The following is a 53893-nucleotide window of genomic DNA, read 5'->3' as shown; positions in this document are numbered from 1 at the left end:
GCGGCGTGGCTGCGGTGGGCGGCGTGGGTGTGGCAGTAAGCGGCGCAGGCACGGCGAGCGGCGTGGGTGCGGTGAGTGGCGGGGTGTGGCGGTGAGGGGCGCAGATGCGGCAAGCGGAGCGGTCGCGGCGAGGGGCGTGAACGAGGCGAGCGGCGTGGGCGCGGTGGGCGCGGTGGGCGCGGTGGGCGCGGTGGGCGGTGAGGGTTGATGCGCGGGTGGGGCTACCGGAGGTGGGTGCGGCGGGATGAGCGGGCCGGCCGCGGCGGGTTCGGTGGGTAGGGGCGCGGCGGGGTGAAGGGGAGCGGAGCGCGGCGGGGTGAGGGGGAGCGGAGCGCGGCGGGGTGAGGGGGAGCGGAGCGCGGCGGGGTGAGGGGGAGCGGGGTGCGGCCGGATGAGGGGGAGCGGGGTGCGGCCGGATGAGGGGGAGCGGGTGTGGGTGGGTGAGGGCGTTCGCATTCGCCCGGCGGGCGCCGGGCGGTCTGGAGCCGGGGTGGCGTCGCGGGGACGGCATGGGGCGGGGTGTTGTGGTTGTGGGGCCGTGGGGCGTACCGGAAATTTTTTTGATCTTGTTTCGGGTGTGACGGAGAGGTTTCGGCGCGTCACGAGGACCGACCGAAAGGACTACCTCGCGTCGGCCGAAAGGGCTAGCCAAACCCGCCGAACGTACCGGTAGAAAACGGGCGCAAGCCGGACATGTGATGGCGGCCACGTCGTAACAGTCATTTACGGATCGATGGTTGTCATCTGTGCCGTCCGAAACATCCGTTCATTCGCGCTGGTCGGGTAACGGTTTGAAAACTTCCTTCACAACCTTGACAGCAGGGGGCCGTTAGTAAGAACTTTTACCGCGACAGTAAACAGTCCTTCCTGAAAGGGTGTCCGATGGCTGAGCCGGAGATGGACGGCACCGCGGGGACCGCGGTCGCTGCCCGCAACGGTGTGAGCCACGGGCCCGCCGACGGGGTGCTCGCACGGGTCAGGACGCTGCTGCCGGACTTCACCGGGGCGCTGCAACGGGTCGCCGAGCAGGTGCTCACCGACCCGGCGGCGGCCTCCCGGGCCACCATCGTCGAGCTGGCCGAGCGCAGTGGCACCTCGCCGGCGACGGTCACCCGGTTCTGCCGGGCGGTCGGTTTCGACGGGTACGCGGACCTCCGCCTCGGCATCGCGGCGGAGACCGGCCGGGCACGCTCGGCCGGGTGGACCGTGGACATCGGCCGGGAGATCCAGCCGAACGACCCGCTCGAACGGGTCCTCGGGCAGATCATGGCGGCCGACACCCGGGCCATGCACGACACCGCCTCGCTGCTGGACCTGCGCGAGGTGGAGCGGGCCGCGGTGGCGATCGCCGCCGCGCCGCGGGTGAACATCTTCGGCGCCAGCGGAAGCGCGCTGGTCGGCGAGGAGATGCAGTTCAGTCTGCACCGCATCGGCATCCCGGTGTGGGCCTGGACCGACGTGCACAACGGTCTGGCCAGCGCCGCGCTGTCGAGGCCCGGCGACGTCGCGCTCGGCGTCTCGCACAGTGGCGGGACCGGCGAGACGATCGAGCTGCTCGCGGAAGCGAACAGCCGGGGCGCCACCACGATCGCGCTCACCAGCTTCCCCCGATCCCCGCTGGCCGAGTTGGCGGACATCGTCCTGCTCACCGCCACCCAGGCGACGACCTTCCGGCCGGACGCGCTCAGCGCCCGGCATCCCCAGCTGGTCGTTCTCGACCTGCTGTACGTGGCCGTCGCACAACGCACACACGAACGTTCGCACGCCGCGTTCCAGCGCACCGCTCAGGCGGTGCACGGGCACAAGGCCGTGAAGGACAGCTGAACCCCTTTGAAAACGCATGAATTCCCCTCGGGAGGAAAAGTGAAGCGCAAGATCGCGGTCGCGGCGGCGCTCGCCGCGTCACTGCTCGGTGTGGCCGCCTGTAGCGGTGGCGACACTGACGAGGGCGCGACCTCGGCCACCGGCAAGGTGGACGGCGCCGGCAAGACCATCAAGGTCTGGCTCATGGTCGACGCCGAGACCAGCTGGAAGGACGTCGTGGACGACGCCTCCAAGCGGTTCACCGAGGCCACCGGCGCGCAGGTCAACGTCGAGTACCAGCAGTGGGCGAACCACCTGACCAAGCTGGACGCCACCCTGGCCGGTTCGGACGTGCCGGACGTGGTCGAGCTGGGCAACACCGAGTTCCCCAAGTACGTGTTCTCCGGCGGCTTCGCCGAGCTGAACAAGACCGACTTCGAGAACTCCGACACCTGGCTGTCCGGCCTGTCCGGCGCCTGTGAGTCCGAGGGCAAGACCTACTGCGTGCCGTACTACGCCGGTGCCCGCGTGATGATCTACCGCACCGACCTGTTCGACAAGGCCGGCATCAAGGAAGCCCCGAAGACGTACGCCGACTTCCTCTCCGCCCTGGACAAGGTGCAGACCGGCAACGCGTCGGACAAGAAGTTCAGCGCGATCTACATGCCGGGCCAGTACTGGTACGCCGCGATGTCCTGGGTCAAGTCGACCGGTGGCGAGATCGCGAAGAAGGAGGGCGACCAGTGGGTCGGGCAGCTGTCCAGCCCGCAGTCGCAGGAGGGCCTGCAGCGCTGGGTCGACATGACCAAGAAGTACTCGAAGGCCGACCCGACCAAGAACGAGAACGAGCAGGGCGCCATCGTCGCGCAGGGCTCGGCCGGCGCCTTCTACGGCAACGGCTGGGAGCAGGGCGTCGCTGAGGAGACCCGCAAGGACCCGAACGACCCGAACTCCGAGCTGGTCCCGACCAAGGTCAAGGGCAAGCTGGCCGCCGCCCCGCTGCCCGAGGTGCCGTCGTTCCTCGGTGGCTCGAACCTGGGTGTGACCGCGAAGAGCACCAACAAGGAGCTCGCCGCGCAGTGGGTCAAGTACTTCACCGACAGCAAGTCGATGGAGGGCCTGGTCAAGGCCAGCGCGCTGCCGAACGCCTCCTCGCTGATGGACAAGGCCGCCACCGACAACCCGAAGCTGGCCGCGGCCGCGCTGTCGGCGAAGAACAGCTGGTTCCCGCCGAACGCCGAGAAGTGGGCGGACGTGGAGAAGGCCAGCATCCTGCAGACCATGCTGACCGACGTGCTGACCGGTAAGAAGTCGGTGGCCGACGGTGCCAAGTGGGCGGACGAGCAGATCGCCGCCACGCTCAACGAGGCCTGACGACGCCTGTGCCGCCTGTTCGAGAGGACAGGCGGCACACCGCACTGGAGGATCATGATGCAAGCCGTCGACTCCCGGCCCGCACCGGCACCGGCGCCCGCTCCGGTGAGAACCGCCGACCGATCCAGGACGAGGAGTCGGCGGGACGCCCGGACCGCCTGGCTGCTCGCCCTGCCCACCCTGCTGATCCTGATCGGCATGCTGGGCTACCCGCTCTACCGCATGATCGTGCTGTCGTTCCAGAACATGCGGCTGAGGGAGCTGTTCAGCGGCGCGACCCCGCCGTGGGCCGGTTTCGACCAGTACGCCAAGGCCCTGACCGACGACGTGTTCTGGACCATCGTGGCCCGGACCGCCGCCTTCACCGCCGTCTCGGTCACCCTGTCGGTGACGGCCGGGCTCGGCATCGCGCTGCTGATGCGCCGGGTCCATGCCAAGGTCCGGATCTTCATGATGATCGCGATGATGTTCGTCTGGGCGCTGCCCCAGCTGGTCGCGGCGCAGGCGTTCCGGTGGCTCACCGACTCCGACTTCGGCGTGCTGAACTACCTGTTCGCGCAGGTCTTCGGCGACCAGTGGCTGAACCACAGCTGGTTCGTCAACCCCTGGGAGGGCTGGGCGGTGATCACCACGCTGGTGGTCTGGGCCGGCATCCCGTTCCTGGCGATCTCGCTGAGCGCGGGCCTCACCCAGGTGCCGAAGGAGCTGATCGAGGCCGCGACGGTGGACGGCGCCTCGGCCTGGCAGACGCTGCGCAACATCACCCTGCCGATCCTGAAGCCGCTGCTCACCATCGTCACCACGCTGTCGGTGATCTGGAACTTCGGCCTGTTCACCCAGAACTGGGCACTGCGCGACAGCCACCCGGAGCCGGTCTACCAGACGCTGGCGACCTACTCGTACACGCAGGCGTTCGGTCGTTCCCTGTACAGCTACGGCTCGGCGATCTCGGTGATCACCGTGCTGCTGATGCTCGGCGTGATGGTGTTCTACATCCGCCAGATGTTCAAGATCGGAGAGGTGGACTGATGGCCCGCCACGACGACGGTGTGGTCACCGTCGGACGCAGCCGGATCGGCTCGTTCTTCGCCAACACCGGGGGCATCGTCTTCGGCCTCGTCATGATCTTCCCGGTCTACTGGGTGCTGAACACGGCGTTCAAACCGGACGCCGAGGTACGGGCGTTCACGCCCACGTTCTGGCCGGAGAACCCGACCCTGGACAACTTCCGGTCGGCGCTGGGCGAGGAGCACTTCCTGCCGAGCATGCTCAACGGACTGATCATCACCGCGATGGCGGTGGCCGCCGCGCTGGTGGTGGGCTTCCTGGCGGCGCTGGCGATCGCCCGGTTCAGCTTCTACGGGCGCAAGGCGATCATCCTGGTCGTGCTGGCCGTACAGCTGGTGCCGTTCCTGGCTCTGCTGATTCCGCTCTTTCTCATGTTGCAGGGCGCGAACCTGACCAACACTCTGGTCGGTGTGGCCCTGGTCTATCTGGTTCTGCTGCTGCCGTACACGGTGTGGACTCTGCGTGGTTTCATCTCCGGAATCCCCCGTGAACTGGACGAGGCGGCCATGATCGACGGGTGCACCCGGGCCCAGGTGTTCTGGAAGATCATCCTGCCGCTGACCGGTCCCGGACTGGTCGCCACCTCGGTGTACGGGTTCATCCAGGCGTGGAACGAGTTCATCATCATCAACACGCTGAACGACCCGAACCACCAGAACCTGATGGCCTGGCTGCTGTACAACCAGACCGAACGCGGCACCGCCTGGGGCCCCCTCATGGCCGGTGCGATCATCACCTCGATCCCCGTGGTGGTGTTCTTCCTGATCATCCAGCGCAATATCGCCACCGGTCTGACCGCGGGCGCCGTCAAGGGTTGACCCGAAAGGATATCGATGTCTGCTATTTCGAACTCTGAGCTGGACCGGCGTAGCCTGCTGCGCCGTGCCGCGGCGGTCGGCCTGGCGGCGACCCCGGCGGTGGGCATGCTGAGCGCCTGTGTCGGTGGCGGCTCCGAGGAGACCACCGGCGACCAGGCCACCGGGACGAAGTCGGCGGACAACCCGCTCGGCATCGACCCGAAGGCGCCGGTCGAGATCGTCATCTTCGACGGCGGTCTGGGCACCAAGTACGCGACCGACGTGGACACTCCGATCTACACCAAGAAGTGGCCGGAGTCGAAGGTCAACTACTCGGCCACCCAGGAGATCGGGACGGTCATCCAGCCCCGGCTCAACGCCGGCGACGCCCCCGACATGATCAACAACTCGGGCGCGAAGATGATGGACTTCGGCGCCATCGTCGCGGCCGGGCAGGCCCAGGACCTGACCGACCTGTTCGCCGCCCCGTCCTTCGACATCCCCGGCAAGACGGTCGCCGAGACGCTGGTGCCGGGCGCCATCGAGCAGGGCACCTACAGCGGCAAGCCGTACGCGGTGAACTACGCGTACACCGTCTTCGGTCTCTGGTACAACAAGGCCCTGTTCGAGAAGAACAGCTGGACCGTGCCGACCACCTGGGCCGAGTTCACCGCCCTGTGCGACCAGATCAAGGCCAAGGGCATCGTGCCTTTCGGGTACGCGGGCGCCAACGCCGGCTACTACATGGTCCGCGCCCTGCTGACCAGCGCCGGCAAGATCGGTGGAGAGCAGGCCCTGAAGGACATCGACAACCTGAAGCCGGGCGCCTGGACCGCTCCGGCCGTCCTGGAGGCCGCCAAGGCCTGGGGCGAGATCGGCAACAAGTACCTGGACAAGTCGTTCCTCGGCCTCAAGCACACCGAGGTCCAGCTGCGCCAGAACCAGGACAAGGTCGCCTTCTACCCGTGTGGCTCCTGGCTGGAGAACGAGCAGGCCAAGGACACCCCGCCGGGCTTCCAGTACGCGGTGGCCGCGTACCCGAGCGTGACCGCCTCGGACGCGCTGCCGGCGACCGCGCTGAACGCCGCGGCCGGTGAGATCTACTTCGCCTCGTCGAAGGGCAAGAACCCGCGCGGTGGCATGGAGTACCTGCGGGTGATGCTCTCCAAGGAGGCCGCCCTGGAGTTCACCAAGCTCACCAAGTCCCTGACCGTGGTCGCCGGCGCTGCCGACGGCGTCGAGATCTCCCCCGGCCTGACCAGCGCCAACGACGCGATCAACAAGGCCGGCAAGGACGTCTTCATGGGCTACCTGTTCGACACCTGGTACAAGAAGCTGCACGACGAGTCGCTGAGCGCGATCAACGAGCTGATGTTCAAGGGTGGCGACGCGCAGAAGTTCGCCGACCGGATGGAGGCCGCCGCGCAGGCGATCGCCAAGGACTCCTCGGTCCAGAAGCAGACCCGTAGCTGATCAGCTTCGTCACGTTAGGTAGAGCGCCATGCGACGCGGTAAGTATCCCTTCATCATCGGCTTCCTCGCCGTGCCCGTGGCGCTCTACGCCACCTTCGTGGTGGCGGCCTACATCCAGACCTTCCAGCTGGCCTTCACCAGCTGGTCCGGGTTCGGGGCGATCAAGTACGTCGGCTTCGACAACTTCGTGAAGCTGTGGAACGACGAGCTGTTCTGGAAGTCGCTGCGCCACAACGGTTTCCTGCTGCTCCTGCTGCCGATCGTGACGATCGCCATCGCCCTGGTCTTCGCCTTCCTGCTGAACGTGGGCGGAGGGAGCAAGGGCGGGGCCACCCAGGGCGTACGCGGATCCAAGTTCTACCGGGTGATCTTCTTCTTCCCGCAGCTGATGGCCCTCGCCATCGTGGCGGTGATCTTCGGCCGGGTGTTCTCGTCGGACAAGAGCGGCATGCTCAACGGCCTGTTCCCGGACTCGTGGCAGCCGTGGCTGTTCCTGGCCGACGAGCGCTGGGCGCTGACCACCATCCTGGTGGTGCTGGTCTGGCAGGCGGTCGGCTTCTACGTGGTGCTGTTCTCGGCCGGCATGGGCTCGATCGAGCACGACATCTACGAGGCCGCGGCCCTGGACGGGGCCACCAAGTTCACCCTGTTCTTCAAGATCACGCTGCCGCTGCTCTGGAACACCATCCAGACCGGCTGGGTCTACTTGGGCATCGCCGCGTTCGACGCGTTCGCCCTGGTCAACATCATGACCGTGGACCGTGGCGGACCCGACGGGGCGACCTCGGTGCTGGCCATGATGATCTACCGCAACACCTTCGAATACTCCCAGGTCGGTTACGCCTCCGCGCTCGGCGTGGTGCTGTTCTTCCTGACCCTGACCTTCGCCGCGATGACCCTGCGGGTCACCCGCCGTGAAGCTGTCTGAGAGGCGCTGCCATGAGTAACGTGACCACCATGGACGCCCCGGTCAAGGCCGCGCCTCCGCAGGAGAAGGTCCATCGTGAGGTGAAGGCCTTCAACGGCCTCGCGCACCTCGCCCTGGTCGCCTGGGCGCTGGTGACCGCCGGCCCGCTGATCTGGGTGGTGCTGGCCTCCTTCAAGAGCAACACCGAGATCTTCCTGGGCGAGCCGTTCGCGCTGCCGGCCACGTTCTCGCTGGAGACCTACATCTCCGCGTGGGACCAGGCACACATCGGCCGCTACTTCCTGAACAGCGTCTTCGTGGTGCTGGTCAGCACGGCCGGCACCATGCTGTTCGGGTCGATGGCGGCGTACGTGCTGGCCCGGTACTCGTTCTTCGGCAACCGGATCATCTACTACCTGTTCGTCTCCGGGCTGGCGTTCCCCACGTTCATGGCGCTCGGGCCGCTGTTCCACATCCTCAAGAACATGGGGCTGCTGAACACCTACCACGGCCTGATCATGGTCTACATCGCGTACAGCCTGCCGTTCACGATCTTCTTCCTGGCCGCGTTCTTCAAGACGCTGCCGCACGAGATCGACGAGGCCGCGACGGTCGACGGCGCCTCGCACACCCGCAAGTTCTTCCAGATCATGATGCCGATGGCGAAATCCGGCCTGGTCAGCATCACGATCTTCAACATCGTCGGGCAGTGGAACCAGTACCTGCTGCCCCTGGTGATCATGCAGGGGCAGGGCGCCGACCAGAAGTGGGTGCTCACCCAGGGCATCGCCAACATCTCCACCCAGGCCGGCTACCACGCGGAGTGGTCGACGCTGTTCGCGGCGCTGACGCTGAGCATCATCCCGATGATCGTCGTCTACGCCATCTTCCAGCGGCAGATCCAGGCCGGCCTGACCGCCGGCGCCGTCAAGTAGGGCTCACCGCGGCATCGGGCCGGCGTCACCGCCGGCCCGCTCCGTCATCTCTGATTCAGATCGGCATTGGTGACGATCTGGAAAGCGAGAATCAGAACCAGCGTGATCTCGGCTGTCATCACCACTGCGGCCAGGACCGACACGTCGCCCCGGGATATGCGTACCGCGATTCCGGTGAATGCCGGAACGCAGAACACGATGAGGTCGACGCCGAGTTGAAAGACCTTGCGGGTACGGCGCCGGCGATCGGATCGGTGGGACGACTCCCAGCCGAACAGTTGCTGATCGGAATTGGTCGCCGCGGATAATCGAGGGCTCAGATCGGTGCGGATGTACCGGCCGATCGCCGAGATCTTCTCGTCGTTCACCAGGTATGTCCAGCCCAGGACGACACAGCAGGGCGCGAGCGCGAGCAGGAGGTCGTCGATCTGGGCCTGATGTGTGCCGACCCCGATCGCCGCGATTGAGGCGAGGGTGGCATAGATCAGATTGTCGCGCGTGCCGATGCGCTGAATCTGCTCCTCTTTGAGCCGTTCGTATTCGGCGATCAAGGCGTCCACATGCTCAGCCCCATCCGCGAAGGTCGAATGAACGGAGTCGCCGCGTACAGCGGAATCTCATTATCACCGATCAATTCGGCGATGGAGATCGAAAGCGGGTGGTTACTTTTTTCAGCCGGGCCGGGACCGGCTTGCCGGCCGGGCGACCGCCGAACTGTCATACCCAGGGATGAAGATGTCCCTGTGCTGATCGCGGTCGTCCCTGATCCCGGCGGCCGCGGAGGCGTCCTGGCGGAGCTGACCCCGGGCGGCCGGCCCCGGCATGCCGCCGATCTGGCGGCCGCGATCGCCGAGCGGGAGACCGCCGATCAGCCCCGCTGGGTCTGGAGCAGCACCGCGGACATCTACCCGGCGCTGCTGCGGGACGGGGTGCGGGTCGCGCGCTGCCACGACCTCGAACTCGCCGAGGCGCTGCTGTCCGGGCACGCCGGCCGCTGGGGTGAGCCGCGCGGGGTGGCCGCCGCGCTGGCGCGGATGCGCGGGCTTCCGGTGCCGCCGGACCGACTGCGGCCGGAGGCCGAGCCGCCGGGATTCGCGCAGGTCGCGCTCTTCGACGCGGTTCCGGCCGCGGCGGTGGGGATTCAGGACCTGATCGCGGTGTACGAGGAACAGGCTCGCCGGATCGCCGCGCTGGAGTCGCCCGGCCGTTTCCGGATGCTCGTGGCGGCCGAGTCGGCGGGGGCGCTGATCGCCGTGGAGATGGGCCGGGCCGGGCTGCCGTGGCGCGCCGACGTGCACGACCAGCTGTTGCGGGAGCTGCTCGGGCCGCCGCAGCCGGTCGGGCCGCCCCGGCGGCTGGCCGAGCTGACCGCCGAGATCAACGCCGCCTTCGGGACCCGCGGGCTGCACCCGGACTCGCCGGCCGAGGTGGTGAAGGCCTTCCACCGGGCCGGCATCGACGTGCCGAACACCCGGCGGTGGGTGCTGGGCCGGGTCGACCATCCGGCGGTGGCGCCGCTGCTGGAGTTCAAGGAGCTGTACCGGATCTGGACCGCGCACGGGTGGGCCTGGTGCGACGCGTGGGTGCGCGACGGCCGGTTCCGCCCGGAGTACGTGCCGGGCGGTGTCGTCTCCGGCCGCTGGGCGACCCGCGGCGGCGGCGCGCTGCAGGTGCCGAAGGTGGTGCGCCGGGCGGTGATCGCCGACCCGGGGTGGCGGTTCGTGGTGGCCGACGCGGGACAGCTGGAGCCCCGGGTGCTGGCCGCGGTCTCCGGGGACGCCCGGCTGGCCCGGGCCGCGGCGGCGGGTGACCTGTACGCGGCGCTGGCCACCGATTCGTTCGACGGTGACCGGGGCAAGGCCAAACTGGCGCTGCTGGGCGCGATGTACGGGCAGACCGGCGGCGACGCCGTCCCGGCCCTGGCCGTGCTGCGCCGGCATTACCCGACCGCTTTCGAGTACGTGGAGGCAGCCGCCCGCACCGGTGAGGCGGGCGGCCTGGTCCGGTCCTGGCTGGGCCGCACCTGCCCGCCGGCGTCCCGGGCCGGGCAGGACGCCGGGCTGGACCCGCCGGACGAGGCGGCTCCGCCGCCGGGCCGGGCACGCGGGCGATTCACCCGAAACTTCGTGATCCAGGCCACAGCCGCCGAATGGGCCCTGGTGCTGCTCGCGACGTTGCGGACCGCGCTGGAGGGCACCGCCGCCGAACTCGTCCTGTTCGTGCACGACGAGGTGGTGGTGCACTGCCCCGCTGAGCAGGCCGAGGCGGTGGTGGCGGCGGTCCACGAGTGCGCGCTCACGGCCGGCCGGTTGCTGTTCGGCGCCACCACGGTTCGTTTTCCTCTGGATGTCTCAGTGGTTGGTGCGTACTCCGACGCGAAGTGAAAAGGTGGGTATCGTTGACGGTCCGGCCGAGAGGCGCTGCAGCGGGCCCACCCGTCACGCTCGACCGGTGATCAACCCGAAACAAGGGCGCCTCCGACTCATATCGGAGGTGTTGGCGTTGACTCAGACCGTCATGCAGCTGCGTGAGATGCTCGCCGAGCGGGTCCTGGTGCTGGACGGCGCCTGGGGCACGATGCTTCAGGGCGCGAAACTCGCCCCGGACGATTACCGCGGCGAGATGATCCCCGAGGATCATCCGAAAGACGTCACCGGTGACCCCGACCTGCTGATCCTGACCCGGCCGGACGTGATCCTCGACGTCCACCGGCAGTACCTGGCGGCCGGTGCCGACATCACCACCACCAACACGTTCACCGCGACCGGTATCGCCCAGGCCGATTACGGGCTGGAGCACCTGGTCCGCGACATGAACGTGCAGGGCGCCCGGCTGGCCCGGCAGGCCGCCGACGAGGCGACCGCCCGGGACGGGAGGCCGCGGTTCGTGGCCGGGTCGGTGGGCCCGCTCAACGTGACCCTGTCGCTGTCGCCGAAGGTCGAGGACCCGTCGTACCGCGCGGTCACCTACGACCAGGTCAAGGCGACGTACGCCGAGCAGATGTCGGCGCTGGCCGAGGGCGGCGTCGACCTGTTCATGATCGAGACGATCTTCGACACGCTGAACGCCAAGGCGGCCGTCGCGGCGGCCCGCGAGGTCGCCCCGGAGATCCCGCTGTGGATCTCGGTGACGATCGTGGACCTCTCCGGCCGGACCCTCTCCGGCCAGACCGTGGAGGCCTTCTGGCGCTCCATCGAGCGGGCCCGGCCCCTGGTCGTCGGGGTGAACTGTGCGCTCGGCGCGGCCGAGGCCCGCCCGCACGTCGCCGACCTGGCCCGGTTCTCCGACACGTTCGTGGCCTCGCACCCCAACGCCGGGCTGCCCAACGCGTTCGGCGGGTACGACCAGACCCCGGCCGAGACCGGTGAACTGCTCGCCGGGTTCGCCGCCGACGGCCTGGTCAACATCGTCGGAGGCTGCTGCGGCACCACCCCGGCACACATCGCCGCCATCGCGACAGCGGTCCAGGGCGCGGCCCCGCGGGTGATCGACCCGCCCGCGCCGACCACCCGGTTCAGCGGCCTGGAGCCGTTCGCGATCGGCCCGGACACCGGCTTCGTCATGATCGGCGAGCGCACCAACGTGACCGGTTCGGCCAAGTTCCGCCGGCTGATCGAGGCCGACGACCACCAGGCCGCCGTCGACGTGGCCCTGGAGCAGGTGCGCGGCGGCGCCAACCTGCTCGACGTCAACATGGACGCCGACCTGCTCGACAGCGAGCGGGCGATGACCACCTTCCTCAACCTGATCGCGACCGAGCCCGAGGTGGCCCGCATCCCGATCATGATCGACAGCTCGAAGTGGTCGGTCCTCGAAGCCGGCCTCAAATGTGTCCAGGGCAAGGGCGTGGTCAACTCGATCAGCCTGAAGGAGGGCCCCGAGGCCTTCCTGGAGCACGCCCGCCAGATCCGGGCCTTCGGCGCCGGAGCCGTGGTGATGGCCTTCGACGAGCAGGGCCAGGCCGACACCACCGAACGCAAGGTCGAGATCTGCGCGCGCGCCTACGACCTGCTCGTCGAGGACGGTTTCGACCCGACCGACATCATCTTCGACCCGAACGTGCTCGCGGTCGCCACCGGCATCTCCGAACACAACGGGTACGCCAAGAACTTCCTCGAAGCCCTGCCGCTGATCAAACAACGGTGCCCCGGCGCCCGTACCAGCGGTGGCATCTCGAACCTGTCCTTCGCCTTCCGGGGCAACGACGTGGTGCGCGAGGCCATGCACTCGGCGTTCCTGTTCCACGCGGTCAAGGTCGGCCTGGACATGGGCATCGTCAACGCCGGCCAGCTCGCAGTCTACGAGGACATCCCCGCTGACCTGCTGGAACTCGTCGAGGACGTGATCTTCGACCGTCGGGAGGACGCCACCGACCGTCTCGTCACCTTCGCGTCCACGGTCACCGGCTCCGGCGCCAAGCGTGAGGTCGACCTGTCCTGGCGTGACGCGCCGGTCGAGAAACGGCTCAGCCACGCCCTGGTGCACGGCATCGTCGACTTCATCGAAGCGGACACCGAGGAGGCCCGGCAGACTCTGTCCCGGCCGCTCGACGTCATCGAAGGCCCGCTGATGGACGGCATGGGCATCGTCGGCGACCTGTTCGGCTCCGGCAAGATGTTCCTGCCGCAGGTGGTCAAGAGCGCCCGCGTGATGAAACGGTCGGTCGCTTATCTGCTGCCCTTCATGGAGGACGAGAAGCAAGCCGGCTCCCGCGGCCAGGGCAAGGTGGTGCTCGCCACCGTCAAGGGCGACGTCCACGACATCGGCAAGAACATCGTCGGCGTGGTCCTCGGCTGCAACAACTACGAGGTCATCGACCTCGGCGTGATGGTGCCCACCGCCAAGATCCTGGAGACCGCGATCGCCGAGGGCGCCGACGCCATCGGCCTGTCCGGCCTGATCACCCCGTCGCTGGACGAGATGGTCGCGGTCGGGGCCGAGATGCAGCGCCGGGGCCTCAAGGTCCCGTTGCTGATCGGCGGCGCCACCACGTCCAAGCAGCACACCGCGGTCCGGATCGCCCCGGCGTACGACGGATCCACCGTTCACGTGCTGGACGCCTCCCGGGTCGTCGGGGTGGTCTCCGACCTGCTCGACCCGGACCGCGCGGTGAAGCTCGACGAGGCCAACCGGGACGAGCAGCAGCGGCTCCGCGAGCAGCACGAGAAGCGGCACTCGCAGCCGCTGCTCACCCTGGCCCAGGCCCGCGCCAACCGGGAGAAGGTCGACTTCCAGGACCTGCCCACCCCCCGATTCACCGGGGTACGCGAGGTCGCGCCCACCATCGCCGAACTGCGCGCCATGATCGACTGGCAGTTCCTCTTCCTGGCCTGGGAACTCAAGGGCAAGTACCCGGCCATCCTGGACCAGCCGGTCGCCCGTGAACTGTTCGACGACGCCAACACCATGCTCGACCAGATCATCGCGCAGGGCTCGTTCCAGGCTCGTGGCGTCTACGGCTTCTGGCCGGCACACGCCGACGGCGACGACATCCTGCTGGCGAACGGGGCGTCCTTCCCGATGCTGCGCCAGCAGACCGAGAAGCCGGCCGGGCGTGCCAACCGGTGCCTCGCCGACTATGTCGGCCCGGCCGGCTCGGGTGACCACCTGGGCGGTTTCGCGGTGGCCATCCACGGCGCCGACAAGCTGGCCGCTCGCTATGAGGTCGAACACGACGACTACCGGGCCATCATGGTCAAGGCGCTGGCCGACCGCTTGGCCGAGGCGTTCGCCGAATATCTGCACCTGAAGGCCCGCCGCGACTGGTTCGAACCGGACGCGCAGCCGGTCCTGGCGGATCTGCACGCCGAACGGTTCCGCGGCATCCGCCCGGCCCTCGGCTACCCCGCCTGTCCCGACCACAGCGAGAAGCGCGACCTGTTCGAGCTGCTCGGCACGTCGGCGATCGGCGTAGGCCTGACCGAGTCGTTCGCGATGACCCCGGCCGCCGCCGTCAGTGGCCTGATCTTCGCCCACCCCGACGCGAAATACTTCACCGTCGGCCGCCTCGGCAAGGACCAGATCGAGGACTACGCCACCCGCCGCGGCATCCCGGTCGACGAGGCCGAACGCTGGCTGCGCCCCAACCTGGCCTACTCGATCGACTGACCGCCCACCGGCCGGCCCGGCGAGCACCCGCGGTCGCACAGCCCCACGCTCGCCCACCACCCGAACCGGCCTCGGCTCCGGGACCGGCCTCGGCTCCGGGACCGGCCTCGGCTCCGGGACCGGCCTCGGCTCCGGGACCGGCCTCGGCTCCGGGACCGGCCTCGGCCCCGGCCCCGGCCCCGGCCCCGGCCCCGGCCCCGGCCCCGGCCCCGGGACCGGAACCCTCGGCGCGTGCGGCGGCCCCCACAGCCGCCGCCCGCCGGGCCCATGCCGAGACTGTCCGTGCGGCGCCCTCGTGGCCCGCACCGGCGCGGCCCGTTTCACCGCGCTCGTGCGCGCGCCGGCCGTGACATCTCGGCTGGTGCGCATTCCGGTCGTGTCATCGTGGTTCGTGCACGCCGGTCGTGTCATCGTGGTTCGGGTGCGCCGGTCGTGTCATCGGGGTTCGTGCACGCGCCGGCTGGGGCATCGCGGCCCGTGCGGGCCGTTTCGGCCGGAACCCTCCGGGCATCCGCGAAGTATGCGAGCACTGACCTGGCAAGGCACCGGCAAAGTCGCCGTGGAGACCGTCCCCGACCCGAGGATCGAAGAACCGACAGACGCCATCGTGCGGATCACCTCCACCGCCATCTGCGGCTCCGACCTGCACCTCTACGACGTACTCGGGATGTATCTGGATCCGGGCGACGTGCTCGGGCACGAGCCGATGGGGATCGTAGAGGAGGTCGGCGCCGGGGTGACCCACATCCGCCCGGGAGACCGGGTGGTGATCCCGTTCAACATCTCGTGCGGGCAGTGCTGGATGTGCACCCGCGGCTTCTACGCCCAGTGCGAGACCACACAGACCCGGTCGCAGGGCACCGGCGCGTCCCTCTTCGGATACACCAAGCTTTACGGCCAGGTGCCGGGTGGGCAGGCTGAATTCCTGCGGGTGCCGCAAGCCCACTTCGGGCCGATCCGGGTGCCGGAGGGGCATCCCGACGAGCGCTATCTGTTCCTCTCCGACGTGCTGACCACCTCGTGGCAGGCGGTGCGGTACGCCGATGTCGAACCGGGCGACACCGTCCTGGTCACCGGCCTCGGGCCGATCGGGCAGATGTCCGCCCGGATCGCCCGGCACCTGGGCGCGGGCCGGGTGATCGCGGTGGACAGCGTGCCGGAACGGCTGGCCATGGCCGAACGCAACGGCATCGAGACCCTCGACATGCGGACGGTCGAGGACGTCCCCGACGCGGTCCGCCAGCTCACTCACGGCCGTGGCGCCGACCGGGTGATCGAGGCCGTCGGCATGGAGGCGCACGGCTCGCCGCTCCAGTCGGCCGCGATGAAGGCCGCCGGGCTGCTTCCCGACCCGCTGGCCCGGAAAGCCACCGAGACCATCGGCGTCGACCGGATGGCCGCGCTGAACACCGCCTTCGGCGCGGTCCGCCGGGCCGGCACGGTCTCCATCATCGGGGTGTACGGCGGCAACGCCGACCCGGTCCCGATGATGGATCTCTTCGACAAGGGCGTCACCCTGCGCATGGGCCAGGCCCACGTGAAGCGCTGGGTCGACGACATCATGCCGCTGCTCACCGGTCACGACGACCCGTTGGGTGTGGACGACCTGGTCACCCACCGGCTGCCGTTGGAGGACGCGCCGCGGGCCTACGACATGTTCAAGCAGAAGGACGACGGCTGTATCAAAGTCGTCCTCAAGCCCTGACGCCGCTCGCCCTACTTGCTGGCCCAGACGTCCAGGTTGAGTTTCTCCAGGAGGCTCGGGATGAACAGGCCGGCGATCGAGAGCAGTGAGATGGCCGTGAAGACGGTGCGCAGGATGACGACCTCGACCTTGCCGCCGACCTTCACGGCCATCTTGTTCGGGATGCCGATCATCATCCACATACGACGTTTGATCGGGATCGGCCAGAGGATGGGCACACCGTTCTTGGTGATCATGTCGCCCAGGATGTGGACGAAACAGCCGACGCCGACAGCCATCCCCAGCAGCGGATAGCCACGGTTGCCGTCCAGGTTCGCGGCGGTGAACCAGGCGATCAACGCCGACGCCAGGGTCACGATCACCCAGCCGGCCCGCTCCGCCCACTTGTCGAAGAGCCCGCGCAGTGCCAGACCGGCCATGAAGAAGACGATGCCGACGACGGCCCACTCGCCGTACTTCGAGGCCAGTGTGGTGGTGCCCCAGCCGATCAGCAGACAGAACGGGATGGTGTGAGTGAACGTGCGGTGGCCGTTGTTGCGCCGCGGATCCCGGCTGAGCTTGGTCGCCGTGTAGACGCCCAGGGAGAACTTCTCCACCACCTCGGCCACGAACAGCGAGGCCACCCCGAACGTCCGGGCGACGGTCGCCCCGCCCTGATTCTTCGTCACCTTGCCGGACAGGTCGAGGTCGGGCAGAAGCGCGCCACCGGCGCAGATCGCCGTGCCGACGGCCACCTCCAGCGGCGACTGACTCACGTTGGCGAACTGGTCGAGCGCCCAACTGCCGGCCAGCCAGGCGGCCGAACCCGAGAGCGCGTGCGACGGACCCATCATCTGCGTTGTCCCTCCCCGAACAAAACTGCGCAACTCTCGCAGAGCCGGGGATGAAGATCAACGTCTGGGGGAGCGTGTCGCACGTGGGGTCGGCCACCCGACAGTCGTCGATCATCGGTGATGTCCGTGGCCGAACGAGTACTCCGGGCGCCACCGGCCGTACCTCGCGTGCTTGAAAAGGCCGACGACCAGGAACGTCAGTGGAATCGCCGGCCAGTAGAACGCGGCCCCGGACAGCATCCACAACGCCGTCATGACACCGGCGGCGATCAGGATGAAACTCGCGTGCCGGCGCAGCGACCGGCGCGTCGAGGGCGCCTTGACGAGTGCCCGCCGTCCGGCGCCGGGCAGGTCGGCGGTGAGAGCGGTGAGCTCGTCACCGAACTTGGCGGCATAGGCCGCGGCCAGCCGCTCCTCACCCTCGGTCAGGTCGAGGCGGCCCTCGCCGATGGCGGCGCGCAGGATCTCGGCGACGGTCTCCCGCTCGGCGTCGGACGTGCGCAGCCGGGTCGTCACAGTTGACATCTGATGCTCCTCAGTTCGGGGGTCGCTGTCCGCACACCAGAGTCCCGCTCGAGCGGGCTTCGCGCGTCGGCCCGGCGGAGCATTCGTTCGGCGTAGATTTCCGCCGGATCCGATCTTCGGCGTACGCCCGGGGGAGTAGACGGTCCATGGCGGATCGGCCCAGGGGCGTACCGGAAAACCCTTCTCCGCTCCGATGCCGGTGGCGTACGAGCTCACGTAGTTTCGTGGCCATGAGGCACACAGGCGGTCACACCCCGTGGGCACAGGGCGTCGACTGGGCGTTCCCGGGCCCGGGCCGGCAGAGCCGGCGGCGTAGGCGACACGCCGACTGGCCGCCCGGCGCCGTCATCGTGGCGTCGATCTTCCACCTGGCCGGCACCGACGATCTCGCCGATCGCGGAGGGTTCCACCTCGCGTTCAGCCCGGCGGTCTACGCGCTGCTGCTGATCGGCCCGGTCGCGCTGTTCTGGCGGCGGAAGGCGCCGATGGCGGCGTTCGCCGTCGGCGCGGTCGCCTCGCTGATCGTCGCGACCAGGGCCGAGCCGCACTGGACATACGCGGTGGCCCCCGCCATGGCCCTGTTCACCCTGGCCCGGCAGGGCCGGCGAACCGCCGCGTGGATCGCCGCCGCGGTGGCCTGGGCCGCCTACCTGGTGATCACCGGGGCCCTCGCCGGGCCGCTCGGGCTGCCCGGCGGAGTCGGCGTCGGCCCCCGTGAGCTGCTGCTGGCCGCGGTGGGCACGGCCGGCACGGTGCTGGCCGGCATCTTCTCCGAGTCCCACCGCGAGCGGCTGTCCGTCCTGGCCCGCGCCCGCGAGGAGGAGCAGCGTGCCAGGACCGAACAGAAACGGAGGCAGGAGTCGGAGGAACGGTTGCTGATGGCACAGGAGTTGCATGACGTCCTCGGCCATCACCTGTCATTGATCAACGTGCAGGCGGGGGTGGGGCTGCACTTGATGGACAGCCGGCCGGAGCAGGCGCGTGAGGCCCTGACCGCGATCAAGGCGGCGAGTGCGGAGGCGTTGCGCGAGGTGCGTTCCGTGCTGGGCGTGCTCCGCCGGGAGGGCGAGGCCGCGCCACGGCAGCCCACGCTGGGGCTGACCCGTCTGACCGACCTGACCACCGATGCCGGTTTCCCGGTGACCACCCGCACCACCGGCTGGCCACGTGCACTGCCGGCCGAGGTGGACCGGGCCGCCTACCGCATCGTGCAGGAGGCCCTGACCAACGTCCGCCGGCACGCCGGCCCGTCGCCGTCGGTGCTGCTGGAGATCGCCTACGAGAGAGACGCCCTGACCTTGACGATCACCGACACGGTGTCCGGTCCGTCATCGGTGCTCGAGCGCCCGTCTGAACTCGGTGCCGCGCCAACATCTGGTTCCACGCCGGGATCTGGTTCCGCGCTCGCATCGGGTTCCGCGCTCGCATCGGGTTTTACGCTGGGACATGGTTCCGCGTCCGGATCTGTCTCCGTCTCGGCACCCGGTGCCGCCTCGGGGACGGGCGCCGGGGACGACGAGGGCAACGGGATCACCGGAATGCGTGCGCGGGCCGAGAGTCTCGGCGGCCGGTTCTCTGCGGGGCCACGGCCGGATGGTTGCGGCTTTCTGGTCACTGCCACGCTGCCCGCGCCGTCTCCATCCACCTTCGATCAGTCGGGCACCTTCCCTGCCCCTGAGCATGCCGCCGATGCGAGTGGTCCAGGTCGCGACGGTGAGGGATCCGGTGATGGGTGGGCCGGAGATGGGGGATCTGGCGGTGGGTGGGCCGGGGATGGGGGATCCGGTGGTGGGTGGGCCGGAGATGGGGGATCCGGTGGTGGGTGGGCCGGGGATGGGAGATCCGGTGGTGGGTTGGTCGAGGGCGGGGGATCCGCCGGTGAGGGGAGTTCGGACAGCCGGAGCGGATTCGGTGGGCTGGGGGATTCCTGTGCGGGACGGGGGAGCGGTGATGTCGGCGGTTCGAGTGCGGGCGGCGGAGTTGGCGGCGTCGTGCGTGGGCGGTCGGGCCCGCGATGGTGGAGCGGGCGTGAGCGGGCCGGTGGGAGAGGGTGACCGATGATCTCGGTGGTTCTGGTCGATGATCAGGCGCTGGTGCGGGCCGGGTTCCGGGCTCTGCTCGACGCCGAGCCGGATATCGACGTGGTGGGGGAAGCGGCTGACGGGCTGCGAGCCGTGGAAGTGGTGCGGGCGGCTCGGCCCGATGTCGTTCTGATGGATATCCGGATGCCCGGAGTGGACGGTCTCGAAGCCACCCGGCGGATCGCGGCCGAGGCTGAGCTGGCGGCTACCCGGGTGGTCATTCTTACTACGTTCGAGCTGGACGAGTATGTGTTCGAGGCGTTGCGGACCGGGGCATCGGGGTTTCTCGTCAAGGACACCGAGCCGGTGGAACTCCTGCGGGGGATCCGGGCGGTCGCGGCGGGAGACGGGCTGCTCTCGCCGAGTGTCACCCGGCGGGTGATCGGCTCCTTCGTGACGTCGGCGGCGGCTCAAGGGCGGCAACCGGAGCCGCCCCGCGAACTGGAACAGCTCACCGATCGGGAACGGGAGGTGCTGGTACTGGTAGCTGAAGGGCTGTCCAACGACGAGATCGCGGGGCGGCTGGTGATCAGTCCGGCCACCGCGAAGACACACGTCAGCCGGACGATGATCAAGCTGGGTGCGCGGGATCGGGCTCAGCTCGTCGTCTACGCCTACGAGGCCGGGCTGATCCGTCCGGGGTGGATGACCGGATGAGACCCGTCAGATGCCGGGGATCATCGGCTCGCCCGGCGCGGCGAACCAGGCCGGGGCGTCCAGCGGCAGGGCGGTGCGGATGCGGTGCCGGGCATAAGGGCTGAGGTCCGGCAGGCCGTCCAGCGGGAACCAGCCGACGGCCAGGGACTCGGTGTCGTTGACGCGGGCGGTTCCGGTGAGCGGGCGGCAGCGGTACCAGGAGTTGACCATGTGGCAGAGGTCGCCGTTCGGGTAGGTGACCTCGTGCAGGGCGATCCCGGCCAGGCGCTGGATCTCCACCCGCACGCCGGTCTCCTCCTCCACCTCACGGATCACCGTGTCGGCCGGCTGCTCGCCGGGGTCCATCATGCCGGCCACCAAGGTCCACCGGCCGGTGTCGCTGCGCTGATGCAGCAGGATCTCGTCGCGGTCGTTGAAGATCACCGCGGACACCGTCGGGAACATGATGAGACCGGAGCCGACCTTGCCGCGGAGCTCGGTCACGTAGGGGGAAGCGGGCACGCCCCGAACCTAGCGCTCGGCGGCAATACCGGCTCCGGTCGCGGCCAGGACGACCCGGTCGCGGCCGGTGGCCTTCGCCTCGTACAGCGCGCGGTCGGCGGCGTCGAGCAGTGTTTCGGGAGTGGGTGCGATGAGGGCGGCGGCGCCCACCGAGACCGTCACCGACAGCAGTGTGCCGCCGGCGTCGACCGGAAGACCGGCGGTGGCGGAACGCAGGCGTTCGGCGAGAACCAGCAGGTCACCGGCTGTGGTGTGCGGGGCCAGAACGGCGAACTCCTCGCCCCCGTACCGGGCGATGACGGTGCCGGCCCGGGCGGCGGTGAGCAGCCGGCGGGAGACCTCGCACAGGACGGCGTCGCCGGCCGGGTGGCCGTGGCTGTCGTTGATCCGTTTGAAATGGTCCACGTCGATCATCAGCAGGCCGAGTCCGTGGCCGATGCGGGTGGCCCGCCGGCATTCGAGGGCGAGCACCTCGGTGAGGTGGCGGCGGGTGCGCAGGCCGGTCAAACCGTCGGTGATCGCGGCCCGGCGCTGGGCCGCCACCAGGCCCGCCATCCGGGCGAGGACGAGCAGGAACATCACCGCACAGGCGCCGCTGATCAGCGGTACGCTGACCGGTTCGCCGCGCAGCCACTGGATGAACTGCACGACGGGGGCGATCAGGACGGCCACCGCGAGGACGGCCAGACGGATCGGGGACGCGTCCGGGACAGCGGAGTCGGTGCGCTGGTCGAAACGGCGGATGCCGGGATGCAGGGCGGCGCCGCCGATCAGACCGAGCGACAGCATCCAGAGGGTGTCGAGGGACGCCTCGACCACGGCTCCGCCCTCGGCGATGGCGGTCGCCGCGTAGGCGGTGTCGACCCCGAGCATCAGGGTGAGGCTGCTCAGCACCAGGTACAGCACCGGCCCGCGGGTGCCGGCGCCCATCACCAGGCGGACGGCGAGAATCAACAGCATCAGATCGAGGACCGGATATGCGGACTGGGTGAGTTTCGCGTTGAGCGGCAGTTCCGAGTCCGCGGTGAGCGGTTCGATCACGTAGATCCAGCTGAGCAGCCCGGCACTGATCGCGACGACGAGGGCATCGATGGCACTGGGCAGGTCCCAGCCGGGGGTGCGCCGCCGGATGAACAGCAGGATGGCGCCGACGACGAGCAGGTAGTAGGTGAAGTAGAGCAGGTCGGCGGGGGTGGGTTCGAGGAACTCGCCGGACAGCCAGTCGTCGGCGACGGTGAGGCTGTCGGCGGCGGCGTAGAACACCTGGCCGGCGGCGAGCAGGTGCCAGCCGGCCCGGTGGGCGGGCCGGTACCGCCGGATGCCGTACCAGATCATGGTCGGTGTGGCGATGCTGACGACCATGTACGGCGCCACCGCGATCAGGTAGGAGTCGGCGTCGCTGAGGAGCACCCGCAGCACGACACAGGCCGTCACTGTGATGAGCCAGACGATTCCCGGCCGGGCAGAAGGCATACCGAAGCTTCTCCGGGGCAGGGTGCAGAACGGGTGCGGAACGGAGGCGGCCCGGTTTCGGATCCGGTCGGGGCTTACCTGGTTGACACATCGGCGTGACAGTCTCAGGGTGATCGACTGGTGTCGGTGAGTGGAAGTGCGGTGGAGGCGGACTTGTCGGAGCGGGTGCGGCTGGAGCAAGCGGATTCCGGGGAGTCGCCGTGGCGGGCCTGGGGGCCCTATCTCGCCGAGCGGGCCTGGGGGACCGTCCGGGAGGACTACAGCGAGCACGGCACCGCCTGGGACTACTTTCCGCACGATCATGCGCGTTCCCGGGCGTACCGCTGGAACGAGGACGGCATGGCCGGCCTCTGCGACGACCGGCAGACGTTCGCCTTCGCGCTGGCCCTGTGGAACGGGCGCGATCCGATCCTCAAAGAGCGGATGTTCGGCCTCGGCGGCGACGGCGGCAACCACGGCGAGGACGCCAAGGACTACTGGTGGTACCAGGATTCGACACCCACCCACTCGTGGATGCGGTGGCGCTACCACTATCCGCAGGACGAGTTCCCGTACGAGCAGCTGGTCCGGGTGAACGGGCAGCGGTCCCGCACCGAGGGCGAGTACGAACTGGTCGACACCGGGATCTTCGATCACGACCGGTTCTGGGCGGTGACCGTCGACTACGCGAAGGCGAGCCCGACCGACGTCTGTATCGCGATCACCGTCAGCAACCGTGGGCCGGATCCGGCGGTGCTGCACGTGCTGCCGACGCTGTGGTTCCGCAACACCTGGGCGTGGGGGCTGCCGAACCGGCAGAAACCGGCGATGACCGGCACCCCGGGACGGCTGGCGGGGCGGCACCGTTCGCTCGGCCACATCACCCTCGACGGGGCGGGCTCCCCGGTGGCGCTGATGTGCGACAACGAGACGAACTCGCAGCGCCTGTGGGGTCTGCCGGGTCGCAGCCAGTACCCGAAGGACGGCATCAACGACCACCTGATCCACCGCTCACCGACCGTCAACCCGGCTGGTACCGGGACCAAGGGAGCACTGCACTACCGGCTGTGGATGGGGGCGGGCGAGACCCGTACCATCCGGTTGCGGTTGACCCGGAGTGATCACCCGCAGCCGTCCGCGGACCTGGGGGACGGCTGGGCCGCGGTGATGCGGGACCGGCTGGCGGAGGCCGACGCGTTCTTCGGCGAGGTGCTTCCGGAGGCCGCGACCGGGGCGGAGCGGGAGGTGGCCCGGCAGGCGGTGGCCGGGCTGATGTGGGGCAAACAGTTCTACCACTTCGATGTGAAGCAGTGGCTGAACGGCGATCCGGGCACACCGCCACCGCCACCGGGCCGCCGGTACGGGCGTAACAACGGCTGGTCGCACATGAACAGCTTCGACGTGATCAGCATGCCGGATCCGTGGGAGTACCCGTGGTACGCCGCCTGGGACCTGGCCTTCCACTGTGTGAGCATCGCCCGGGTCGACCCGGGGTTCGCCAAGTCGCAGCTGCTGTTGCTGCTGCGGGAGTGGTATATGCACCCCAACGGGCAGATCCCGGCGTACGAGTGGTCGTTCTCGGACGTGAACCCGCCCGTACACGCGTGGGCCGCTCTTCAGGTCTTCCATATCGACGGCGGGCGGGACTTCGGCTTCCTGTCCCGGGTGATGCACAAGCTGCTGCTCAACTTCACCTGGTGGGTGAACCGTAAGGACGTCGGCGGCAACAACGTCTTCGAGGGCGGCTTCCTCGGGCTGGACAATGTCGGACCGTTCGACAGGTCGGCCGCGCTGCCGGTGGCCGGGGTGCTGGAGCAGTCCGACGGCACCGGGTGGATGGCGATGTACGCCCTCAACCTGCTCGACATGGCGATTCTGCTGGCCCTGCACGACCGGGCCTACGAGGACATGGCCACCAAGTTCTTCGAACATTTCACCTACATCGCGGAGGCCGCCTACCGGCAGGGCCTGTGGGACGAGGAGGACAGCTTCTTCTACGACGTGCTGCGCCTGCCGGACGGCCACCGGGTGCCGTTGAAGGCCCGGTCGATCGTCGGGCTGCTGCCGCTGGCCGCTACCACCCGGCTCACCTCGGAGACCTTGAACCGGCTGCCGGAGATCAGCGCGCGGGTCCGGTGGATGCTGCACCACCAGGGCGAATTCGGTGACGTGATCAGCGCCCGGCGGCTGGGCGGCGCGGACCGCCGCCAGCAGCGCCTGCTGTCCATGGTCGGTCAGGATCAACTGCTGCGGATCCTGGCCAGGTTGCTGGACCCGGAGGAGTTCCTTTCGCCGTACGGGCTACGCACGCTGTCCCGATCCCACCTGGAGAAGCCGTTCACCGTGTCACTGGGCGGTTCCGACTTCACCGTCGGGTACGAGCCGGCCGAGAGCACCAGCGGACTGTTCGGCGGCAACTCGAACTGGCGCGGCCCGGTCTGGATGCCCGTCAACTACCTGCTCGTTCAGGCCCTGCGGGAGTTCGCCGAGTTCTACGGTGAGGACTTGAAGGCGGAGTATCCGACCGGCTCGCAGTGCAAGGCGGGGCTCGGTGAGATCGCCGACGACCTGTCCCGTCGCCTGATCGGCCTGTTCGTGCCGGACGAGTCGGGGCGCCGGCCGATCTACGGGGCCACCGAGCTGTTCCAGACGCATCCCGACTGGAAGGACCTCATCGTCTTCCCGGAGTACTTCAACGGCGACGACGGGGCCGGGCTGGGGGCCTGGCATCAGACCGGGTGGACCGCTCTGGTCATCGATCTGGTGTTCAATCTGCGCACATCCCCGGGCCGGCCATGACGGGGAGAAGACATGATCAAGTACTTCCTGATCGCGGCCCTGCTGGCGGCCGGCGGCTGTGCCGGGCGGGGTGTTGAGCCGGCCGGCACGGAGAGCGCGGCACCGCAGGGCGCGGCCGAGACGTTGACGGCGGCCTCGGCGGCCCTGCAGAGGGAGACCTTCCGGACGACGGTGGATCTCGGGCAGGCCGGCACCATGACGGGCGTGTCCGACCCGGCGGGTAAGAACGGCGAGATGGTGCTGAAGACCCCGATGCCCGGCAACCAGATGACCACCACCGTCCGGATCGTCGCCGGGGTGACCTATGTGAAGGTCAAACTGGCGAAATCGGCCGGCATGCCGGGCCTGGACGGCAAGAAGTGGCGCAAGATCGATAACCCGGCGGCGGCCGGCTCCACCGAGGCGGCCGAGGCGCTGGCGGCCGCCACCGAGGTGCGATGGGTGGACGGGGACACCGTCGAGGGCACCGTCGACGCGGCGAAGTCGGTCGAGGCGATGGGTGTCGGCAAGGACGCGGTGGGCAAGATGTCCAGCACGATGGTGCCGTTCGAGGCCAGCTTCGACGTGCTGGGCCGGCTGGCGGAGTACCGGTTCGAGATGCCGGCGATCGGCTCGGCGGAACCCTTCGAGATGGTCACCACCTACTCGGACTTCGGCACTCCGGTCAGCGTGAAAGCCCCGGCCGCCAAGGACGTGACGACTTAGGCCCGCCGCGCGGAGAGCGCGACGGGAAAGGCTAGGCGGCCCGGCTGACGATCACCTCGGCCACGTGGCGCAACTGCTCGTGGTCGGGGTGGAAACCGGCGGCGATGTCCGGGTGCAGGCCCGCCTTCGCCTGCTCCAGCAGCATCGAGGTGACCTGCTCGACGTTCTCCCCGGCGTAGTGCTCCTCGACCTTCACGGTCGCCGCCTGCAGAGCGGAACTGAGCTGCTCCTCCAGGGGGCCGCGCAGTTTCCGCTCCACCGGGGTGAGCGTGCTGGGGTCGAGAGTGACATGAGGCTCGGACACGGTGCGCCTCCGGATGGCAGCGACTTGGTCAGCGACGCGAGCCCGATACCCGAACATCCGCCGACGGTAACCCCCGCGGGTCATCCCCGCCCGCGTTTCACCTCGAAGAAGTAGTCGATGCTGCTCAGAGCCGCCGTGGAGTCCCAGATGACCAGCCCGTCGGCGGGCGACGGGACCTCGCCGATGACCGGCCCGTGCAGCCCGCGCGCCGAACCCTCCAGGTGCAGCACCGGCGACCCGATCCCCGGCCCGGCCAGCGCCATCGCCGTCTCGTGCGACTCCTTCACGGTGTCGTCCCAGGCGGCGTCGCCGAGCACGGTCTCCGGGTGGGTCACCCCGGCGGCCTCCGCGGCGGCCGCCACCACCTCGTCGCTGAGCAGGTCGCTGACGTCGTGGGTGCGCTCGCCGATCCCGGTGTAGAAGGCGGCGACGACATCGTGCCGCCCCTCCGACCGCAGCGACTCCACCAGGCGCAGCGCCCGGATCGAGGCGGCCAGCGCACTCCGGAACTTCTCCGGCGTCTCGCCGCCGAGCAGCGCCAGGCTGAACGCCCGCCAGTGAATCTCCAGGCCCCGCTCCGGGGCGACGGCCAGCAACCACCGCGACGTACGCCAGGTGAACGGACAGGCCGGATCAAAGTAGAACGTGACCTTCATGCCCTGAAACTACCGGTTCCGAAGCAAAAGGGTCGGTGGTCCAAGGTGAGGCTCTCGATCCCCTTGGACCACCGACACTGTCTCGCTACCCGCTAATCGCCGGGCTAACCACGCCGGACAGCAAAGGTGGAAGAAGTTCGCGAAGGACGTCGACGCCGTCCCGGCTGAGCACCGACTCGGGATGGAACTGGACCCCGGCGAACCCCGTCCCGCGCAGCGCGTGCACGGTCCCGTCGACCGGATCGACGGCCGCCTCGAACGGGCCCGGTAAGCCGGCCACCGCCGAGAAACTGGAATAGAAACCCACTCGGCGTACGGTCCCGAACAGTTCGACGTCCCGGGCCAGACCCTGGTACGGCGAATCCCGGCGGATCAGGGTCAGGCCCAGCCGGGTGGCCAGGATCTGCTGTCCCAGGCAGACCGCGAAGAGCGGCCGCCCGGCGTCCAGCGCCGCCCCGACCAGGGTGCGCAGCCGGGCCATCTTGGGGTCGCCGGGATCCGACGGGTCACCGGGGCCGGGCCCGAATACGAGCAGGTCGGCCTCGGGCAGGGTCGGCACCGCGGTCCACGGCAGGGTGGTCACCACCAGGCCGAGCGCCTTGAGCTGGTGCGCCAGCATCGCGGTGAAGGTGTCCTCGGCGTCGATGATCACCGCGCGCCGGCCGTCCAGGGCGGGCACCGTCAGCGCGCCCGGGGCCCGCGAGTCGAGCCAGAACCGGGCCAGGTCGTCGTTACGGGCGGCGAGCAGGGACTGGACCTCGGGGGTGAGCGCGGTACCCCGTACCGGCAATCGGGTTGACGGAACCGCGCCCAGCGCGGACAGCACGCCGGCCGCCTTCGTGTGGGTCTCGGCGACCTCGCCCGCCGCGGTGGAGTGCCGGACCAGGGTGGCGCCGACCGGGACACGCAACCGCCGGTCCGGGGTGATCTCGGCGGTCCGGATCAGGATCGGCGCGTCCAGGGTCTGCCGGCTGTCGGCGTCGTGGTCGAGCAGGGCGAGGACACCGGCGTAGTAACGGCGGCCCCGGCGTTCGTGGCGGGTGATCACCCGGCAGGCGTTCTCGATCGGGCTGCCGGTGACGGTGGGCGCGAACATGGTCTCCCGCAGCACCTCCCGGACGTCCCGGGAACCCTGCCCGGCCAGCAGATACTCGGTGTGGGTGAGGTGCGCCATCTCCTTGAGGTACGGCCCGGCCACCTGACCGCCGTGTTCGGCGACCGTGGCCATCATCTTGAGTTCCTCGTCGAGCACCATGTACAGCTCTTCGATCTCCTTGGGGTCCCGCAGGAAGTCCACCAGCGACCCGGAGCCGTTGCGGAACGTGCCGCTGATCGGGTTCATCATGGTGATCCCGTCCTGCACGCTGACGTGCCGTTCCGGGGTGGCGCCGACCAGGATCCGGTTGCCGGTGTCGACCAGGAACGTCCAGTAGGTGCCCTGCTCACCGGCGAGCAGCCGGCCGAACGCGGCCCGGGCGGCGGCCAGCGGATCACCCTCGACGACTGCCTGGTAGACGCGGTGGATCACGAAGTTGGCGCCGGCCCCGTGCCCGATCTCGTCGCGCAGCACGTCCTCGACGACCCGGCCGTACTCGTCGTCGGACATGTCGAAACCACCGTCACGCAGGGTCAGCTCGCCGGGCGGGAAGGCGCTCAACGGCTCCCGGGAGGCCGATCTGACCAGCAGACATTCCAGCGGGGCGCCGTCGTCGACGCAGTCGAAACCACGTTCGGCGATCTGCCGGTACGGGATGACCGCGAGCACCGGGGTGCCCGGGTCGAGGGGGATGTCGTCGAGGGTGGCGACCGCGACGACGTCTCCGGTGAGCACCTCGACGTGGTCGGCGCCGTCCCGGTGCAGCAGGGCGAATGGCATGGCTCCTCTTTCCAGGAGGGGCCGCCCACCGAGAACGCAGAACGGCCGCCTCGGAGGAGGCGGCCGCGGTTGGTGCGCGCGGGGGGATGGGGCCGCCGGTCAGGCGGGCCACCACATGGTGAGCTGTGCGCGCATGGCCGGAACCTTACCCTGCGAACGCCAGCCGTACGGCGTGCCGGGCCCATTTCATCCGCCCGAGCGCGCAGTCGGGGTGTTCACCGAACTCCTGGGCCATCCGTTCGGCGCACCCGTCCGCCCCGAGCCGGTCGACGGCCGCGACCACGGCGGCCCTGATCAACTCGGGGGTCGGTAGTTCTGATCGTTGTACGTCGGAGGCGAACAGCGCTTCACTGCGTACGTTCTCGGTCATCGGGTTCATCAGGATCCTCCCGCCCTGTCTGCTGCTCAGCCAACCGCCCGCCGCTAGCGGCCCGGGAGTGACCCGGGTGCGGGCGGGTTGCGGACCCACTTTCCCGAGAGTCACCCACATACCGTGTATGTCGGGATATGGTCCGAACACAGATAGCAACGGATCGGGGGGAGCCGCGTGACGACCGTCCTTGTGGCCGACGACGACGCCGACATCAGAGACCTGGTGGCGTTCAAGCTGGAGCAGGCCGGCCTCGAGGTGCTGGCGGTCGGCGACGGTCAGACCGCAGTCGAGACGGCACGCACCCGCCTCCCCACCCTCGCCGTCCTGGACGTGTCGATGCCGGGGCTCTCGGGCATCGACGTGTGCCGGATGCTGCGCGCCGATCCGAGCACCGCCGGCATGCTGATCATCATGCTCACCGCGCGGGTGCAGGAGCAGGACGTCGAGGGCGGGTTCAGCGCCGGCGCCGACGATTATGTGACCAAGCCGTTCAGCCCGCGCGAGCTGGTGTCCCGGATCCAGGCACTGCTCACGCGGGCCAGAACCTGACCGCGTGGCGATTTTCGGCGCGCAGCGCCCCGAAAATCACCACGCGCAGTGGCCAGAGCCCGACCGGGTGGTGAGTTCGGGTTCGCTCCGCGCCCGAACTCACCACACTGCCGTCAGTTCGCGGCCTCGACCAGCTTGCCCAGATCCTCCGGCCGGATCGGCATGCCGGGGAACATCGCCATCCGGCTCAGCGGCAGACTGCCCAGCATCATCAGCATCTCCGGAGCCGGCTGCTGCCCCGATTCCCCGAACACCGAGCCGAGCACCTCGGCACCCCGCGGGTCGGCCAGCCACTCGCCGACACTCGACTCGGCGGTCAGCGGCACCCGGGCCGGGTCACCGGCCACGTGCACGGTCACCGTGGCCCGGATGTCCCGCGACGACGCGCCGACCTCGATCACGTACTCGCCGTCCTCGACGATCCACTTCCCGAGCCGGACGTCCCAGTACGCGAGATCCTCGCGCTCCACGGTCAGCGTCACCTCGGTGGTCTCACCCACCCCGATCGGCACACTGGCGAACGCCTTCAGCTCCCGCGGGGCCCGCTGCACCTTCGAACCGGGCCGACTCAGGTAGACCTGCACCACCTCACGGCCGTCCCGGGCGCCGGTGTTGGTCACCGGCACCCGCACCTCGACACCCTCGGCCGACGCCGTCGCGCGGGCCGCGCCGTAACCGAACGTGGTGTAGGACAGACCGAAGCCGAACGGGTACGCCACCTCCTGCCCGCGCGCGTCGAAACCCCGGTAGCCGACGTGCAGGCCCTCGCCGTACCGGACGTGGCCGTGCTCACCGGGGAAGTCCAGGAACGACGGGTGGTCGGCCAGCTTGACCGGGATCGTCTCGGCCAGCCGCCCGGACGGGTTGACCCGGCCGAACAGCACGTCGGCGATCGCGCTGCCGCCGGCCTGCCCGAGCAGCCAGCCCTCGACCAGCGCCAGCACCCGCTCGTCCCACGGTTTGGTGGCGAGCACCGCACCGTTGGAGAGCACCACGATGGTATTCGGGTTGACGGCGGCGACCCGCTCGATCAGCGCCAGCTGGGCGGCCGGCAGGTCGATCGACTCCCGGTCGGCGCCCTCGGTCTCGTGCACGGTCCCGGCGAAGACGATGGCGACGTCCTGCTCCCGGGCCACCGCCACCGCCTCGGCGAGCAGCGCCTCATCCTCGCCCTCCAGCGGATAGCCGGCCGCGAACCGGACGTCCGCCCCGGTCGCGGTGATGGCGGTGAGCGCGTCGTCGAGCCGGGTCGGGGTGATCTGCGAGCTGCCGCCACCCTGGTAGCGCGGGATCCGCGCGAACTCGCCGAGCACCGCGATCGACTGCTCGCCACTCAGCGGCAGCAGGTCACCGTCGTTCTTCAGCAGGACGATCGCCCTTCCGGCGATCTCCCGGGCGAGCGCGTGGTGGGCGTCGGCGTCATAGGTCCCGGCCGGCCGTTCCCCCGCCTTTCTGATCATTTGCTGTACGCGTTCCGCACTGGTCGCGAGCAGGGCCGGGTCAAGTTCCGCGCTGGTGATGGCGTTGATCAACTGCTGGTCCCCGGCGGCGTCCGGCCCCGGCATGGTCAGGTCGAGACCGGCCGCGACCGACTTCACCCGGTCCACCACGGCACCCCAGTCGGAGACGACAAGACCCTCGAAACCCCACTCACCGCGCAGTACGTCGGTGAGCAGCCAGCGGTGCTCGCTGGCGTACACCCCGTTGATCTTGTTGTAGGCACACATCACCGTCCACGGCTGCGCCCGGGTGACCACCTTGTGGAACGCCCGCAGATACATCTCCCGCAGCGTGCGCTCGTCCACGTCGGCGCTGACCCGCATCCGGTCGGTCTCCTGGCTGTTGACCGCGAAGTGCTTGAGTGACGCGCCGACCCCCTTGCTCTGCAGGCCGCGCACCCACTCGGTGGCCAGGTAGCCGGAGAGCAGCGGATCCTCGGAGAAATACTCGAAGTTGCGGCCACCGAGCGGGCTGCGCTTCAGGTTGACACCCGGGCCGAGCAGCACCGCGACGTCCTGCGCCCGGCACTCGTCGCCGAGCGCCTCGCCCATCCGGCGCAGCAGCTCCGGATCCCAGGTGGAGGCGCTGGCCACGGCCGGGGGGAAACAGGTCGCCGGCACCCCGGCCAGCAGATCCTCACCGGCCTGCAGGCGCACACCGTGCGGGCCGTCGGTGACGGTGACGGCGGGGATGCCCGCGGACTCGACGCCCTCGGTGTGCCAGAAGTCGCTGCCGGAGGTGATCGCCGCTTGTTCCGAGGTGTTGAGTGTCATCGGTCCGCCCTTACTGAGCAATCTACTACTGAGTACCTACTAGGTATTAACTCCTCTGAAACATAGCCAGGTCAGAAGCGCTCCCGCAAGGGCCTGCTGGTAGGAAGAAGCTGTGCAGACGCGACGTGACCGAGCCCGGATGCCGGCCGCCGAACGCCGCCGGCAGATCCTCGAGATGACCACCAGACTGATCGCCGAACGCGGCTTCTACGGCCTGTCGATGCAAGATGTGGCCGACGGCTGCGGCCTCACCGTCCCCGGCATGCTGCACCACGTCGGCTCCAAGGACAGCCTGCTGGTAGCCGTCCTGGAATACCGCGACGAACAGGACGCCCTCTCCCTGGCGTCGAAACTGGGCCGCCCGCCCCACCAGCTGTGGAACGACGGCCGGATCACCCTGCCGGAGATCTGCACGGCGGTGGTCGCCCGCAACGCCGGCCAGCCCGAGATCGTCCGCCTGTTCGCGGTCCTGGAGGCCGAGTCGCTGGCCCCCGGCCACCCCGCCCACGACTACTTCCGCACCCGCCAGCGCACCACGCTGGCCCAGTTCGCCGGCCTGGCCGCCCCTGGCACCCCCGACCCGCACGGCCTGGCCGTCCAGGTGGTCGCCATGATGGACGGCCTACAGATCCAGTGGCTCCGCGAACCCGAGACGTTCAACCTGGTCACCGCCTGGGAAGCCGCCGCCGCCCGCCTTTTCGCCGACTAGCCGCTGTCCGGGTGTCAGCGGCGGTAGGTACGTTTCGCCGTGTTCTTCACATTGCCGGCCCGGTCGTAGGTGCGGAGCTGGACGGTGAACTTCTTGCCGTACCTCTTCGGGTTGACGGTGAAGGCGTAGGCGGCCCTGGTGTCGGTGGCCACCACCTTGCCGTTGACGAGCAACTGGACGCGAGCGATACCGAACCGGTCGGAAGCCGCCGCGGTGACGGCAAATTTCCTGGTGATCCTGGTGTTGTTCTTCGGGGCCTTCCGGTAGCTGATCCCGGGCGCGGTGTTGTCGATGGTGATCTGCCGGTGCAGGGTGGTGACGTTGCCGGCCTTGTCCATGACGTCGACCCGCAGGGTGCGGCGGCCGTCGGCGACATTCCGGCTGTTCAGCCGGACGCTCCAGGGTGCCTGGTGGGTGTAGGCGAGGTCGTTGACGTAACCGCTCAGGTAGGCCAGGCCGGTGGCATCCCTGACCCCGGTGACGGCGGTGGTGAAGGTGCCCCGCACGTAGGCGTTCGCCGCCGGGCTGAAGGTGACCGTCGGCCGGTCGTTGTCGACGATCACCTTGCGGGTGAGTTCGGCGATGTTGCCGACGGTGTCGTAGGAGCGGACCGTCATGGTCGCCGGGCCGTTGACCGCCGCCGGATCCCAGAACAGGTGGACGGCGCCGACACCGTTGCTCTGGATCGTCCGGTCGGTGCGGACCAGACGGCCGTTGATCCACAGTTCGACCCGGTCGATCTGGGAGGCGTCCTCGGAGGCGACGTTGATCCGGCCGCCACGCCGGACGAAACCGTCGACCTCGTCGAAGCCGACCTCCAGCGACGGTGGGGTCCGATCGACGAACGCGTACACCTGGCTGGTTCCGACGTTGCCGAGGATGTCGTAGGTCCGCGACTTCAGCGTCACCCGGCCGTCGGGGCCGGTGCCGTCCCAGGTGACGGTCCACGGTGCCGAGGTGGTGGAGTCGATCACCTTGTCGCCGAGGATCAGGTCGACGCGGGTAACCGTGTCGCGGTCCGCTCCCGGTGACACGAGGAAGTCGAACGTACGGCCCCGGTTGAAGGTGTTGAGGGTGGTGCTCTGCGAGTTGTGCTCCCACGGGAAGTAGGCGATAGCGCCGTGGTTGTGGACGCGCACGGTCACCGGATCGGTGCGGGTCCAGACTCCCTGGGAGTCGAGCAGTTCCAGCTGAAGCCGCTTGTCACCGTCAAGCCAGCCGGTGGTGTTCCAGGACAGCGACCACGGCGCCACGTCGTCCCGGGTGACGAGCGTGTCGTTGACGTACAGCCGGATCCGGGTGACGTCGACGCCGTCGGGAACCACCGGGGCGATGACCACGGTCTTGTTGACCCGCTGCCCAGCGGCCAGTCCCAGACCGATGGCCGGCGGTTCGGCCGCATGGGCCGGGGCCGCGGCAGTCCCGGCGGTAAGTGCGGTAATCAAGGCCAGCAGTGCCGCCGAGCGCGGAATCCGTCCCATGTGTCCCCCGAAGATCGATGCGCACCACATCGTAGAGCCTCGAAGTCCAGCTGCGACGCCAAGATGCCGGTTCGCGGCAGCTTGATTCGGACATTGCAGTCAGTGTGATCAACGCAACTGGGTGTAGCGGCTAAATTTTCGATCTTGCCGACATCGAGATCTGGTTATCCACCGATTGAATGCTTAGAGTTCCGGTGCCGCTACGCATTGATCGGGGGACGCCATGTGGCGCCGGATTCTGCCTGCCTGTCTTACGGTGGGCTTGACTGCCACCGTCGTTTCTGTTCCAGCCTGGACGACTCCCGTCATGGCTGCCTGCAGTGATGCGGCCGCCACCGAGGCTGCTGCCGCAGCGTTGGCTGTCAGTTGCGGGACGCCAGTAGTGGTGGACGCGCTACGCAACGAGTACTCGCAGGTGGTTGCGCAGCCTGACGGGCGGATGACGTTCGAGTCCTCGGTGTTGCCGGAACGGGTGCAACGTGGCGAGGGGTGGGTGGACGTCGACCTGGACTTGGCTTCCGGCAGCGACGGTCTCCTGCGCCCGGCGGCGTCGGTTGCCGACGTGGCGTTCTCCAACGGCGGTACTGCGCCACTGGTGACTCTGACCCGCGGGGGCCGGGCGATGACCATGTCGTGGCCCGGAACACTGCCGCCCCCGGCGATCGATGAGAACTCGGCCAAATACATCGAGGTGCTGCCCGGAGTCGACCTGGTGGTTCGGGCGACCGAAACCGGATTCACCCACGTTCTAGTGATCAAGTCGGCAGCAGCGGCCGCTCAGCCCGCGGTGCGTGAGGTCAGGTTCGAACTCGGTGGCGATGCCCAGATCGAGGCTGCCGACGGGGCCTTACGTGCAGTCAGCGATGGATCGGTGCTTGCGGCGACCGAGCCGGCGGTGATGTGGGATTCGCGTTCGGCCACCGCAGCCGTGCCGCGGACGTCGCGATCTGCGCTCCCAGCACAGGCGTCCTCGCCGTCCACGACCGAGGCCGCGGGTGATGCGGCACGAACCGCCCCGGTGGCGGTGCGGTTGTCCGACGGTGACCTCGTCCTTCATCCGGACGCGACCCTACTCGAACATGCAGCTTTCCCTCTCTACGTGGATCCGGCGTGGTCGGTTGCCAAGGCGAAGTGGGCGTACTCGACGAACAACGGTTCCAATAACACCGACTACTCCACCGCCCGTGTCGGCCTCAACCCGGAGACCGGCGCGCTGTACCGGTCGTTCTTCCAGTTCAACACCACAGCGGGCGGAGTGGCGCTGAAGGGCAAGCACATCGAGTCCGCACGGGTGGAGATGAAGCTCGATCACTCCTGGTCCTGTGATCGGACGGTCGCTTCGATGCACTGGTCGTCGGCGATCAACGCGACGATGAAGGCGACCTGGTCTGCCATGGATCTGCTGCGTTATCTGGACAGCGCGACCGGGCGTGCCAATCAGGCCGGCGGATGCGGGGTGATTCAGGGCGACGAGGACATGATCTTCCAGGGGGCCAAGGTCACCTCGTTCGTGCAGGAAGCGGCCAACAAGAGCTGGCCCAACATCACCGTTGGCTTCACCACACGGGACTCCTCCGGAGAAGGGGAATCGACACAGGCGCGGTGGAAGAAGTTCCTGCCGAAGAATGCCAAGCTGTGGGCCGATTACGACAGCAAGCCGACCGCACCGACCGGTTTGCAGGTGGCGGGAGTCTCGTGTAGCACCAGTGCCGCGGTGACCATCGGAACGCTCACCCCGACGTTCGCGGCGCAGTTCAACGACGCGGACGCCAGTGATTCGCTGACCGGCGCATTCGAGTGGATCGAGGTGCCGGCGGCGGGAATGGGCTCGGTCACCTCGACCGTCCCGGGACGACAGAAGGCTCCACCGAACAAGACCAACGTGTCCAACAACACGAAGGCGACCAGCGCAGCAGTCTCCGCTGAGAAGAACAAGAAGTATGCATTCCGAGCCCAGACCACGGACAAGGCCCCGTACTCACAGACCGGCCCGTGGTCGGCGTGGTGCCAGTTCAAGGTGGACAGCACCGTTCCGACGGTGAGCGGTACGGTGCTGTCCAACGCCTCGGCTCCCGGCAAGAAGGTCCGCATCCGGATCGAGTCGACCTCCACCGACGTGACCAAGTTCCAGTACGGCTGGGACAGCGCGACCAAGGTGGTCACCGCCACGACCTCGACCGCCCCACCGAAGATCGCCGAGATCGAGGTGACAGCTCAGCGGCTCGGCACCAACGTCTTGAACCTGAAGGCCATCGACGCTACCCGCAACGAGGGCATCGGAACGGTGGAATTCAATGTTGCCGGGCAACCGGTTGCCCCGATAGCGCGATGGGGCTTGGAGACCCTGCCCGGGATGTCTACTCCGGCAAGCGCGTTGGCCGACCGTGTCCCGCTTCCAGCAGACACGCCTCTGACCGCCGAGAACGTGACCTGGACCGATGATGTACGGCTGACGAAGGCCGGGACATCGACGTTCAACGGGACCTCCTCCGTGGCCATGACCAGTTCTTCGGTGGTGAGCACCACGGCCTCGTTCAGCGTTGCGGGCTGGGTTCGGCTCGGTGCGGTACCTAACAGCGACATGAAGTTCGCGACCCAGTACGGCAGCGACGCGGCCGGCTTCGAGATCGGTGTCCGCCGCACCGGAACTGCGCTGACACCGCACTGGTCGTTCTTGATGAAGGACACCAGCGCTCAGACGAGCGCGACAGTCGCCGCTGTGGCACCGGCTCCGATCACGGCCGCCGACGTCGGTCGATGGGTGCACGTGGCGGGCGTGCTCGACGCGCCGGAGAAGAAGCTTCGCCTGTACCTCGACGGCGTCATGGTGACCGAGATCGACCGCGGTGCCACCCCGTGGGCGGCGACCGGCCGGTTCGCCGCTGGGAAGGGATACGGCAGCAACTACTGGAAGGGATCCATCGCCGACCTCCAGGTTTTCGACCGTGTACTGGTCGCCGAGGACTTCACCGGGCGTCTCGCGTCGGATGATGAAGGCAAGGTAACCGGTAATGGGTTCAACGAACCGGGCATCCTGACCCCTGTCCAGGTCGGAGGGTGGGACTTCGATACCGCATCCGGATGCAAACGGGCCGATCTCAACGGCTACTGCCAGGCACCTGATCCGGGCACCGCCTGGAACCGCTGGCTCGCCTTGAGCCGGGGCTCCGAGATCGGCACGGGCCGTGATGCCAACAACGGGTTCGCCCTGTGGCTGGATGACCAGTACTTCCCGTCCGACGACGGTACGACACCGGACACCACCTCCGAGTACGGCCGGTCCGCGGTCAAGACAGGCACCACGGCACCAGACGAGAACGGCGACGAGTTCACGTTGTGGCAGGACCAGCAGGTCCTCCGTACCGACCAGTCCTTCACCGTCGCCCTGTGGGCGGTGCCACGCGCTGATTTGACCGGCAACCGGACCGTCCTTGCACAGGGTGGCACCAACGAGAGCGCGTTCCGGCTCCAGTACGCCGCGGACAGCGGTAAGTGGGTCTTCGGGGTCGCGTCGCACGACACGCCAGATGCGGACACCTCGACGGTGACCAGTCTGACGTCGGCCTCGACCACCGACCCCGGTGCCTGGACCCATCTGACCGCCGTCTACGACGCCGCCGTCAAACAGACTCGTATCTACGTCAACGGAAACCGTGAAGCCGACGCCATCGTCTCGGGCACTCCGTTCGACGCGACCGGGCCGATGCTGGTCGGCAAGTCTTTGTCCCAGGGGGAACTGACCGGCCAGTGGCATGGCGGTATCGACGACATCGCCGTCTTCCAAGGAGCGATGAACGACGCGGCGATCTCGCTCATGTACCAGCGCCAGAATGCTGACACCAATGCCCACAACGTACTGGAGACGAACGGGACGATGCGCGCGGGCGATGTGAGGCGGTCCAGCAACGACGTCTACCAGTTGCGGATGCAAACCGACGGCAACCTGGTGCTCTACCGGCAGGGCACCGCCGTCTGGTCACCCAACACCTGGGGAAATCCCGGGGCCACGACGGTTATGCAGCCCGACGGCAACCTGGTCATCTACCGCGCGAACGACTCCATGGCATGGAGCACCGCCACCGCAGGAAAGGGCGCAGACCGATTGGTGCTCTTCGACGACGGCCGCCTCGAACTACAGAATCCGGTCGGTCAAATCGTCTGGCGTCGTCCGTAAGCATGTCGATTCAAGGGGATCGGAAGATGTTCACACGTTCGCGTAGTGTGCTGTCGCTCCGCTGGAGTCGGCTGTTCGTCGGTTCACTGGTCAGTGCGGTAGTCATGTCCGGGCTGACGGTGCCGGCGTCCGCAGCCGTGCCGTCGGCGCCGGTGGTTGAGCCGCCGAAGCCTCCCGTCGAGAAACTCGACGAGGACGGCGGGCCGGTCACCGCCCGGGCCTGGGCTCAGAAGAAGGTCCGCGATATACCAGCGGCCACGCCGGTCTGGCCGAAAGCATCCACCGTCACCATCGATCTATCCGCTGCCGGCCCGGCGAGCCTTCGATCGGCGACCGCCACCCGGAGTGCCAGAGTCGGCGACCTACCCGTCTGGATTGCCGACGCGCCGGAAGCCACTGGTGGCTCCCCGCTGTCGCGACTTAATGTACGAGTCGTCGATCGCGCGGCAGTCCCGGCGGCTATGCGCGACGGGATGCTGCTGCAGGTCACCGCGCCGCAAGGCGCCGCGACCGGCAAGGCACGACTTTCCGTCGACTACCGTGGATTCCAGGATGCCTACGGCGCGGACTGGTCCTCCCGGCTCAAGCTGTGGCAGGTACCGTCCTGTGCGCTCAGCACCCCGAAGCCGGATGGCTGTAGCTCGACGCCCCTAGCTTCTACCGTCGATGCCGACGCGGGCACAGTGTCGGCCACGGTCGCCGTCGACTCGACTGGAACCGCACCGTCCTCCGCTGCGGCGGCCCGTGGGTCGTTCGTCGCCTTGGCCGCCAGCCCATCCGGGGACAGCGGCGACTTCACCGCCACGAGCCTCACACCGTCGGCATCATGGTCGGCGGGCGGCAACTCCGGCGAATTCTCCTGGAACTACCCGATGCGAGTCCCACCGGCTACCGGCCTGACCCCGAACGTCGAACTGGCCTACTCGTCGGCGTCGGTCGACGGCCGTTCGGAGGTGACCAACAACCAGCCCTCCTGGATCGGTGAGGGTTTCGACTACTCACCCGGCTATATCGAGCGTAGCTACGTTCCCTGTTTCCAGGACTCCGAGGAGAAGACCAAACCCAACAGCACCAAGTCCAGCGGTGACCTGTGCTGGCGATCAGACAATGCCACTGTCAGTCTCGGCGGCAGTAGCAGCGAACTGATCTACCAGGCCGGCAAGGGTTGGCACTACCGCAGCGAGAACGGTGCCAAGGTTGAGAAACTGACCGGAGCTGCCAACGGTGACACCGGCACTGCGGGCATCGACGGTGTGGGGGAGCACTGGCGGATCACCACGACCGACGGCACCCAGTACTACTTCGGCCTGGACGATCTGCCCGGCCAGACGACGGCCACCAACTCGACGCTGACCGTTCCCGTGTTCGGCAACCACAAAGGCGAACCCTGCCATCAGGACGAGTTCATGTCGTCGGACTGTGTGCAGGCCTATCGGTGGAACCTGGACTACGTCGTCAGTGCGCGCGGTAACACCATGTCGTACTGGTACGACAAGGAGACCAACAAGTACGCGCAGAACGCCAAGGAATCGTCGGTTGTCACCTACGACCGGGCCGGATACCTGAAGCGGATCGACTACGGCACCTACGACCGGACCACCTCCGGCCACGGCGTCACCGAACGCAACACCACCCCCTATGCACAGGTCGTGTTCACCCCGGACATCCGCTGCTTCACCGACTGCGGAACCACGTCCGAACCGACCACGAAGAACTGGAAGGACACCCCCTGGGACCAGGAGTGCAAAGCCTCCGCGACCAGCTGCCCGGACCAGTTCTCCCCGACGTTCTGGACCACCAAACGCCTCAAGACGGTCACCACCCGCGTTTGGGATACGACCGTCACACCGGCGGCCTGGCAGAACGTCGATTCCTGGGCCTTGACTCACACCTTCTCGGCGACCGCTGACACCACCCACACCGGGCTCTGGCTCGAGAAGATCGACCACGCCGGTCTTGTCGGTGGAACCGTCAACCTGCCGCCGGTCACGTTCGAAGCCGAGTCACTACCCAACCGGGTCCTGACCGACAACACCTCAACCCACAACTGGCTACGGATCTCCAGCATCGTCACCGAGACCGGCTCACGCATCAAGGTCGATTACTCGGCGCCGGACTGCACCGCGGCGATCATTGCGACCCTGAAGGCTCACAGCAACACCCGCCGTTGCTATCCGGTCAAGGTGCCCAGCAACGCCGACCCCGGCGGTGACGTAATGGTCGAGGAATGGTGGCACAAGTATGTCGTCACCCACATCGCCGAAGACGACCTCCAAACCTCCAACGACCACCCCGCCCCCTCTCGGCACACCCGCTACGAATACGTGGACGCCCCAGCCTGGCATTACGCCGAGGACGACGGCCTGATCCCCACCAACCGCAAGACCTGGAGCCAGTGGCGCGGCTACGGAGAGGTCCGCACCACGACCGGCGACGAGGCCGACACCCGCACCCTCACAGTCACCAAGTTCCTACGTGGTATGCACGGCGACCGGGCCACCCCGACCGGCGGCGTCCGCTCCGTCACCGTTCCCGCGACGGTGGGCTCCGAGACCGTCAATGACCACGACCAATTCGCCGGGCAAGTCCGCGAACAGACCACCTTCAACGGGGTCGACACCAAACCGGTGTCCAAGGTCGTGAAAGTGCCGTGGCGGTCGAACCCGCTCGCCAGCCGCACCGTCGTCGACGACAACGGCTACGCCGACACCGCTGAAGCACGCTACGTCGACACACAGGTCATCTACACAGCAACTGCTCTCGGAGTGGACGGCAGCCGTGGTTGGCGAACCTCCGCTACCCGCGCCGAATTCGACCAAACCTACGGAACCGCCGACTGGACACAGAACGACGGCGACATCACCACGACCGGCGACGAGACGTGCACGACGTACACGTACAACCGCAACACCGCCAAAAATCTGACCCAGATGGTCAGCCGCGCCCTGACCACCGCGCTCAGCTGTGGAAAGGCTCCGGCCAGCGCCGACGATGTCATCTCCGACACCAGGTCCTACTACGACAACGCCACGTCCGTCACCACACCCTTGAAGTACGGAATGGTGACGAAGACCGAGCAGCTCAAGGACTGGACACCAAGCACCGGCACCCAATGGCAGACGACATCGGAAGCCACCTACGACTCAGCCGGGCGGGTCCAGGCCGACACCGACATCAAGAAGAACGTCACCGCCACCACCTACACCCCCGCAGTCGGCGGCCCGCTCACCAAGACCACCACCAAGAACGCACTCGGCTGGACCTCCACCGTCGAAACCAACCCCTACTGGGGGTCGGTCACCAAGATGACCGACCCCAACGGCAGGCCCACCGTCGACGTGGACTACGACGCGCTCGGGCGGGTGGCACGCGTATGGGAACTGGGCTGGTCCAGAGCAAACAACACGACCAAGCCCTCAGCCCAGTACGAATACAAATTCGCAGCCAACCGCGACGCCTACCCCTACCTCAAATCGCAGAAGCTGAATGCCGCAGGCAACTACGTCACCTCCTACGAGATCTCCGACAGCCTGCTGAGGCCGCGGCAGACTCAGACCCTGTCGCTCGGTGGTAGTGGCGACCGTGTGGTCACCGACACCATCTACGACGAGTTCGGCCGCACCGTCACCACCTACGGCGCACACGCCGAACCCGGCACACCGTCCGGTGTCCTCTGGTGGGAACCGGACTGGTCGGTGCCATCGATTACCAAGACCGTGTACGACCGTGCCTCCCGGCCCACTGCCTCCATCTTCTACAGCGGCGACGGCGTCACCAACCTGGTCGAGAAATGGCGCACCACCACCGCCTACGAAGGCGACCTCACCAAAACCACCCCGCCCGAAGGCGGTACCCCCACCACCACGTTGACCGACATCCAGGGTCGAACCATCGCACTGCGGCAACACACCACCCCAGCCGGCGTCAACGGGGCCTACACCCAGACCAGATACGCCTTCAACCGTAAAGGTCAACAGACCACGGTTACCGACTCCGACGGCAACGAATGGGGCAACACCTACGATCTCAGAGGTCGGCTGGCGAGCACCGAGGACCCCGACAAAGGCACCACCGAATATGGCTACAACGAATTCGGCGAGCTGGAAACCACCAAAGACGCCCGCGGTGAGGTCCTCTGGTACGGCTACGACACCATCGGTCGCAAGAAGCAACTCCGCGACGACGGCAAAGGCGGCCCCCTGCGCGCCGCCTGGACCTACGACGCCCTCACCGACGGCTCCACCGGCTTCCGCGGGCAACTCACCCAAAGCATCCGCTACGAACCGGCCGGCTCGGCAAACGCCTATCGATGGCAAGTCAGCAACTTCAGCTCTCGCTACCAGCCCACCGCCGTCAACTACGTCATCCCCGCCGTCGAAACCGGCCTGAACAGCACCTATTCCTACGGCTACGGCTACGCCGGCGCCACCGGCGAACCGACGACCGTCTCCTTCCCCGCCGGTGGCGGCCTGGTCACCGAACAATTGACCACCACCTACAACGCCACTACCGGCATGCCCGAACGACTCAATACCAGCCTCACCGGCTGGGCCGGCACCATGGCCAACACCTACTACACCGCCTACGGCGAGCGCTCCGGCTCGGTCTACCAGTTGCCGACCGCACCCTTCGTCGGCGACAACGTCTACCGCGACGAGGGAACCCGGCGAATCACCCGGACCACCGTCGAACGCAAATCCGTCGCCGGCACCGTCTCGGACCGCAACTACGAATACGACAAGGCCGGCAACATCCTCTCCATCGAGGAGAAGCCCGCCGTCGGATCCGCTGACAAACAGTGCTTCCGTACGGACCCCCTCGGCCGCCTGACCACCGCGTGGACCCCGAAGGTTACCGCGGCCTGCACCGCCGATCCGGCTCCGGATGCGCTGGCTGGTCCCGCCCCCTACTGGCAGGACTGGACATTCACCGACACCGGCTCCCGCAAGACCGAAACCACCCGCACCCCGACCGGCACCACCGCTCGCGACTACACGGTGCCCGCAGGTGGAAAGAACGTCATCCGGCCGCATGCGGTCACCGCCATGAACACCACCATCGGCGCAACCACCGACACCACCGAATACCGCTACGACGACAGCGGCAACATGATCTGCCGTCCCACCGTCGGCAGCACCACCAACACCTGCGCCACCGGCATCCGTAGCCAAACCCTCAACTGGGACGCCGAAGGCGAACTCGCCACCGTCACCGACGGCACGAACACCATCGAAGCCAGCGTCTACGACGCCAACGGCGAACGCCTCATCCGCCGCGACGCCACCGGCACTACCCTCTACCTGCCCGGCCAGGAGATCCGCCGCGAAGGCACCACCAACACCGGAACCCGCTACTACAGCTTCGCCGGCACCACCTTCGCCTCCCGCACCGGCTCCTCCGACATCACCAGCCTCAACTGGCTTTTCAACGACCACCAAGGCACCCAACAACTCACCATCAACGCCGGCACCCAAGCCGTTACCGCCCGCCGACAAACCCCCTACGGCGGCGAACGCGGCACTAACCCCATGTGGGTCAACAAGAAGTCATTCGTCGGCGGCGACCAGGACACCACCGGCTTGATCAACATCGGTGCCCGCCGGTATGACGTGCTCCTCGGCCGCTTCATCTCCGTCGACCCAATCATGGACCTCGCCGACCCTCAACAGTGGAACGGCTACAACTACGCCAACAACGGCCCGATCACCCGTAGCGACCCGACCGGGCTCTTGCTGCACTGCGACATCCCAGCACACTGCAACATCAACAAATCCCCCGACAAGGGAGACGACGACGGCGGCAAAGGCCCTACTAAACCCCCCAAAGAAGGCGGCGGTGGCGGACCTGGCGGAGGCGGCGGAGGAAACGGCGGCAGCGGTGACATCGGCAACGAGCCCGTCAAGGTGTCGGAACCGCTGAAGGAAGCCATGACAGGCGGCGGCTACCACTACGACGGCGACTTCACCGTCAATGACGTGGCTAAATTCCTCAGCGAAAGCACCGCCAACTGGGACCTGTGGTGCGCCCATTCCGCTGGCATGGAGGCTGAAGATTGCAAACGAGAAAACCCCTTCGCGAATAAGCTCTCCGCGGAAGCGTCGATTTTGATCGTCGCAGCAGTCTTCGCTGCCCCCGTCGTCGTCGCCGCCTGCATAGCAGGCTGTACAGCCGCAGTCGCCGGCATCGTGAGCGGCGAACTCGCGCTCGCCTCAAGCGGCACACTTGTCGCTTCCAGTGCAGCCACGACCGCTGCGGTAGCGGGCGTGAAGGTTGCAGTCATGGGAGGCAAAGCCGGGCTGAAATGGCTCCGTCCGCTCGCAGGTGCTGCATGCAGCTTCTCGGGTGATACAGCGGTTCTTCTCGCTGACGGCACCACCAAACCGCTCAGCGAAGTGGAAGTCGGCGACGAAGTCCTTGCCACCGATCCTGAAACCGGCGAGCAAGGCCCCCGCAAGGTTGAGAAGGTCTGGGTACATAACGACGACCTATACGTTCTCGATGTTGATGGCAGGCGCCTGACCGTCACGGAGGACCATCCCTTCTGGAACGAGACCGACAAGCGCTGGGAAGGTCCAGAAGAACTAGAACTGGGCGACCTGCTCCGAACCGTCGGCGGCACCGTCAGCGCAGGCACCTTCAACTGGGATGATCACCGGTACGCCCCTGCATACAACCTCACTGTTGCTGGCATCCACACGTACTATGTGCTCGCCGGCAACACGCCCGTCCTCGTCCACAACGATGGCGGCGACGACGTTGCCCGAGTCGGTCGGTGGATGTCGCAGGCCGAATATGATGCGATGGTGAGGACAGGAATGGTGCAGCGTGGGGGTGGCGGCCTCACCTACGTGGTGCATCCAGCCGATCCGGAGGCGTACAGGTCCGCGCGTCCAGGATCCGTGTATGCAGAGTTTGATGTTCCCCGGTCGTCGCTGATTCCAGGTGGTCGGCCAGGCGACTTCAAGATGTCAGACTCCAGCACTGTCTTTTCGCGACTGGCGGTTAGCAAGGGTGGCGCGCCGCTTGAGTTGCCGGCGGCGAAGAACATTACGCTGGGCGGAGGTGCCGGATGCTAAGAGGCTCTGAGCTGCTGGAAGCTTTCCGTGGTTGGATCACCCACCCGGAGCATGTTCCGACAGGGTTGGGTGCCAGTTCCGAAATCGAGGAATCACCGGGAGATCGGAACCCCCGCTCTATTCGATGGATATTGGAAAGCTCAGAAATGATGAGTCAAATTGTTCTTTGGGAAGACGGGCAGTCCGAATTCGATCTCATCGACGTCGCAACTTCTGAGGTCCGCTCCGAACATCGGCAGATTGATTCTCGGCAGGAGCTAGACCAGGTTCTGGAAATCGTCCGTGAGTGGGTGATCCGATCGTAGGCGGCGAGCGTTGGTTATGCCTGCGCTGATTTGAAGCAGTCACTACGCTCCGCTACCGACTGGCCTCGCTGGGCCCTCGGGTGCGTGGGCGTTCTCCTGGGTTGCCGTCAAGGTTGCCGTCAATCCCGGATACATATCAGCGCTGATAGATATATTGGCTGGCGCACCAACCGGACCGTCCGACTGCTGTGGCCGCACAACGACGCGACACCCGGGCAGAGGATTGTTTCGCCGATCAGCCGGGTGGGATGGCGGCCGTCCCGCACCGTCCGAGTTCGGGTCAGTGGTTCGGTGCGGACGGCGTGCGCGCGGGGCCGTAGGCCTGTAGCGCGTGCGCGCGGCCCGGCCTTGCGCCGGGCCGCTCTTGATTACGTGAAGCAGTTTTGGACCAGCTTCGCCGTGATCAGGTGGTGGGCTTGCGCGGGCGGCGAGTCTTCGTGCTGTTCTGCGGTGGTTCGGCGGGCGGCTCGTCCTCGGCGATGGGGGCGTCGTCGCGGAGCATGTGCGCGGGTGGCTTGGCGTAGTTGCCGTGGTCGGCGTGGTATTTGATCACGTCGTCGATGAGCCGGCCGTGGGTGTCTGCGTGCCGGAGCAGGTCGTGCAGCGCTGCGTCTTTGTCTTCTAGCGTGCGGGCGCCGTGGTATCGGGCGGTGATGGCCTGCTGGTCGGTGAGGTAGGTGGCGACTCGGGCGCGTAGCTCGGGGTCGGCGATGGGTTCTTGCATGACTGCGCCGCGGAGTAGGTCGAAGGCGTCGGGGTGTACGAAGGTTCCTTTGCCGGCGACGCTGTAGGTGATGCGCCGGTTCTGGAGTTCGCGTAGGGCGCGTTGGGCGGTCATGGAGGCGACGCCGTAGAGGTCGGCCATCTTGCGGGCCGAGGGGAGCGGGTCGTTGGGGTTGAGGCGTCCGTCGTGGATCTGGTCGAGGATGTCGTCGACGACCCGTTGGAACAGGGCGCGTTTGTCGTCGGGGTCGTGTGGCATGAAGGGATCGTAGCGTCTCGCGGCCCTCATGCGAGATGGGTGTCACGTGACAGTTGCTTGCTGAACTCTCTTGACTGTCTTGGGTGTCACGTGACACCTTGGACGCACGGGACGCACGCCGTGGTGGCGTGGACCGGAGTCAAGGAGTGTTGCTCATGTTGGTGTTGCCTGTTGATGGCAGCCACATGCTGCTGGTGCTTGCCGGGCCGGTGCCGCAGTTCAAGGACAAGGCCAATGGTGTTGCGGCGACCGATCGGGTGTCGGGTGCGCCGTTGGTGGAGGTGCCTGTCGCGTTGACTCTGGAGGGTGGGCAGCCGCAGGTGTTGCGGGTGTCGGTGCCGCAGCCGGCGGTGCCGAAGGATCTGGCGGTGGGTCAGATGGTGCGGGCGTCGGGGTTGATGTTCGTGTCGGGGGAGAAGAACGGCCGGACCTGGCAGATCTTCCGGGCGTCGGCGTTGACGGCGGTGAGGCCGGGATGACCAGTCCTCCTGATCTCACCCTGGTACGGCTGGTCCCGGCAGTGGTGCTCGCCGTCGTTCTGCTGATCGTGCTGATCCGTGGCGCGATGCTGGCGGTCCGGTATCTCCGGGCGGATCGGCGGTTGCGGCCGGTGTTGCGCCGGGCGTGGCGGATCAGATGGATGTGGCGGCGTATCGCCCGCCGGGTCGGTCTGGTACAGATCGAGCGGTCCCGGCCGCCGTGGTGGTCCAACCGTCCGCCGGGAACGGTGATCACCCGTGAGTTGGTGCCGTCGGTGCGGACGGCCGCCGAATGGTGGGGTGTGCGCGTCGACGTGTCCACCCTCGGACACCTCGGCGTGGACGAGTTGACCGCCGCCGCACCGCATCTGGCCGATGCGTGGCGGGTGCCGCAGGTGCGGGTGGCGCAGGTCCGGCCCGGTCTGGTGCGGCTGCGGGCTCTGCTGCACGACCCGCTCACCCAGCCGACTACCTGGACCGAACCGGCCGACCCCGTGGTTGGGCTGGAGGTCTGGACGGCCGGTATCGACGCTGACGCTGAGCCGGTGACGATCCGCAGTTCCGGCGTGTCCGGGATCGTGGTGGCCGGTTTGGCGGGCTACGGCAAGACGTCGTTCTTGAACGCCCGGTTCTGCCAGCTCGCCGCGAGCGCGGCGGTGCAGTTCGTGTTGATCGACGGCAAGGGCGGCCCGGACTACGACGACCTTTTCGCCCGCGCCTGGTTACACGCCAAGGACGACCCGCAGCAAGTCCGCGACCACCTCGCCAAGGTGCGGGACCTGATGGTCGCCCGGCAGCGGTCGATCCGTGCCGTGCTGGGGGTGAAGAACGTGTGGCACGTCGGTCCGTCCGCGGCGTGGCCGCTTGTGCTGGTGGTGATCGATGAGGCGCATACGTTCCTCAACGAGATTAAGGGCAACGACGCCGACTCCAAACGCCTCGACGCGCTCGCTCGGGAGACGGCGCGGCTGGTGGAAGAGGTGATCCGGAAGGGCCGCAACGTCGGCATCCAGGTCGTCTTGGCGACGCAGAAGGCGACCGGTGATGCGATCCCGACGAAGATCCGCGACAACTGCCAGGTCGCGGTCAGCTTCGCGCAGCGCACCAGCGAGGCGGCCACGGCGGTGCTCGGCTCGGACATCACGTCCGCGCCGGATGAGCATCCGCGCCGGTTGCAGGACCCGGCGTATGTGGGGGTGGCGTCGATGGTGGCCGAAGGCCGGCCCGGTTTCACCCTGGTCCGTACGCCGTACGTGCCGGACGCCGTCGCCGATGTTATTGCCCGGCAGACGGCGCACCTGGTCCGCGACCCGCTCACCCTCCTACCTGCTGGGGAGGTGACGGCGGATGTCGCATCCCGCTGATCGGAAGCCTGGACAGCTCGGCGGCCCATTCCGCCAAGAACACTCCGCCGTGCTGCCCGGCCCCGATTCCCGACCCGGCAACGAGCAGGAACCGACCCCGATGATGCCACCCCACCCCGATCAACCGATCGACGCCGGTGGGCTGCTGCGGGTCGCGGCCTTCACCGACGCGGTGCGCCGGGCCGGTGCCTGCGGGCATCCGATCCATCTGTCCGGCACGCGGCTGCTGGTCGAGCGGGACACCGGCCGTCTGCTCGACGATCCGGCCCCGGCCCGGATCACGGTGCGCTGCCGTAGCCGCCGGGCCACGGTGTGCCCGTCGTGTGCGGCGCTGTACCGGCTGGACGCCTTCCACCTGATCGCCGCCGGACTGTGCGGTGGCAAGGACACCCCGACGGTGGTGGCCGACCGGCCGCGCCTGTTCGTCACCCTGACCGCACCCTCGTTCGGGCCGGTACATCTCGGTCCCGGCGAGCACGGCTTGCCTCGCCTATGTCACCCGAACGACGGGAGGTGCGGGCGCTGGCATCCGGCCGGTGATCCGCTGATCGGCACGCCGCTGGACGTGGACGGCTACGACTACGCGGGCCAGATCCTGTTCAACGCCCATGTCGGACGGCTGTGGGCCCGGTTCACCGTCCAGACCCGCCGTGCTCTCGCGTCGGGTGCCGGATTGTCGCGAGCGGCGGCCGCCAAGCAGGTGCGGGTGGTGTTCGCCAAGGTCGCCGAATTCCAGACGCGCGGCGTGGTGCACCTGCACGCGGTCATCCGCCTCGACGGCCCGGCCGGACCCACCACTACTCCGGCCCGGTGGGCCGCTACGGGCCTGCTCACCACCGCGATCCGTACCGCCGTACCGGCGGTCGAGGTCCGTACCCCGGCCTGCCGCCGGATCACCGCTCGTCGTCTGGTCTGGGGATCACAGCTCGACATCCGCCCTATCACCACCGAGGGCATGTCCGAGCGAGTAGTGGCCGGATACGTGGCCAAGTACGCCACCAAGGCCGCCGAAACCGCTGGCGCCCAGGTAGGTCCGCTGTTCTGCCGCACCTGTACCGGGCGCGGCGCCACCGGTCGGGCTGGTCGGCTGTGCCATCGCTGCGGCGGAACCGGCCGGCGACCCGGCATCGACCTGGACCGGCTCAGCGGGCACACCCGACGGTTGATCGAGACATGCTGGTGGCTCGGCGGGCAACCGGAACTCGCCGCGCTGCGGCTGCGCCGTCACGCACACCTGCTCGGCTTCCGCGGCCACTTCGCCACCAAATCCCGCGCCTACTCCACCACCTTCACCGCGCTGCGCGCCGAACGCCAGCACTGGGCCTCGGCTCAGTTGGCCCTGCAAGCCGGCGTCGATCCAGCGGCGGTCGCGGTGCTCGGTGACTGGCGACCGGGGGTGGTGCCGGATGAGCGCTGATCTGCTCACCGTCACGCAGGTGATGGCCCGGTTGCAGGTGTCTCGGCACACCGTCTACCAGCTCATCCGCACCCGACGGTTGCGCTCGGTCCTGATCGGCCGGTGCCGCCGTATCCCCGCCGTCGCCCTCGCAGCGTATCTGCGCGAGATCGGCATGGACGCAGGTGGCGACCATGGCCGGTAAGAAACGCGCCAACGGCGAAGGCACCATCTACCAGCGCGCCGACGGCCGGTGGGAAGGCGCCGGCTACATCCTGACCGCCGACGGCACCAGCAAACGAGTCCGCGTCTACGGCACCACCCGCAAACAGGCCGCCGACAAACTGACCGAGAAACTCGCCGACTCCCACCACGGACGGCCCACCCCGGTCACCCCGGACATGACCGTCGGCGACTACCTCGTGCAGTGGCTGACCACGGTCGCGGTGCACCGGGTCCGGCCCACCACCTACGCCAACTACGACACCTGCATCCGGCGGTTCCTGATCCCCGGCCTCGGCCGGCTGCGGCTCGCCGCGCTCACCGTCGCCGACGTCCGCAGCTTCCTCGACGGCATCGCCGCCGTCTGCCAGTGCTGCTCCCAAGGCTGGGACGCCCGCCGCGATCCCGCCCATCGGCGCAAGGACCGCCGCCCCCGCTGCTGCGCGATCGGCAACTGCTGCCAGCACCGGGTGCAACCGGCGACCGTCCGCTACATCCGCGCGGTGCTGTCCGCCGCGCTCGCCCACGCCGTCCGGGAAGGACTACTGCACCGCAACGTCGCCTCCGCGGTCCGGCTGCCGACCCCACGCCGCACCGCCTACCAGCCGTTCACCGCGGGCGAGGCCCGCAAATACCTGTACGCCGCCGCGTTCCACCGCCACGGCCCGCTGTACGAACTCGCCCTGCGGACCGGGATGCGGCGCGGGGAACTACTCGGCCTGCAATGGGCCGACCTGGACCTCGACGGCGGCTACCTGTCCGTACGCCGCACCCTGGCCCGCACCAAAGCAGGCATGACCTTCCAGCCACCCAAGACCGAGGCGTCCCAACGCAAGATCCTGCTCCCGGCCGCCTGCATCACCGCGCTGCGCCGCTACCGGCAGCGGCAAGACCTCGACCGGCGGGAAGCCGGCGACCGGTGGACCGATCAAGACCTGGTGTTCGCCTCGTCGACCGGCCGGCCGCTCGACCCCGCCTACGTCCACCGGCAACACGAGACCGTCTGCTACCTGGCCGAAGTCCGCTACATCCGGTTCCACGACCTTCGACATTCGTGCGCGACCCTGCTGCTGGAACAGGGCGTCGAGTTGGTCACCATCAAGCACCTACTCGGTCACGCCCGGCTGCACGTCACCGCCGACGTGTACGCCCACGTCCGGCCCCGCCTGCACCGCGACGCCATCGAAGCCCTCAACCAGGCACTCGACCCCGACCAGCCCGACCCCGACCAGCCCGAGCCCGACCGATAGAACCCGAGGTGAGGGACACCTAGCCAGCCATGCGACCGGACGCACCGGTGCGACCTGCAAAGTGTGTCCCTCACCCCTGCGGCACCCACCGGCAGGGCAACTACCGATAAAGCTACGAGCCACCCGCGGACACCGAAACGCCCTGAACGGCACTTCGGCGGACATCACGATGGGCTTCAAACGTCACCACCATGTCCACTACGGTGGCGGGTATGAGCCACCGGCTACGCACCGCCATGCTGCGCGCCCAACTCGACGCCGCCGGGCTCGCCGCCGCGGCCGGGGTGGACGTCAAGACCGTCAACCGGTGGCTCGCCGGCCGCGTCCCGCACCAGCGCACCCGCCTCACGGTCGCCGACCTGCTCGGCGAGACCGAAGCCGCCCTCTGGCCACAAGCCCGCCCCGACCTGGCCGCCGGCGCCGAAGCCACCGCCGAAGTCGTCGGCGCCTGGGCCCACCGCGCCGACATCCCCCACAGCCTGTGGACTTCCCTGCTGTCCGGCGCCACCGAACGGATCGACGTACTCGGCTACGCGTACCCGTTCGTGCTGGAACTGCTGCCCGACACCATGCAACGACTGACCGACAAAGCCACCGCCGGAGCCCGCATCCGCCTCGCCTTCGCGGACCCGGACAGCGCACACGTAGCCGAACGCGACACCCTGGAACAGATCGGCGGCACCCTGCCCGGCCGCATCCGCAACGCCCTCAACTTCTGCGAACCCCTCCACCGGGTTGACGGGATCGAGATCGGGCTACACACGGTGCACCTGTACAACTCGGTGTTCCGCTTCGACAACCAGATGATCGTCACCCCGCACCTGTACCGGGCTCGCGGCTACCAGCACCCCGCCCTGCACCTGCGCGAGTTGTCCCCGTACGGCATCTTCGCCTCGTTCGCCGACCAGTTCGAACAGGTCTGGCAGACCACCACCGCCTACCCACCGGAGCCGTCACCGTGAGCGGCCGGCGCGACTACTACCACGACCCGGACGCACCCAGGGCCAACAGCCTCGTACCCGGCGGCTCCGCCCTGGTCGTCGACGAGCATGGCCGCATCCTGCTGCAACGCCGCTCCGACTCCGGCAACTGGGCACTGCCCGGCGGCACCATGGACATCGGCGAAACCCTGGCCCAGTGCGTGATCCGCGAGGTCAAGGAAGAAACCGGCCTGGACATCGAGATCACCGGCCTGCTCGGCGTCTACACCGACCCGCAACACGTCATCGCCTACGCCGACGGCGAAGTCCGCCAAGAATTCAACATCACCTACTACGGCCGGGTCACCGGCGGCACCCTCGCCATCAGCGACGAGTCCACCGACGTCCGCTTCGTCGACCCGGCCGAGTTCGACCGCATCCCGATCCACGACACCGTCCGGCTCCGCCTCCGCCACCACGCCGAACACCGCGCCACGCCCTACCTCGGATAGCCGCGCCTGACCGGCCCGACGGCCGCCGACGACGCTGGTTGTCTGCCCACGTTGCCGTCACGGTTGCCGTCAACACCACCCGACAACACGAACCGCGACCCAGCCAATCCACGAAAGACCAGGTGACAGCCCTGCGCCGATAGGTCACTCTCCGTGTCGTCGGTGAATATGCCACACGTACTATGTGCTCGCCGGCAAAACGCCAGTCCTTGTGCATAACACCGCATGCGATCCGGTTGCCTTTGGCGCATCTCTAGGTGCGGAGGTGCGGGCGATGAGTAGTGGGCGAACCGCTGCCTTGACTGAGCGGATTACAGCACGTGGCCTCAACCAAGCTGATGCGGCTGCAGCAGCAGATTCGGCGGCAGGTGCAGCCTTCGGCGCAACTGGTGGATTGCATACCCTTGCTGACGGCAGGATCGTTGTCCTTCCGGCTAAGATCCAGCCCAATGCGCCCGTGCTTGTGGTTGATTCAGGAGGAGTCGTTCGAGCCGGAAACGCTGACTTCGGATTTGATAGTAAAACTATGCAACTTACTGTAGATAATGTTCGGACTCGGTAGGGCGAAAATGGGTCGCTTTGGGATTCGAGAGTTCCAGCTTCATATCATCGCGACGATGCCGGATTCTTCGGCTCGAAGCGCGGCATTAGCGAGCCTGGAGGCCGTTGTTAGCGATGCCGAAGCGGCTCTTTCGTCCGCTCGCGCGCGAGGGTTGTTCCAGCCCGGGCATCGGATCGACCTGGAGAGATCGATTTTGGGGGATGAGGTTTACAGGGTGCCATTGACGTCGGCGGAGGGCGAGGATTCGGAGGCATTCTCCCATTCCGATGTAATTGCTTTTCATCTCCCAGTCTTTGTGGGTTTCGATTACGCCGTTAATGTTTCTGGTCAGGGATTGGTCTGGGGTCAGCGATTTCTGCGCCAGCAAAGCTATTCTACGCCGAGCGTTACCCTAATTCGGGACCTTAGGCCGTGGAGATTCGTCAAGGAAGAGTTGGAACCCTTCCTAAGTCGGAAAGTCGTCGTGGACGAGTTTTCGTTCAGTGAAACAATTTCAGGTGAGCCGACATTCGGCGATAGTCATGGAACATCTGGCGGGAGGCTCACTCTTCGATTCGACTTCGGTCTCCTTCAGTCCGTGAATTCCGAAGGCTGACACTTGGTGGGATCGTCCGGGACCACGGCCGTTTCATGATCGATAGTGGCGGTGAGTGACGGTGCCTGCGTTGGCGTGTCGGATATGGACGAAGCTCCGTTGAGTCCAGGTC

39 protein-coding genes are annotated in these 53893 nt (G+C 67.9%); 27 read left to right on the top strand and 12 right to left on the bottom strand.

What is annotated here, in order from left to right; all coding sequences use genetic code 11:
* Positions 1-882 precede the first annotated feature (882 nt).
* Genes ACQ0O7_RS41685 through ACQ0O7_RS41655 form a run of 7 tightly spaced genes read left to right on the top strand, consistent with a single transcriptional unit; the run spans position 883 to position 8357 of the window.
* Positions 883-1824: a MurR/RpiR family transcriptional regulator gene (locus ACQ0O7_RS41685; RefSeq protein ID WP_430791393.1), complete on the top strand. Its 942-nt coding sequence runs from the start codon at positions 883-885 to the stop codon at positions 1822-1824.
* Positions 1825-1863: 39 nt separating this feature from the next.
* Complete coding sequence (locus ACQ0O7_RS41680; RefSeq protein ID WP_430791391.1) at positions 1864-3177, top strand: extracellular solute-binding protein; 1314 nt, start codon at positions 1864-1866, stop codon at positions 3175-3177.
* A gap of 57 nt (positions 3178-3234) precedes the next feature.
* Entirely contained in the window at positions 3235-4206 is a 972-nt protein-coding gene (locus tag ACQ0O7_RS41675) for a carbohydrate ABC transporter permease (protein WP_430791389.1), read from the top strand.
* Positions 4206-5063 carry a carbohydrate ABC transporter permease gene (locus tag ACQ0O7_RS41670; protein ID WP_430791387.1) on the top strand — a complete coding sequence of 286 codons (858 nt, stop codon included), beginning with the start codon at positions 4206-4208 and terminating at the stop codon, positions 5061-5063. Before ACQ0O7_RS41675 ends, ACQ0O7_RS41670 begins: the two co-directional genes overlap by 1 nt.
* A 15-nt stretch (positions 5064-5078) precedes the next feature.
* On the top strand, positions 5079-6515 hold the full coding sequence (ngcE, locus tag ACQ0O7_RS41665) for an N-acetylglucosamine/diacetylchitobiose ABC transporter substrate-binding protein (protein WP_430791385.1): 1437 nt from the start codon (positions 5079-5081) through the stop codon (positions 6513-6515).
* 28 nt (positions 6516-6543) lie between these two features.
* Complete coding sequence (locus ACQ0O7_RS41660; protein WP_430791383.1) at positions 6544-7443, top strand: carbohydrate ABC transporter permease; 900 nt, start codon at positions 6544-6546, stop codon at positions 7441-7443.
* Positions 7444-7454: 11 nt separating this feature from the next.
* Positions 7455-8357, top strand: coding sequence for a carbohydrate ABC transporter permease (locus ACQ0O7_RS41655; RefSeq protein WP_430791381.1), 903 nt, complete (start codon positions 7455-7457; stop codon positions 8355-8357).
* A 44-nt stretch (positions 8358-8401) separates the two neighbouring features.
* On the opposite strand, the gene ACQ0O7_RS41650 is transcribed toward ACQ0O7_RS41655, so the two are convergent.
* Positions 8402-8917, bottom strand: coding sequence for a hypothetical protein (locus ACQ0O7_RS41650; RefSeq protein WP_430791379.1), 516 nt, complete (start codon positions 8915-8917; stop codon positions 8402-8404).
* A gap of 183 nt (positions 8918-9100) precedes the next feature.
* On the opposite strand from ACQ0O7_RS41650, the gene ACQ0O7_RS41645 reads away from it, so the two are divergent.
* From ACQ0O7_RS41645 to ACQ0O7_RS41635, 3 genes are all read left to right on the top strand, one after another.
* Positions 9101-10741, top strand: coding sequence for a bifunctional 3'-5' exonuclease/DNA polymerase (locus ACQ0O7_RS41645; RefSeq protein ID WP_430791377.1), 1641 nt, complete (start codon positions 9101-9103; stop codon positions 10739-10741).
* A gap of 148 nt (positions 10742-10889) precedes the next feature.
* A complete protein-coding gene (gene metH, locus ACQ0O7_RS41640) occupies positions 10890-14465 on the top strand; it encodes a methionine synthase (protein WP_430791397.1) in 3576 nt (1191 codons plus the stop codon).
* Between the two features lie 520 nt (positions 14466-14985).
* Entirely contained in the window at positions 14986-16170 is a 1185-nt protein-coding gene (locus tag ACQ0O7_RS41635) for a zinc-dependent alcohol dehydrogenase (RefSeq protein ID WP_430791375.1), read from the top strand.
* A gap of 11 nt (positions 16171-16181) precedes the next feature.
* Here the strand turns inward: ACQ0O7_RS41635 and ACQ0O7_RS41630 are convergent, their stop codons facing one another.
* Both ACQ0O7_RS41630 and ACQ0O7_RS41625 read right to left on the bottom strand, forming a co-directional pair.
* Positions 16182-17003, bottom strand: coding sequence for a metal-dependent hydrolase (locus tag ACQ0O7_RS41630; RefSeq protein WP_430791373.1), 822 nt, complete (start codon positions 17001-17003; stop codon positions 16182-16184).
* Positions 17004-17114: 111 nt separating this feature from the next.
* A complete protein-coding gene (locus ACQ0O7_RS41625) occupies positions 17115-17528 on the bottom strand; it encodes a DUF1707 SHOCT-like domain-containing protein (RefSeq protein ID WP_430791371.1) in 414 nt (137 codons plus the stop codon).
* Positions 17529-17758: 230 nt separating this feature from the next.
* On the opposite strand from ACQ0O7_RS41625, the gene ACQ0O7_RS41620 reads away from it, so the two are divergent.
* Together ACQ0O7_RS41620 and ACQ0O7_RS41615 are read left to right on the top strand one after the other, a co-directional pair.
* Entirely contained in the window at positions 17759-19582 is a 1824-nt protein-coding gene (locus ACQ0O7_RS41620) for a sensor histidine kinase (protein ID WP_430791369.1), read from the top strand.
* 3 nt (positions 19583-19585) lie between these two features.
* Complete coding sequence (locus ACQ0O7_RS41615; RefSeq protein WP_430791367.1) at positions 19586-20266, top strand: response regulator; 681 nt, start codon at positions 19586-19588, stop codon at positions 20264-20266.
* Between the two features lie 6 nt (positions 20267-20272).
* Here ACQ0O7_RS41615 and ACQ0O7_RS41610 read toward each other — a convergent pair whose 3' ends face one another.
* Together ACQ0O7_RS41610 and ACQ0O7_RS41605 are read right to left on the bottom strand one after the other, a co-directional pair.
* Positions 20273-20767 carry an NUDIX hydrolase gene (locus ACQ0O7_RS41610; protein ID WP_430791365.1) on the bottom strand — a complete coding sequence of 165 codons (495 nt, stop codon included), beginning with the start codon at positions 20765-20767 and terminating at the stop codon, positions 20273-20275.
* Positions 20768-20776: 9 nt separating this feature from the next.
* A complete protein-coding gene (locus ACQ0O7_RS41605; RefSeq protein WP_430791363.1) occupies positions 20777-22240 on the bottom strand; it encodes a GGDEF domain-containing protein in 1464 nt (487 codons plus the stop codon).
* A 126-nt stretch (positions 22241-22366) separates the two neighbouring features.
* On the opposite strand from ACQ0O7_RS41605, the gene ACQ0O7_RS41600 reads away from it, so the two are divergent.
* Entirely contained in the window at positions 22367-25018 is a 2652-nt protein-coding gene (locus ACQ0O7_RS41600) for an MGH1-like glycoside hydrolase domain-containing protein (protein ID WP_430791361.1), read from the top strand.
* A 12-nt stretch (positions 25019-25030) separates the two neighbouring features.
* Complete coding sequence (locus ACQ0O7_RS41595; protein ID WP_430791359.1) at positions 25031-25723, top strand: hypothetical protein; 693 nt, start codon at positions 25031-25033, stop codon at positions 25721-25723.
* Positions 25724-25754: 31 nt separating this feature from the next.
* Here the strand turns inward: ACQ0O7_RS41595 and ACQ0O7_RS41590 are convergent, their stop codons facing one another.
* The 4 genes from ACQ0O7_RS41590 to ACQ0O7_RS41575 form a co-directional block, all read right to left on the bottom strand.
* Positions 25755-26027, bottom strand: a complete 273-nt coding sequence (locus ACQ0O7_RS41590) for a hypothetical protein (protein ID WP_430791357.1) — start codon at positions 26025-26027, stop codon at positions 25755-25757.
* Positions 26028-26107: 80 nt separating this feature from the next.
* Positions 26108-26683: a DsbA family protein gene (locus tag ACQ0O7_RS41585; protein ID WP_430791355.1), complete on the bottom strand. Its 576-nt coding sequence runs from the start codon at positions 26681-26683 to the stop codon at positions 26108-26110.
* An 85-nt stretch (positions 26684-26768) separates the two neighbouring features.
* Positions 26769-28559: an anthranilate synthase family protein gene (locus ACQ0O7_RS41580; RefSeq protein WP_430791353.1), complete on the bottom strand. Its 1791-nt coding sequence runs from the start codon at positions 28557-28559 to the stop codon at positions 26769-26771.
* A gap of 145 nt (positions 28560-28704) precedes the next feature.
* Entirely contained in the window at positions 28705-28938 is a 234-nt protein-coding gene (locus tag ACQ0O7_RS41575; protein ID WP_430791351.1) for a hypothetical protein, read from the bottom strand.
* A gap of 168 nt (positions 28939-29106) precedes the next feature.
* Between ACQ0O7_RS41575 and ACQ0O7_RS41570 the strand changes: the two genes are divergently transcribed.
* Positions 29107-29481, top strand: coding sequence for a response regulator (locus ACQ0O7_RS41570; RefSeq protein ID WP_430791349.1), 375 nt, complete (start codon positions 29107-29109; stop codon positions 29479-29481).
* 113 nt (positions 29482-29594) lie between these two features.
* Here ACQ0O7_RS41570 and ACQ0O7_RS41565 read toward each other — a convergent pair whose 3' ends face one another.
* Positions 29595-31754, bottom strand: a complete 2160-nt coding sequence (locus tag ACQ0O7_RS41565; protein WP_430791347.1) for a glycoside hydrolase family 3 C-terminal domain-containing protein — start codon at positions 31752-31754, stop codon at positions 29595-29597.
* A 112-nt stretch (positions 31755-31866) separates the two neighbouring features.
* Here ACQ0O7_RS41565 and ACQ0O7_RS41560 point away from each other — a divergent pair, with 112 nt between their 5' ends.
* Entirely contained in the window at positions 31867-32463 is a 597-nt protein-coding gene (locus ACQ0O7_RS41560) for a TetR/AcrR family transcriptional regulator (protein WP_430791345.1), read from the top strand.
* A gap of 14 nt (positions 32464-32477) precedes the next feature.
* Here ACQ0O7_RS41560 and ACQ0O7_RS41555 read toward each other — a convergent pair whose 3' ends face one another.
* A complete protein-coding gene (locus ACQ0O7_RS41555; RefSeq protein ID WP_430791343.1) occupies positions 32478-33944 on the bottom strand; it encodes an Ig-like domain-containing protein in 1467 nt (488 codons plus the stop codon).
* A gap of 256 nt (positions 33945-34200) precedes the next feature.
* Between ACQ0O7_RS41555 and ACQ0O7_RS41550 the strand changes: the two genes are divergently transcribed.
* Genes ACQ0O7_RS41550 through ACQ0O7_RS41540 form a run of 3 tightly spaced genes read left to right on the top strand, consistent with a single transcriptional unit; the run spans position 34201 to position 45499 of the window.
* Complete coding sequence (locus ACQ0O7_RS41550) at positions 34201-38118, top strand: LamG-like jellyroll fold domain-containing protein (RefSeq protein ID WP_430791341.1); 3918 nt, start codon at positions 34201-34203, stop codon at positions 38116-38118.
* A 26-nt stretch (positions 38119-38144) separates the two neighbouring features.
* The gene (locus ACQ0O7_RS41545; RefSeq protein ID WP_430791339.1) at positions 38145-45194 is read left to right on the top strand and encodes an RHS repeat-associated core domain-containing protein; all 7050 of its coding nucleotides are present in this window, start codon (positions 38145-38147) and stop codon (positions 45192-45194) included.
* Positions 45188-45499, top strand: a complete 312-nt coding sequence (locus ACQ0O7_RS41540) for an immunity protein TriTu family protein (RefSeq protein WP_430791337.1) — start codon at positions 45188-45190, stop codon at positions 45497-45499. The genes ACQ0O7_RS41545 and ACQ0O7_RS41540 overlap by 7 nt, the downstream gene beginning before the upstream one ends.
* Before the next feature lie 403 nt (positions 45500-45902).
* Here the strand turns inward: ACQ0O7_RS41540 and ACQ0O7_RS41535 are convergent, their stop codons facing one another.
* Positions 45903-46481: a GntR family transcriptional regulator gene (locus tag ACQ0O7_RS41535; RefSeq protein ID WP_430791335.1), complete on the bottom strand. Its 579-nt coding sequence runs from the start codon at positions 46479-46481 to the stop codon at positions 45903-45905.
* Positions 46482-46636: 155 nt separating this feature from the next.
* Between ACQ0O7_RS41535 and ACQ0O7_RS41530 the strand changes: the two genes are divergently transcribed.
* The 8 genes from ACQ0O7_RS41530 to ACQ0O7_RS41495 all read left to right on the top strand — a co-directional run bounded on the left by ACQ0O7_RS41530 (position 46637) and on the right by ACQ0O7_RS41495 (position 53781).
* The gene (locus ACQ0O7_RS41530) at positions 46637-46960 is read left to right on the top strand and encodes a hypothetical protein (RefSeq protein WP_430791333.1); all 324 of its coding nucleotides are present in this window, start codon (positions 46637-46639) and stop codon (positions 46958-46960) included.
* Positions 46957-48324 (top strand): FtsK/SpoIIIE domain-containing protein, encoded by a 1368-nt coding sequence (locus ACQ0O7_RS41525; RefSeq protein ID WP_430791331.1) that lies wholly within the window; start codon positions 46957-46959, stop codon positions 48322-48324. The genes ACQ0O7_RS41530 and ACQ0O7_RS41525 overlap by 4 nt, the downstream gene beginning before the upstream one ends.
* 100 nt (positions 48325-48424) lie before the next feature.
* Positions 48425-49741, top strand: coding sequence for a replication initiator (locus tag ACQ0O7_RS41520; RefSeq protein ID WP_430791329.1), 1317 nt, complete (start codon positions 48425-48427; stop codon positions 49739-49741).
* Positions 49731-49925 carry a helix-turn-helix domain-containing protein gene (locus tag ACQ0O7_RS41515; protein ID WP_430791327.1) on the top strand — a complete coding sequence of 65 codons (195 nt, stop codon included), beginning with the start codon at positions 49731-49733 and terminating at the stop codon, positions 49923-49925. The genes ACQ0O7_RS41520 and ACQ0O7_RS41515 overlap by 11 nt, the downstream gene beginning before the upstream one ends.
* Entirely contained in the window at positions 49915-51192 is a 1278-nt protein-coding gene (locus ACQ0O7_RS41510; RefSeq protein ID WP_430791325.1) for a tyrosine-type recombinase/integrase, read from the top strand. The genes ACQ0O7_RS41515 and ACQ0O7_RS41510 overlap by 11 nt, the downstream gene beginning before the upstream one ends.
* Positions 51193-51428: 236 nt before the next feature.
* A complete protein-coding gene (locus ACQ0O7_RS41505; protein ID WP_430791395.1) occupies positions 51429-52154 on the top strand; it encodes an XRE family transcriptional regulator in 726 nt (241 codons plus the stop codon).
* Positions 52151-52624 (top strand): NUDIX domain-containing protein, encoded by a 474-nt coding sequence (locus ACQ0O7_RS41500; RefSeq protein WP_430791323.1) that lies wholly within the window; start codon positions 52151-52153, stop codon positions 52622-52624. Before ACQ0O7_RS41505 ends, ACQ0O7_RS41500 begins: the two co-directional genes overlap by 4 nt.
* 617 nt (positions 52625-53241) lie before the next feature.
* A complete protein-coding gene (locus ACQ0O7_RS41495; RefSeq protein WP_430791321.1) occupies positions 53242-53781 on the top strand; it encodes a hypothetical protein in 540 nt (179 codons plus the stop codon).
* The last annotated feature ends 112 nt before the right edge of the window (positions 53782-53893 follow it).

Origin of the sequence: Actinoplanes sp. G11-F43 (assembly GCF_050589265.1) — a bacterium.
In the GTDB taxonomy this organism is placed as follows: domain Bacteria; phylum Actinomycetota; class Actinomycetes; order Mycobacteriales; family Micromonosporaceae; genus Actinoplanes.
The sequence above is the reverse complement of the archived record's forward strand: the minus strand, read 5'-3'. Positions and strand labels throughout refer to the sequence as shown.

Excerpts from the sequence above, each read along its gene's own strand:
- ACQ0O7_RS41685 (WP_430791393.1), top strand. The coding sequence starts at position 883 with ATGGCTGAGCCGGAGATGGACGGCACCGCGGGGACCGCGGTCGCTGCC.
- ACQ0O7_RS41675 (WP_430791389.1), top strand. The coding sequence starts at position 3,235 with ATGCAAGCCGTCGACTCCCGGCCCGCACCGGCACCGGCGCCCGCTCCG.
- ACQ0O7_RS41670 (WP_430791387.1), top strand. The coding sequence starts at position 4,206 with ATGGCCCGCCACGACGACGGTGTGGTCACCGTCGGACGCAGCCGGATC.
- ngcE (WP_430791385.1), top strand. The coding sequence starts at position 5,079 with ATGTCTGCTATTTCGAACTCTGAGCTGGACCGGCGTAGCCTGCTGCGC.
- ACQ0O7_RS41660 (WP_430791383.1), top strand. The coding sequence starts at position 6,544 with ATGCGACGCGGTAAGTATCCCTTCATCATCGGCTTCCTCGCCGTGCCC.
- ACQ0O7_RS41655 (WP_430791381.1), top strand. The coding sequence starts at position 7,455 with ATGAGTAACGTGACCACCATGGACGCCCCGGTCAAGGCCGCGCCTCCG.
- metH (WP_430791397.1), top strand. The coding sequence starts at position 10,890 with ATGCTCGCCGAGCGGGTCCTGGTGCTGGACGGCGCCTGGGGCACGATG.
- ACQ0O7_RS41635 (WP_430791375.1), top strand. The coding sequence starts at position 14,986 with ATGCGAGCACTGACCTGGCAAGGCACCGGCAAAGTCGCCGTGGAGACC.
- ACQ0O7_RS41630 (WP_430791373.1), bottom strand. The coding sequence starts at position 17,003 with ATGATGGGTCCGTCGCACGCGCTCTCGGGTTCGGCCGCCTGGCTGGCC.
- ACQ0O7_RS41625 (WP_430791371.1), bottom strand. The coding sequence starts at position 17,528 with ATGTCAACTGTGACGACCCGGCTGCGCACGTCCGACGCCGAGCGGGAG.
- ACQ0O7_RS41620 (WP_430791369.1), top strand. The coding sequence starts at position 17,759 with ATGAGGCACACAGGCGGTCACACCCCGTGGGCACAGGGCGTCGACTGG.
- ACQ0O7_RS41615 (WP_430791367.1), top strand. The coding sequence starts at position 19,586 with ATGATCTCGGTGGTTCTGGTCGATGATCAGGCGCTGGTGCGGGCCGGG.
- ACQ0O7_RS41605 (WP_430791363.1), bottom strand. The coding sequence starts at position 22,240 with ATGCCTTCTGCCCGGCCGGGAATCGTCTGGCTCATCACAGTGACGGCC.
- ACQ0O7_RS41595 (WP_430791359.1), top strand. The coding sequence starts at position 25,031 with ATGATCAAGTACTTCCTGATCGCGGCCCTGCTGGCGGCCGGCGGCTGT.
- ACQ0O7_RS41585 (WP_430791355.1), bottom strand. The coding sequence starts at position 26,683 with ATGAAGGTCACGTTCTACTTTGATCCGGCCTGTCCGTTCACCTGGCGT.
- ACQ0O7_RS41580 (WP_430791353.1), bottom strand. The coding sequence starts at position 28,559 with ATGCCATTCGCCCTGCTGCACCGGGACGGCGCCGACCACGTCGAGGTG.
- ACQ0O7_RS41575 (WP_430791351.1), bottom strand. The coding sequence starts at position 28,938 with ATGAACCCGATGACCGAGAACGTACGCAGTGAAGCGCTGTTCGCCTCC.
- ACQ0O7_RS41565 (WP_430791347.1), bottom strand. The coding sequence starts at position 31,754 with ATGACACTCAACACCTCGGAACAAGCGGCGATCACCTCCGGCAGCGAC.
- ACQ0O7_RS41555 (WP_430791343.1), bottom strand. The coding sequence starts at position 33,944 with ATGGGACGGATTCCGCGCTCGGCGGCACTGCTGGCCTTGATTACCGCA.
- ACQ0O7_RS41545 (WP_430791339.1), top strand. The coding sequence starts at position 38,145 with ATGTTCACACGTTCGCGTAGTGTGCTGTCGCTCCGCTGGAGTCGGCTG.
- ACQ0O7_RS41540 (WP_430791337.1), top strand. The coding sequence starts at position 45,188 with ATGCTAAGAGGCTCTGAGCTGCTGGAAGCTTTCCGTGGTTGGATCACC.
- ACQ0O7_RS41535 (WP_430791335.1), bottom strand. The coding sequence starts at position 46,481 with ATGCCACACGACCCCGACGACAAACGCGCCCTGTTCCAACGGGTCGTC.
- ACQ0O7_RS41530 (WP_430791333.1), top strand. The coding sequence starts at position 46,637 with ATGTTGGTGTTGCCTGTTGATGGCAGCCACATGCTGCTGGTGCTTGCC.
- ACQ0O7_RS41525 (WP_430791331.1), top strand. The coding sequence starts at position 46,957 with ATGACCAGTCCTCCTGATCTCACCCTGGTACGGCTGGTCCCGGCAGTG.
- ACQ0O7_RS41520 (WP_430791329.1), top strand. The coding sequence starts at position 48,425 with ATGATGCCACCCCACCCCGATCAACCGATCGACGCCGGTGGGCTGCTG.
- ACQ0O7_RS41515 (WP_430791327.1), top strand. The coding sequence starts at position 49,731 with ATGAGCGCTGATCTGCTCACCGTCACGCAGGTGATGGCCCGGTTGCAG.
- ACQ0O7_RS41510 (WP_430791325.1), top strand. The coding sequence starts at position 49,915 with ATGGCCGGTAAGAAACGCGCCAACGGCGAAGGCACCATCTACCAGCGC.
- ACQ0O7_RS41505 (WP_430791395.1), top strand. The coding sequence starts at position 51,429 with ATGCTGCGCGCCCAACTCGACGCCGCCGGGCTCGCCGCCGCGGCCGGG.
- ACQ0O7_RS41495 (WP_430791321.1), top strand. The coding sequence starts at position 53,242 with ATGCCGGATTCTTCGGCTCGAAGCGCGGCATTAGCGAGCCTGGAGGCC.